57 protein-coding genes and 2 tRNA genes (2 of these 59 running past the window's edge) are annotated in these 55,800 nt (G+C 67.1%); 35 read left to right on the forward strand and 24 right to left on the reverse strand.

The annotated features are described in order from the left end of the window. The 20 genes from RBB34_RS05915 to RBB34_RS06010 all read left to right on the forward strand — a co-directional run. Positions 1-857 carry the 3' portion of a flagellin gene (locus RBB34_RS05915; protein WP_306118274.1) on the forward strand. It extends 73 nt beyond the left edge of the window, so only the last 857 of its 930 coding nucleotides appear in the window; its start codon lies beyond the left edge, outside the window; the stop codon is at positions 855-857. 135 nt (positions 858-992) lie between these two features. Further along, positions 993-2,630 carry a flagellar basal-body MS-ring/collar protein FliF gene (gene fliF / locus RBB34_RS05920; RefSeq protein ID WP_306118275.1) on the forward strand — a complete coding sequence of 546 codons (1,638 nt, stop codon included), beginning with the start codon at positions 993-995 and terminating at the stop codon, positions 2,628-2,630. Beyond that, a complete protein-coding gene (locus RBB34_RS05925; RefSeq protein WP_306118276.1) occupies positions 2,627-3,376 on the forward strand; it encodes a hypothetical protein in 750 nt (249 codons plus the stop codon). The genes fliF and RBB34_RS05925 overlap by 4 nt, the downstream gene beginning before the upstream one ends. Then, entirely contained in the window at positions 3,373-4,716 is a 1,344-nt protein-coding gene (locus RBB34_RS05930) for a MotB family protein (protein WP_306118277.1), read from the forward strand. Before RBB34_RS05925 ends, RBB34_RS05930 begins: the two co-directional genes overlap by 4 nt. Next, positions 4,713-5,960 (forward strand): hypothetical protein, encoded by a 1,248-nt coding sequence (locus tag RBB34_RS05935; RefSeq protein ID WP_306118278.1) that lies wholly within the window; start codon positions 4,713-4,715, stop codon positions 5,958-5,960. The genes RBB34_RS05930 and RBB34_RS05935 overlap by 4 nt, the downstream gene beginning before the upstream one ends. Beyond that, on the forward strand, positions 5,957-7,438 hold the full coding sequence (locus RBB34_RS05940) for a flagellar hook-length control protein FliK (protein ID WP_306118279.1): 1,482 nt from the start codon (positions 5,957-5,959) through the stop codon (positions 7,436-7,438). Before RBB34_RS05935 ends, RBB34_RS05940 begins: the two co-directional genes overlap by 4 nt. A gap of 190 nt (positions 7,439-7,628) precedes the next feature. After that, the gene (locus RBB34_RS05945) at positions 7,629-8,384 is read left to right on the forward strand and encodes a response regulator transcription factor (protein WP_306118280.1); all 756 of its coding nucleotides are present in this window, start codon (positions 7,629-7,631) and stop codon (positions 8,382-8,384) included. A gap of 36 nt (positions 8,385-8,420) precedes the next feature. Then, positions 8,421-9,677 carry a flagellar hook protein FlgE gene (locus RBB34_RS05950; protein WP_306118281.1) on the forward strand — a complete coding sequence of 419 codons (1,257 nt, stop codon included), beginning with the start codon at positions 8,421-8,423 and terminating at the stop codon, positions 9,675-9,677. Between the two features lie 52 nt (positions 9,678-9,729). Then, the gene (gene flgK / locus RBB34_RS05955) at positions 9,730-11,193 is read left to right on the forward strand and encodes a flagellar hook-associated protein FlgK (protein ID WP_306118282.1); all 1,464 of its coding nucleotides are present in this window, start codon (positions 9,730-9,732) and stop codon (positions 11,191-11,193) included. A 4-nt stretch (positions 11,194-11,197) separates the two neighbouring features. Beyond that, a complete protein-coding gene (locus tag RBB34_RS05960; RefSeq protein WP_306118283.1) occupies positions 11,198-12,238 on the forward strand; it encodes a flagellar hook-associated family protein in 1,041 nt (346 codons plus the stop codon). A 31-nt stretch (positions 12,239-12,269) separates the two neighbouring features. Next, complete coding sequence (gene flaF / locus RBB34_RS05965; protein WP_306118284.1) at positions 12,270-12,617, forward strand: flagellar biosynthesis regulator FlaF; 348 nt, start codon at positions 12,270-12,272, stop codon at positions 12,615-12,617. Next, the gene (flbT, locus tag RBB34_RS05970; RefSeq protein ID WP_306118285.1) at positions 12,614-13,063 is read left to right on the forward strand and encodes a flagellar biosynthesis repressor FlbT; all 450 of its coding nucleotides are present in this window, start codon (positions 12,614-12,616) and stop codon (positions 13,061-13,063) included. The genes flaF and flbT overlap by 4 nt, the downstream gene beginning before the upstream one ends. Before the next feature lie 4 nt (positions 13,064-13,067). After that, positions 13,068-13,463: a flagellar hook assembly protein FlgD gene (gene flgD / locus RBB34_RS05975; RefSeq protein ID WP_306118286.1), complete on the forward strand. Its 396-nt coding sequence runs from the start codon at positions 13,068-13,070 to the stop codon at positions 13,461-13,463. 41 nt (positions 13,464-13,504) lie between these two features. After that, positions 13,505-13,771: a flagellar biosynthesis protein FliQ gene (gene fliQ / locus RBB34_RS05980; protein WP_306118287.1), complete on the forward strand. Its 267-nt coding sequence runs from the start codon at positions 13,505-13,507 to the stop codon at positions 13,769-13,771. 162 nt (positions 13,772-13,933) lie between these two features. After that, positions 13,934-16,018, forward strand: coding sequence for a flagellar biosynthesis protein FlhA (gene flhA / locus RBB34_RS05985; RefSeq protein WP_306118288.1), 2,085 nt, complete (start codon positions 13,934-13,936; stop codon positions 16,016-16,018). Further along, positions 16,015-16,770: a flagellar biosynthetic protein FliR gene (locus tag RBB34_RS05990; protein ID WP_306118289.1), complete on the forward strand. Its 756-nt coding sequence runs from the start codon at positions 16,015-16,017 to the stop codon at positions 16,768-16,770. Before flhA ends, RBB34_RS05990 begins: the two co-directional genes overlap by 4 nt. A gap of 1 nt (position 16,771) precedes the next feature. Further along, a complete protein-coding gene (locus RBB34_RS05995; protein ID WP_306118290.1) occupies positions 16,772-17,185 on the forward strand; it encodes a hypothetical protein in 414 nt (137 codons plus the stop codon). Between the two features lie 7 nt (positions 17,186-17,192). Further along, complete coding sequence (locus RBB34_RS06000; protein WP_306118291.1) at positions 17,193-17,576, forward strand: hypothetical protein; 384 nt, start codon at positions 17,193-17,195, stop codon at positions 17,574-17,576. Then, positions 17,573-17,950 (forward strand): hypothetical protein, encoded by a 378-nt coding sequence (locus RBB34_RS06005; protein WP_306118292.1) that lies wholly within the window; start codon positions 17,573-17,575, stop codon positions 17,948-17,950. The genes RBB34_RS06000 and RBB34_RS06005 overlap by 4 nt, the downstream gene beginning before the upstream one ends. Continuing rightward, positions 17,947-18,420, forward strand: coding sequence for a hypothetical protein (locus RBB34_RS06010; protein WP_306118293.1), 474 nt, complete (start codon positions 17,947-17,949; stop codon positions 18,418-18,420). The genes RBB34_RS06005 and RBB34_RS06010 overlap by 4 nt, the downstream gene beginning before the upstream one ends. A gap of 3 nt (positions 18,421-18,423) precedes the next feature. On the opposite strand, the gene RBB34_RS06015 is transcribed toward RBB34_RS06010, so the two are convergent. The 6 genes from RBB34_RS06015 to RBB34_RS06040 are packed head-to-tail and all read right to left on the reverse strand — an operon-like array spanning position 18,424 to position 25,227. Continuing rightward, a complete protein-coding gene (locus RBB34_RS06015; protein WP_306118294.1) occupies positions 18,424-18,849 on the reverse strand; it encodes a hypothetical protein in 426 nt (141 codons plus the stop codon). Between the two features lie 54 nt (positions 18,850-18,903). After that, positions 18,904-19,956 (reverse strand): ABC transporter ATP-binding protein, encoded by a 1,053-nt coding sequence (locus tag RBB34_RS06020; protein WP_306118295.1) that lies wholly within the window; start codon positions 19,954-19,956, stop codon positions 18,904-18,906. Then, on the reverse strand, positions 19,883-21,253 hold the full coding sequence (locus RBB34_RS06025; protein ID WP_306118296.1) for a hypothetical protein: 1,371 nt from the start codon (positions 21,251-21,253) through the stop codon (positions 19,883-19,885). The genes RBB34_RS06020 and RBB34_RS06025 overlap by 74 nt, the downstream gene beginning before the upstream one ends. 3 nt (positions 21,254-21,256) lie before the next feature. Further along, positions 21,257-22,486, reverse strand: coding sequence for a carbohydrate ABC transporter permease (locus tag RBB34_RS06030; protein WP_306118297.1), 1,230 nt, complete (start codon positions 22,484-22,486; stop codon positions 21,257-21,259). Beyond that, the gene (locus tag RBB34_RS06035) at positions 22,486-23,826 is read right to left on the reverse strand and encodes a sugar ABC transporter permease (protein ID WP_306118298.1); all 1,341 of its coding nucleotides are present in this window, start codon (positions 23,824-23,826) and stop codon (positions 22,486-22,488) included. The genes RBB34_RS06030 and RBB34_RS06035 overlap by 1 nt, the downstream gene beginning before the upstream one ends. 57 nt (positions 23,827-23,883) lie before the next feature. Beyond that, positions 23,884-25,227, reverse strand: a complete 1,344-nt coding sequence (locus RBB34_RS06040; protein WP_306118299.1) for an extracellular solute-binding protein — start codon at positions 25,225-25,227, stop codon at positions 23,884-23,886. 753 nt (positions 25,228-25,980) lie between these two features. Between RBB34_RS06040 and ade the strand changes: the two genes are divergently transcribed. Further along, complete coding sequence (ade, locus tag RBB34_RS06045; protein WP_306118391.1) at positions 25,981-27,792, forward strand: adenine deaminase; 1,812 nt, start codon at positions 25,981-25,983, stop codon at positions 27,790-27,792. Between the two features lie 3 nt (positions 27,793-27,795). Here ade and RBB34_RS06050 read toward each other — a convergent pair whose 3' ends face one another. From RBB34_RS06050 to RBB34_RS06060, 3 genes are read right to left on the reverse strand one after another with little or no spacing between them, the layout of a single operon-like run. Continuing rightward, the gene (locus RBB34_RS06050) at positions 27,796-28,098 is read right to left on the reverse strand and encodes a type II toxin-antitoxin system RelE/ParE family toxin (RefSeq protein WP_306118300.1); all 303 of its coding nucleotides are present in this window, start codon (positions 28,096-28,098) and stop codon (positions 27,796-27,798) included. Beyond that, positions 28,095-28,376, reverse strand: a complete 282-nt coding sequence (locus RBB34_RS06055) for a type II toxin-antitoxin system ParD family antitoxin (protein WP_306118301.1) — start codon at positions 28,374-28,376, stop codon at positions 28,095-28,097. The genes RBB34_RS06050 and RBB34_RS06055 overlap by 4 nt, the downstream gene beginning before the upstream one ends. A 52-nt stretch (positions 28,377-28,428) precedes the next feature. Beyond that, positions 28,429-29,883 carry a TrkH family potassium uptake protein gene (locus RBB34_RS06060; RefSeq protein WP_306118302.1) on the reverse strand — a complete coding sequence of 485 codons (1,455 nt, stop codon included), beginning with the start codon at positions 29,881-29,883 and terminating at the stop codon, positions 28,429-28,431. A 163-nt stretch (positions 29,884-30,046) separates the two neighbouring features. Here RBB34_RS06060 and ilvA point away from each other — a divergent pair, with 163 nt between their 5' ends. Further along, the gene (gene ilvA, locus RBB34_RS06065) at positions 30,047-31,333 is read left to right on the forward strand and encodes a threonine ammonia-lyase IlvA (RefSeq protein ID WP_306118303.1); all 1,287 of its coding nucleotides are present in this window, start codon (positions 30,047-30,049) and stop codon (positions 31,331-31,333) included. A gap of 15 nt (positions 31,334-31,348) precedes the next feature. Here the strand turns inward: ilvA and RBB34_RS06070 are convergent, their stop codons facing one another. After that, the gene (locus RBB34_RS06070) at positions 31,349-32,518 is read right to left on the reverse strand and encodes an AI-2E family transporter (protein WP_306118304.1); all 1,170 of its coding nucleotides are present in this window, start codon (positions 32,516-32,518) and stop codon (positions 31,349-31,351) included. Between the two features lie 193 nt (positions 32,519-32,711). Between RBB34_RS06070 and RBB34_RS06075 the strand changes: the two genes are divergently transcribed. Beyond that, positions 32,712-33,950 carry an MFS transporter gene (locus RBB34_RS06075; RefSeq protein WP_306118305.1) on the forward strand — a complete coding sequence of 413 codons (1,239 nt, stop codon included), beginning with the start codon at positions 32,712-32,714 and terminating at the stop codon, positions 33,948-33,950. Here the strand turns inward: RBB34_RS06075 and RBB34_RS06080 are convergent. After that, positions 33,910-34,980 (reverse strand): alpha/beta fold hydrolase, encoded by a 1,071-nt coding sequence (locus RBB34_RS06080; RefSeq protein WP_346432527.1) that lies wholly within the window; start codon positions 34,978-34,980, stop codon positions 33,910-33,912. The two genes, RBB34_RS06075 and RBB34_RS06080, sit on opposite strands and share 41 nt — an antisense overlap. A gap of 125 nt (positions 34,981-35,105) precedes the next feature. On the opposite strand from RBB34_RS06080, the gene RBB34_RS06085 reads away from it, so the two are divergent. Continuing rightward, positions 35,106-35,426 (forward strand): HlyU family transcriptional regulator, encoded by a 321-nt coding sequence (locus tag RBB34_RS06085; RefSeq protein ID WP_306118306.1) that lies wholly within the window; start codon positions 35,106-35,108, stop codon positions 35,424-35,426. 28 nt (positions 35,427-35,454) lie between these two features. Continuing rightward, positions 35,455-36,726, forward strand: a complete 1,272-nt coding sequence (locus RBB34_RS06090) for a 3-phosphoshikimate 1-carboxyvinyltransferase (protein ID WP_306118307.1) — start codon at positions 35,455-35,457, stop codon at positions 36,724-36,726. Between the two features lie 53 nt (positions 36,727-36,779). Here the strand turns inward: RBB34_RS06090 and RBB34_RS06095 are convergent, their stop codons facing one another. Beyond that, positions 36,780-37,253 carry an Lrp/AsnC family transcriptional regulator gene (locus tag RBB34_RS06095; RefSeq protein WP_306118308.1) on the reverse strand — a complete coding sequence of 158 codons (474 nt, stop codon included), beginning with the start codon at positions 37,251-37,253 and terminating at the stop codon, positions 36,780-36,782. Positions 37,254-37,390: 137 nt separating this feature from the next. On the opposite strand from RBB34_RS06095, the gene ald reads away from it, so the two are divergent. Next, positions 37,391-38,509, forward strand: coding sequence for an alanine dehydrogenase (ald, locus tag RBB34_RS06100; RefSeq protein ID WP_306118309.1), 1,119 nt, complete (start codon positions 37,391-37,393; stop codon positions 38,507-38,509). A gap of 315 nt (positions 38,510-38,824) precedes the next feature. Then, positions 38,825-39,577 (forward strand): outer membrane beta-barrel protein, encoded by a 753-nt coding sequence (locus RBB34_RS06105; protein ID WP_306118310.1) that lies wholly within the window; start codon positions 38,825-38,827, stop codon positions 39,575-39,577. Positions 39,578-39,672: 95 nt separating this feature from the next. On the opposite strand, the gene RBB34_RS06110 is transcribed toward RBB34_RS06105, so the two are convergent. From RBB34_RS06110 to RBB34_RS06130, 5 genes are all read right to left on the reverse strand, one after another. Next, positions 39,673-40,233 carry an OmpA family protein gene (locus RBB34_RS06110; protein WP_306118311.1) on the reverse strand — a complete coding sequence of 187 codons (561 nt, stop codon included), beginning with the start codon at positions 40,231-40,233 and terminating at the stop codon, positions 39,673-39,675. 77 nt (positions 40,234-40,310) lie between these two features. Next, entirely contained in the window at positions 40,311-40,847 is a 537-nt protein-coding gene (locus RBB34_RS06115; RefSeq protein ID WP_306118312.1) for a GNAT family N-acetyltransferase, read from the reverse strand. A gap of 82 nt (positions 40,848-40,929) precedes the next feature. Beyond that, positions 40,930-41,787, reverse strand: a complete 858-nt coding sequence (sseA, locus tag RBB34_RS06120; RefSeq protein ID WP_306118313.1) for a 3-mercaptopyruvate sulfurtransferase — start codon at positions 41,785-41,787, stop codon at positions 40,930-40,932. A gap of 22 nt (positions 41,788-41,809) precedes the next feature. Beyond that, positions 41,810-42,547, reverse strand: coding sequence for an alanyl-tRNA editing protein (locus RBB34_RS06125; RefSeq protein ID WP_306118314.1), 738 nt, complete (start codon positions 42,545-42,547; stop codon positions 41,810-41,812). After that, positions 42,531-43,007 carry a hypothetical protein gene (locus RBB34_RS06130; protein ID WP_306118315.1) on the reverse strand — a complete coding sequence of 159 codons (477 nt, stop codon included), beginning with the start codon at positions 43,005-43,007 and terminating at the stop codon, positions 42,531-42,533. Before RBB34_RS06130 ends, RBB34_RS06125 begins: the two co-directional genes overlap by 17 nt. Before the next feature lie 50 nt (positions 43,008-43,057). Between RBB34_RS06130 and RBB34_RS06135 the strand changes: the two genes are divergently transcribed. Next, on the forward strand, positions 43,058-43,234 hold the full coding sequence (locus tag RBB34_RS06135; protein WP_306118316.1) for a hypothetical protein: 177 nt from the start codon (positions 43,058-43,060) through the stop codon (positions 43,232-43,234). Between the two features lie 44 nt (positions 43,235-43,278). Here RBB34_RS06135 and RBB34_RS06140 read toward each other — a convergent pair whose 3' ends face one another. Next, positions 43,279-44,304, reverse strand: coding sequence for a cysteine synthase A (locus RBB34_RS06140; protein ID WP_306118317.1), 1,026 nt, complete (start codon positions 44,302-44,304; stop codon positions 43,279-43,281). 418 nt (positions 44,305-44,722) lie between these two features. Here RBB34_RS06140 and RBB34_RS06145 point away from each other — a divergent pair, with 418 nt between their 5' ends. Together RBB34_RS06145 and RBB34_RS06150 are read left to right on the forward strand one after the other, a co-directional pair. Further along, on the forward strand, positions 44,723-45,364 hold the full coding sequence (locus RBB34_RS06145) for a ChrR family anti-sigma-E factor (RefSeq protein WP_306118318.1): 642 nt from the start codon (positions 44,723-44,725) through the stop codon (positions 45,362-45,364). Positions 45,365-45,451: 87 nt separating this feature from the next. Next, positions 45,452-46,291 carry an SDR family NAD(P)-dependent oxidoreductase gene (locus tag RBB34_RS06150; protein ID WP_306118319.1) on the forward strand — a complete coding sequence of 280 codons (840 nt, stop codon included), beginning with the start codon at positions 45,452-45,454 and terminating at the stop codon, positions 46,289-46,291. Here the strand turns inward: RBB34_RS06150 and RBB34_RS06155 are convergent. The 5 genes from RBB34_RS06155 to RBB34_RS06175 all read right to left on the reverse strand — a co-directional run bounded on the left by RBB34_RS06155 (position 46,282) and on the right by RBB34_RS06175 (position 52,824). Next, positions 46,282-47,643, reverse strand: coding sequence for an MFS transporter (locus RBB34_RS06155; RefSeq protein ID WP_306118320.1), 1,362 nt, complete (start codon positions 47,641-47,643; stop codon positions 46,282-46,284). The genes RBB34_RS06150 and RBB34_RS06155 overlap by 10 nt on opposite strands. A gap of 187 nt (positions 47,644-47,830) precedes the next feature. Beyond that, positions 47,831-49,111: a cyclopropane-fatty-acyl-phospholipid synthase family protein gene (locus tag RBB34_RS06160; RefSeq protein WP_306118321.1), complete on the reverse strand. Its 1,281-nt coding sequence runs from the start codon at positions 49,109-49,111 to the stop codon at positions 47,831-47,833. Positions 49,112-49,148: 37 nt separating this feature from the next. Then, a complete protein-coding gene (locus tag RBB34_RS06165; RefSeq protein ID WP_306118322.1) occupies positions 49,149-50,009 on the reverse strand; it encodes a DUF1365 domain-containing protein in 861 nt (286 codons plus the stop codon). An 11-nt stretch (positions 50,010-50,020) separates the two neighbouring features. Then, positions 50,021-51,370, reverse strand: a complete 1,350-nt coding sequence (locus tag RBB34_RS06170; RefSeq protein ID WP_306118323.1) for an FAD-dependent oxidoreductase — start codon at positions 51,368-51,370, stop codon at positions 50,021-50,023. Then, positions 51,367-52,824 (reverse strand): deoxyribodipyrimidine photo-lyase, encoded by a 1,458-nt coding sequence (locus tag RBB34_RS06175; RefSeq protein WP_306118324.1) that lies wholly within the window; start codon positions 52,822-52,824, stop codon positions 51,367-51,369. Before RBB34_RS06175 ends, RBB34_RS06170 begins: the two co-directional genes overlap by 4 nt. A gap of 196 nt (positions 52,825-53,020) precedes the next feature. On the opposite strand from RBB34_RS06175, the gene RBB34_RS06180 reads away from it, so the two are divergent. After that, positions 53,021-53,962: an L-lactate dehydrogenase gene (locus RBB34_RS06180; RefSeq protein ID WP_306118325.1), complete on the forward strand. Its 942-nt coding sequence runs from the start codon at positions 53,021-53,023 to the stop codon at positions 53,960-53,962. A 53-nt stretch (positions 53,963-54,015) separates the two neighbouring features. Here RBB34_RS06180 and RBB34_RS06185 read toward each other — a convergent pair. After that, a tRNA-Asn gene (locus RBB34_RS06185) sits at positions 54,016-54,090 on the reverse strand. A gap of 163 nt (positions 54,091-54,253) precedes the next feature. Here RBB34_RS06185 and RBB34_RS06190 point away from each other — a divergent pair. From RBB34_RS06190 to RBB34_RS06205, 4 genes are all read left to right on the forward strand, one after another. After that, positions 54,254-54,604, forward strand: coding sequence for a hypothetical protein (locus RBB34_RS06190; protein WP_346432528.1), 351 nt, complete (start codon positions 54,254-54,256; stop codon positions 54,602-54,604). A 121-nt stretch (positions 54,605-54,725) separates the two neighbouring features. Then, positions 54,726-54,799 (forward strand) — tRNA-Cys (locus RBB34_RS06195). Positions 54,800-54,932: 133 nt separating this feature from the next. Beyond that, the gene (locus RBB34_RS06200) at positions 54,933-55,604 is read left to right on the forward strand and encodes a protein-L-isoaspartate O-methyltransferase (protein ID WP_306118326.1); all 672 of its coding nucleotides are present in this window, start codon (positions 54,933-54,935) and stop codon (positions 55,602-55,604) included. Positions 55,605-55,742: 138 nt separating this feature from the next. Beyond that, on the forward strand, positions 55,743-55,800 hold the start of the coding sequence (locus RBB34_RS06205) for a TolC family outer membrane protein (RefSeq protein ID WP_306118327.1). Its footprint extends 1,295 nt past the window's final position; only the first 58 of its 1,353 coding nucleotides appear in the window; it begins with the start codon at positions 55,743-55,745; its stop codon lies off the right edge, out of view.

Here is a 55,800-nt window from a genome sequence, read left to right on the forward strand (position 1 = left end):
AAATCACGCAGAACCGGATCTCGACCGGCATGCGTGTCGCAGAAGCGTCCGACAACGCCGCCTACTGGTCGATCGCGACCACGATGCGCTCGGACAACAAGGCGCTTTCGACCGTGCAGGACGCGCTTGGGCTTGGCGCATCGAAGATCGATGTCGCCTATACCGGCATGAACAGCGCCATCGAGGTGGTCGACGAGATCAAGACCAAGCTGGTCGCCGCGCGCGAGCCCGGCGTCGATCGCTCCAAGATCCAGTCGGAGATCTCGCAGCTTCAGGAGCAGCTCACCGGTATCGCCTCGGCCGCCGGCATTGACGGGTCGAACTGGCTGAGCGTGGATTCGACCGCGGCCACTTACGATGCCAACCAGACCATCGTGTCCTCGTTCAACCGCGCCGCCGACGGCTCGGTCTCGATCAGCACGATCAGCATCGACATCTCCAGCGTTTCGCTGTTCGATGCCAATGGCGACGCACTGCTCGACACCGACTTCACCACCTCGGCTGCCCTCGATGGCGGTTCGGCGATCACCACGACCGTGGCAACGCTCGACATTTCCGGCGCGACGGTCACCGATGTCGATATCGAGGACATGATCTCGGAGGTGGATTCGGCGCTGCAGTCGATGACCACCGCCGCCGCCGATCTGGGCGCCGCGGGCAAGCGCATCGACATCCAGACCGAGTTCGTCACCAATCTGATGGATGCCGTCGACCGCTCGGTCGGCCAGCTCGTCGATGCGGACATGAGCGCCGAATCCACCAAGCTTCAGGCGTTGCAGACGCAGCAGCAGCTCGGCATCCAGGCGCTTTCGATCGCCAACGGCAACGCCCAGTCGATCCTGGCGCTGTTCCGCTAACCACCCGCCAGCACTCCTGGGTAGCGGGCCACCTTCGGGTGGCCCGTTTCGTTTGTGGGCCGGCGCGGCGGCGCGCGCCGATCACCCTCGCGCAAGTTTGGACCGCTAGGCTCGTCGCGTTCTCAGGAGCGTGCCGTGCCCGAACAGCTCAAGACGCTTGTCGCCAATCTCAATGCGCTCGGTCCGCGCCGGCTGATGCTGCTGGGCGGCATCTTCGCGCTGGTGCTGGCGAGCGTCGTCATCGGCTCGGTGGTGCTCAACCGGCCGACCTTCCAGCCGCTCTATGTCGGCCTGGAGCGCGACGACGTCACCCGCATGGGGCTGGCATTGGGCGAGGCGGGCATCGTCTACGACGTCAATGCCGAGGGCACGACGCTGCTCGTGCCGGCCGGGCTGACGGGCCGGGCGCGCATGATCCTGGCCGAAAAGGGCCTGCCGTCGAGCGCCGGCGCCGGCTACGAGCTGTTCGACGACCTGGGCTCGCTGGGCCTGACCTCCTTCATGCAGGAGGTCACCCGGGTGCGCGCGCTCGAAGGCGAGATCGCCCGCTCGATCCAGACCATCAACGGCGTCAAGGGCGCGCGCGTGCACATCGTGATGGCCGAGCGCGGCAATTTCCGCCGCGCCGAACAGGTGCCGACCGCCTCGGTGATCGTGCGCTTCGACCGCGCCGGCGTCGAGAGCCGGGCCAATGCGATCCGCCATCTGGTGGCGGCGGCGGTACCCGGCATGATCGCCGACAATGTGACCGTGCTCGATTCGGCCGGCCGGCTGCTGGCCGCCGGCGAGGACCCGCTGACCAATTCGGCCAACAGCGCGATCGGCATCGAGGCGACGGTCGAAAACCAGGTCGCCGACGGCATCTATCGGGCGCTGGCGCCGACGCTGGGCAACGCCAATTTCCGCGTCAGCGTGCAGGCGCAGATCAACACCGACCAGCGCCAGGTCGAGGAGACCGTGTTCGATCCCGACAGCCGGGTCGAACGGTCGGTGCAGATCGTGCGCAGCCAGGACCAGGCGACCGAGGAAAGCGAGGGCGATCCGGTCACGGTCGAGCAGGGGCTGCCCGAGGATCCGGCCACCCGCGATGGCGGTTCGGCGAGCACCGAAGAGCGCAGCGAGCGGCGCGAGGAAACCACCAATTACGAGCTGAGCTCCAAGCGCACGGCCGTCGTCTCGAACGGCTACAGCATCGACCGGCTGTCGATCGCGGTCGTCGTCAACCGCTCACGGCTCGCCGGGGCGGCCGAGGGCAGCGTCGATCCGGCGCTGATCGAGCAGCGCATCGCCGAGATCCGCACCGTGGCGGCGGCCGCGGCCGGCATCGTCGAGGGGCGCGGCGACGTTCTCAATGTGACCGCGCTCGACTTCGTCGAGGGCGCGATCGTCGATGGGTCGGAGGCGCCCGGCGCGCTTTCGACCATGGGCGAGCATGTGGGCACCATCGTCAATGCGCTGTCCTTCGTGATCGCCATCCTGGCGGTGATCTTTCTTGCGGTGCGACCGCTGATCAACGTCTTGCGCTCGGGCGATTTCGCCGAGCAGGTGGCGCGGGTGGAAGCCAGGCAGCCCGCCGCCATGCTGGGCAGCGGTGCCGATGCCGAGGCCGCGCCCGAGCCGGCGCGGCCCACGGCTCCGGCCGCGCGAGAGGCCGATGCAAGGCTGCAGCTCAAGCCCGAGCCCGAGGATCGCCTGTCGCGCATCGTCGAGATGAACGAGGAGCGGGCGGCGGCGATTCTGCGGCGCTGGCTGAACAATGAGGCGCATGGATGAGCGGCGATGACGCGTTCAGCGCGCTGATCGATTTCGCCCGCGAGCGGACGCACAATGAGGGCGGGTCGGCCCGGCCCTTCGTGCCGTTCTTCGGCGAGGAGGCGCCACCGCACCGCTTCGACGACCTGCCGCGCAGGCCGGCGCACGGGGAACGGCGCGACTATGCGCGCGCCGAGCCGGCCAGCCGGCCGCAGCCGCCCGATCCCGAAACGCCGGCGCGGCCGAACGGGGCGCACAATGCCGGCGCCGAACCGTTTCCGCCCGAGGCCGATGAGCCCGCCGCGCCGCCGCCACCGCCCGAGCCGAGCGCGGAGGAACTGGCGGCCAAGGCGCGCGTCGCCGAACTGGAGGCGGAGATCGACAACCTCAACCAGGCCCATCAGCGCGAAGTCGCCGATCTGGTCGCCGGCGCGATCGCCGGCCTGCCCGGCAAGGTGACCCAGGCGGTCTCGGCGCAGTTGGCCGGCGTGGTCGAGGCGGCGGTCATGGATCACATCGAGACCCGGGCGCTCAACGCCTTCATCGAGCGGCTGGGCGCGCTGATCGAGCGCGAGAACGCGGTGAAGGTCAAGGTGAGCGGCCCGCAGGCGCTGCTCGACAGGCTCCGCGCGAACTGGTCGGCGCCGATGCCGCTGCCCGAACTCGTCGCCGGCGACGAGGTCGAGCTTGTCGCGCGCGTCGACGAGACGGTGCTGTCGACCCGGCTCGAAGAGCTGCGCGCGATCGTGCGCGGGGAGCGGTCATGAACGGGACGGAGAACCATCAGGAAATCATCATCATCAAGCGTCCCCAACATGGCGAGGATGGCCATCATGGTGGGGCGTGGAAGATCGCCTTTGCCGACTTCATGACCGCGATGATGGCCCTGTTCCTGGTGCTGTGGCTGATCAACGCGGCCAATGAGGAGACCAAGAAGGCCGTGGCGAGCTACTTCAATCCGGTCAAGCTCGTCGACCGCAACCGCTCGGTCAGGGGCCTATACGACGCTCAGGGCATGCAGGAGATCGATATCGTCAATCCCGAGGGCGAGCGCACCGGCGCCGGCGATGCGCCCGAACAGGGCGGACGCGAAGGCGAAACGAGCGGCTCCGGTGCTCCCGGCCAAAGCAATGGATCGGGGGCGCAGGGCGATGCGGATTCGGCGTTCTTTGCCAATCCCTACGAAACGCTCGACGCGATCGCCCAGGCCCATGCCGGCGGCGGCGAGGCGCAGGCGGCCAGCGAGGACGCAACCAGCAGCTGGATGGCGGCCGACGATGGCGAGCCGACCGAGACGTTCCTCGACCCCTTCGCCCCCGAGCGCTGGTCGGATTCGGCGCGCAACGAGCAGGTCCAGCCCGACGTTCCGCTGACCGGTATCGGCGATATGGGCGAACTGGCCGGCGCCGAGCCGACGACCGAAATCCGCGACGCGCTCGGCGAGGGCGAGGGGCTTTCGGCCAGCGACGGGCAGGCCGGGGCCGCCGGCGGGCCGATCCAGACCGATGTCCAGTCCGCCGAGGCCGGCGAGGCGACCGCCAGGGCCGATGCCGCCGAGCCGGGCGATGCGGCGGGCGCCGCCGGTGCCGACCGGGACGGCCAGGACATGGCCGAAGCCGCCCCGACGCTGGAGCAGACCGCCCAGACACTGCGGGATGAAATGCGCCAGGCGCTGGTGGAGGCGTTCGGCGAGGACAGTCCGATCCCGGCCCAGCTTACCGTCGAGGCGGGCGATGGGGCGGTGCTGATCTCGGTCACCGACAATCTCCAGATCGACATGTTCGGGGTCGGTTCGGCCGTGCCTTCGGGCGATCTGGTGGTGGCGCTCGAACGCATTGGCGCGGTGATCGCCGGGCGGCCCGGCGGGATCCGCATCGAGGGTCATACCGATGGCCGGCCCTTCGCTTCGGGCGAATACGACAATTGGCGGCTGTCGGCGGCGCGCGCGCAGGCGGCCTATTACATGCTGGTGCGCGGCGGCGTCGAAGAGGCGCGCTTTCGCCAGGTTTCCGGGCTCGCCGACCGCGATCTCGCCGTGCCGTCCGATCCGTTCGACGCGCGCAACCGGCGCATCGATATCCTGCTCGAAGTGGAGCGCGGGCAATGAGAGCGCCGCTTGCGCGCGCCGGCATCGTGCTGGCTGTCTGCCTGCCGGCTGGCGCTGCGATGGCGCGGCCGGACCTGCCGACCGCGCCCAAGGCGGCGGTGCGCTCGCTCCATCACATTCAGGATGCCATTGCCGGCGGCGACGCGGCGGCGTTCACGATGCAGACAAGCACGCTCAGGGTCGTCGATGCGCTGTTCGCCAATTTGCGCCCGCAGGCGCTTGACGATGCCGACACGCGCAAGGCGCTGTTCGTCTATGCCGTCAGCGGCGGCAATCCCAGGACCTTCGCGCGCCTCTACCCGCCGCTCAGCGAACAGCTCGAGGGGCGCGACAAGCGTGTGCTCAACGCCGTGGCGGCGACCGTGCTGCGTCGGCCGGTCGGCGAAGAGGGCGCAGTGTCGCCGCGCGAGGCCGGCGGCATGCTCGGCGGCGGACTGGCGCTGCTCGCCGGCATCAACGCGTCGGACCTGGCCCGCCGGATCGCCCATCTCGACGATGCCCGGCTTCTGGCGCCGGGCACGCTGATCGAGGAGTCCGCGCTCAGGCGGCTTATCGGGATTCATGGCCAGGACGATGATCCGGAACGATTTTTCGTGCTTTCGAGCCGGTATGTGCGGACCTTCGTAACCTCGCCCTATGCGTCGGATTTCGCCGAGACGTTCACCGCCGCTGCCGCGCGGCTCACGCAGCCGCCGCACCATGCGCGCCTTGGCGAGATCGTCGGCTTCATGCCGCCGGCGCATCGGCGCGCCATCGTGGTGCGGCTGATGCGGGCGGCGACGGTGCGCGGCAATTTCGCGCTGGTGCGATCATTTGAAGACCGGTTCGGCGCCGAGGTGGCCGCAAGCGCCCGCGGTGGCACGCAGACCGCCGAGGCCCAGACCGATGCCGCCCGCAAGCGCCTGTTCTCGCTGATGGCGGGAATCGCGTCCGAGGATCACGACACCGTGGCGCGCGCGCTCGAGCGCATCGACGCCGACCAGCTCATGCCGGCGGACCGGCAACTGCTCGAGGCGGCGCGCGCCATCACCCGCGATATCGGCCGGCCGGCCACAGCGGACGGGGTGCAGGCCGGCGCGCCCGGCGCGAGCCGGTTCGGCACGAGCGCTGACCCGCTGCTGCCGCCTGACCTGCCGGTCGCGACCGACGCCGAAACGCTCGACCCGGAACTGGAATCGTTCATCACCAACGCCCGTTCGGTGCTCGAGGGTGTGGACGCCCTGCTCGAGGAGACGGCGCAATGACCATGGCGGGACCCGGTCCGGTCTCGGTGCGGCCGGTGCCGGCGCAGGCGCAGCCGGCCAGAGCCCAGCCAGCCTCGGCCGAGGGCTTCACGGCGGCGCTCGCGGCGAGCGGCGGGCGCGCGCAATGGAGCGACCCGCAGGCGCCGAACCCGGGCGGCAAGACTTTCAAGCAGGTCGAGGCCGAGCCGGGCAGGGGACGTCCGGTCGTGGCGATGGCGCCATCGGCGGTCGGCGAGGACAATGGCGGGGACACGCAGACGCCTGTTTCCGACGAGGACGCGGCGCACATGAACCCCGAGGCGCCGGCGCGCCCGGTGCGCATGGAAACGGCCGGCCCGATGCGGGGCACCGAGCCCGAAGCGGTGATCGTGGCCGTGCGCGAGACCGGGACGCCGGCGGCGGAGTCCGAGCCGGCCGGGCGGCGCAGCGAGGCGGTCGAAGACGTCGCCGTGTCGCAAAGCGAGGCGGACGCCGATCGCCGGTCCGATGCCGTCACAACCGCCATGGTGGCGCTGGCCAGCCTGGCGACGATGCAAAGGACCGCGACGCGCGCGGACGGCAAGGGCGCGCCGCTCCATGACACCCACCCTGTCGTCGCCGGGGCGGCCGGCGATTCCGACATGCCGCAAACGCCCGCTAAGGCGGGTCCCGTCGCCGCCGATGCCCTTGCCAAGGCCGCCGATGCCCTTGCCAAGGCCGCTGCGCCATTGCCGGTCGGCGGGAGCCTCAAAGCCGGCGCGCAGGTGAGCGAACCGCCGGTTCAGGTGCTCGAACCGCCAAGGGCGGACGGGGCCGGCAAGCCTTCCATGGCCGATAGCGGACGCAACGCAGCGGCCGAGAGCCTGCCGAAAGCGCCGCCGCCGGTGTCGCCGGCATCCTCATCGCCGCCGCCGCTGAAGACGCCGGTCGCCGATGCGGCGGGGCCGGTGCCCGGACCGGCGCCGGGCGACGGGCAGAGGCCGCCGTCCGTTCCGGTGCCGATGGAGGTCGAAGCGCGGGCGCAATCGGCGCTGCGCGAGACCATCGCCGCCCATGTCGGCCGGGTCGGCACCGTTCCGGCTGCCGGGCAGACGGTCAGCGTGCTGCGGATTCAACTTCAGCCGGCGCATCTGGGTCAGGTGAACGTGACCATGCGCGTCGTCGACGGCGCGTTGACCGTGCAGCTTGCCACCGAGACCGAGGCCGCCGGCCGCATGCTGGCCTCCGACCGCGACGGGCTTGCCGGCGTGCTGCGGGCGCTGGGCGGCCAATTTGCCTCCGCGCAGGTCGAGATCGGCGGCGAGGTGCTGCAGCGCTTTGGCGCCGATGACGGGCCGGGCCGCCAGAATGCAGGCGGGGCGCGTGGCGACGAGGGCGCAGCCGGCGGCCGGTCGCGTGGCGATGGCGGGCGCGGCGAGACCGATGGACAGCGGTCCGAACCGGGCGCAGACACAATGGCGCGGCGGGATCAAGACGGGGCCGGGCGAATCATCATTTGATGGTAAACGAGCCGTTAACGCCGCCGCCGCGGCGGCGCGATTGCCCGCATGACGGGACGTCGGTTGCGTTCGAGCGCTCCGGTTTCGATTCGTTTGCATTTCGCAATAGGCGAAATTTTGGGGGTACGAGGGGATTCCGCCCGCCGGTACCTCTATTGCATCGGTAGGGGACTGAATTGGCGGAATAACAATGATTGTTATAGTTGACGACCGGTGCGCGGTTCTGGACGCGTATCAGGGAATGTTCTCGCGTATCGGGTACTGCGTTTATGGGATGAATTCTCAGTCGGTATTTGACTGGATCGAGACATGCCCCGCAGAAGAACTGGAGACGATCGAGTCGTTTCTTGTCGGCAAGGTCGACGACGAGGACAGGCTGATCAATCTGCTGCGTGCGCGGACCCGCGTGCCGATCATCGCCATGCTCGAATCCGGCTCTCTGGACGAGACCTTGCAGCGTTTCGATGTCGGTGCGGACGACGTCGTGCGCAAGCCGGTTCATGTGCGCGAGATCCTGGCGCGGATCTCGGCGATCCGGCGCCGCGCAGAGGACTCCAAGACCTATATCGATCTTGGCCGGTTGCGCGTGTTCATGGACGGGCGCGACCCGCTCGTCGACGGCAAGCCGTTTCCGCTGCCGCGCCGCGAGCGCCGCGTGCTGGAATATCTGGCCGGCAATGGCGAGCGACGCGCCTCGCGCACGCAGGTCTACAACGCCGTTTATGGCGTGCTGGAAGATCATGTCGAGGAATGCGTGATCGAGAGCCACATCTCCAAGCTGCGAAAGAAGCTGGCCAAGGCGCTGGGCGCCAATGTCATCGACTCGCGCCGTTACCTGGGATACCGGCTGTGCCTTGAAGGCCTGCGCGCGGCGCCGGAGGGGGCGGACGGGCCGGCCAGGGCGGTTGCGGCGGCACAGCAGCCTCGGGCAAGCTTGGCCGTGTAGCCTTTTTCGCAGCAATGCGAAAAGGGGAGATGCGCAATGAGTCTTTACGGCATGATGCGCACCGGCGTGTCGGGCATGGAGGGTCAGTCCAACAAGCTGGCCACCGTTGCCGACAATGTCGCCAACGCCGATACCACCGGATACAAGAAGATGGGCGTGGAGTTCTCCTCGCTCGTCGTCAGCAGCCAGCCCAACAGTCATACCTCGGGCGGCGTGATCAGTTCGGTGCGCCAGTCGGTGACCCAGCAGGGCGTACTCGAATTCACCAGTTCCGAGCTCGATCTGGCCGTTGACGGCAACGGCTTCTTCGTCGTGCAGGACGCGGACGGCAACGCCTTCATGACGCGGGCGGGCTCGTTCGTGCCCGATGGCGAGGGTCGGCTGGTCAATGCGGCCGGCTATTTCCTGGCCGGCTACAGCTATGCCGATGGCGAACCGGGGATCGTTGCCAACAGCCTGGAGGGCATGGACCTGGTGCGGATCGACAATATCGAACTGGTCGCCGCACCCTCCCAGAACGGAACCTTCGAGGTCAACTTCCCGGTGGGCGCGGAGGCGGCGACCGGTCCGTTGCCGTCGAGCAATGCGGCCGGGGCCGAATACACCCAGAAATCCTCCATCGTCGCCTACGACAATGTCGGCCAGGTGAGGACGCTGGATGTCTACATGACCAAGACCGCCGCCGACACCTGGGAGGTGGCGGTCTTCGACAAGGACGAGGCGGCGCCGGGCGCCGGCTTTCCCTATGGTTCGGGGCCGCTTGCCACCCAGACGCTGACCTTCGATCCGGCCAATGGCAATCTGGCCGCGGGCAGTGCCACCGATCTGACGGTGACCGTGCCCGGCGGCGGCCCGCTCACCCTCGATCTGACCGGCAGCACGCAGCTTGGCGCCGACTTCACGGTCTATGACGTCGATGTCGACGGCAATCCGCCGGTGGCCGTGGAGGAACTGAACATCGCCGCCGACGGCACGGTCTATGCCCAGTACACGAACGAGACGCTGCGCGCGCTGTTCCGGATCCCGCTCGCCGACGTGCCCAGCCCGGACCAGCTCACGCGGCTTTCGGGCAACCTTTATGCGCCAAACGAGGAGACCGGCGATGTCCGGGTCGGCTGGCCGCAGCAGGGCACCCAGGGCTCGATCGTCTCGGGGGCGCTGGAGGCGTCCAATGTCGATATCGCCGAGGAACTCACCGAGATGATCCAGGCGCAGCGCAACTACACGGCCAATTCGAAGGTCTTCCAGACCGGTTCGGACCTGATGGACGTGCTGCTGACGCTGAAGCGATAGTCAAGGGCAAGTCGCCGCGACCGGTGCTGCCGGGCGCTGACCGGGTGCATGCATGACACTGACCGCCGCACTGAAGATCGCGCAAAGCTCGCTGTTCAACGTCTCCCAGCAGACGTCGCTGACCTCGCGCAACATCTCCGAGGCGGACAACGAGAATTACGTCAAGCGGCAGGCGCGCGTTGCCACGACCGAGTATGGGGCGCGGGTCTATTCGGTCGGGCGCGCGGAGGTGCCGGCGCTGTTTCGCGATTCGGTCAATGCGCTGTCCGACAGTGCCGCCCAGGGGGTCATCGCCGATACGGCCGGACGGCTGCGGACCATCGTCAACGGCGTCGACAACCAGGCATCGCCGGCAACCAAGCTCGATGCGCTGCGTCAGGCATTGCAGGTCTATTCGACAGACCCCTCCAATACCGTGCTCGGCGGGGCTGCGGCCGATGCGGCGCGCGAGCTGGCAACCGCCATCAACACGGCCTCGCAGGGCATTCAGGACCACCGGGCGCGGCTCGACCGCGATATCGCCTCGGGCGTTGCGCGGCTCGGCGAATTGCTGGCCCAGTTCGAGCAGGTCAACACCCGTGTCGTGGAAGGCACGCGCATGGGCCGCGACGTCAATGACGACCTGGACCAGCGCGACACGCTGATCAAGCAGATGTCCGAATTCGTCTCGGTCTCGGTGATGGAGCGCGGCGACAACGATGTCGTGCTGTTCGCCGGCCAGGGCATCATGCTGTTCGAGACCGTGGCGCGCGATGTCACCTTCGAACCGAAGACGGCCTACGCGCCCGGCATGACCGGCAACACGCTGCGCATCGACGGCGTGCCGCTGGTCGTCGGCCAGGGCGCCAATACCAGCGCCTCGGGCACGCTGTCGGCGATGATCCAGGCGCGCGATACGATGGCCGGGCAGGCGCAGGCGCAGCTCGACGAGGTGGCGCGCGGGCTGGTGGCGGCGTTCGCCGAGACCGACCAGACCGGCGGCGGCGCGCCCGACCGTGCCGGCCTGTTCACCCATGCCGGCGGTCCGGCGATCCCGGCCGCCGGGACCCTGGCGCCCGGACTGTCGCTGACGCTTTCGGTCAATGCCGCCTACGATCCGCTGCAGGGCGGCGATGCGGCCCGCTTGCGCGACGGGGGCGCCAATGGACCGGCTTATCTGGCCAATGCGAGCGGAGGCGTTGCCTTCGCCGACAATCTGATCGCGCTGATCGGCCGGCTCGATACGCCACTTGCCACCGATGCCGCGGCCGGGATCGCCGGCGACAAGTCGGTGACCGACTATGCGCGCGCCTCGATCGGCTGGATCGAGGGCCAGCGGCAGACGGCCGAGCGCGCCTCCGAAGCCAAGTTGGCGCTGCACCAGAAACTGTCGGGCGACTATCTCGAAAAGACCGGGGTCAGCGTCGACGAGGAAATGACAAAGCTGATCGCGCTCGAGCAGTCCTATGACGCTTCGGCGCGGATCATGGCGGTCGTCGGTCAGATGCTCGACAATCTGATGGCGGCGGTGAGGTGACGCCATGAAGGTCAATCACATCGCCACGCAGGCGCTGTTCAACCAGATGCGCAACGCGACCGCGCACATGCAGTCCGAACTGAGCCGGCTGCAGCAGGAGGCGGTGACCGGCCGGATGGCCGATGCCGGCCTGGCGCTCGGCGAGCGCGCGCAGGACCTGGTTTCGTTCCGTTCCGATATCGCCCATGTCGAAGGCACGATCGACGCCAATCAGATCGCCATGTCACGGCTCGACATGACCCAGACCGGCCTGGGACAGCTTACCGGGCTCGCCGATGGCATGGTCTCAACGCTCGGCATCTGGCTGGGCGAGGACGGCAAGGGTGCCGACGTTGCCAAGGCGGCCGCATCGGCGCTGACGGACATGACCGGCGTTCTCAACCTCAAGGTCAACGGCTCGCACATCTTTGCCGGGTTGAACACGCAGGCCGCACCCGTCGCCGAGCATGTCGGCGGGCCGGGCCAGGCGGCCTTCGAGGCGGCCTTTGCGAGCCATTTCGGCTTTGCCAAGACCGATCCGGCGGCGGCCACCATCACCGCCGCCGACATGACCGATTTCCTCGAAACGGTCATCGAGCCCGATTTCATGGGCGCGGGCTGGACGAGCCGCTACTCGTCGGCGACCGACGCGGTGATCAGGGCGCGGATCGGGCCGGAGGCGGTGACCGACGCCTCGGTGTCGGCCAATGAGGAAGCGATCCGCCAGCTTGCGCTTTCGGCGGTGGTCGCGCTGGAAAGTCACGGGGCGCCGCTTTCGGCGGAGGCACGCCGGGCCGCGGGCGAATTCGCGCTGTCGCGGGCAGCGAGCGCCAGCGGCGCGCTGGCGCAGTTGCAGGGCGATACCGGGCTGATCGAAGCGCGCATCGAGCGCCAGAACCAGGCCCTGGCCGGCCAGCGCGACATTCTTCAGACGATCGCCAACCAGATGGAGGCGGTCGACCGTTTCGAAGCGTCGGCCAGGCTGACGGGGCTGCTGACGCAGATCGAGGCCTCTTATGCCGTGACCGCCCGCATCCAGCAGATGAGCCTGGTGCGGTATCTATGACCAATGAACAAGTGAGCCGGGAAGAGCGCCGATGATCCAAGTGAACTATGCCGAAATCGAGGCCGACGCGCTGGCCAGCTCGCGCGAACGCGAGCAGCAATTGCTCGACCAGTCCATTGCCCTCATGCAGCGGGCCATCGAGCAGGGCCCGCAATCGATGGCGGCCGTCGAGGCGATGCACTTCACCGTGCGCATCTGGACCCATCTGCTGAACGATCTGGCCGGGCCGGAGAACGAATTGTCGGACGAGTTGCGGGCCGGGCTGATCTCGATCGGCATCTGGATCCTGCGCGAGGCCGAGGCGGTGCGGCAGGGCGATTCCGACAACATCGGCGAAATCCTCGACATCACCAGGATCATCAGGGACGGATTGCAATGAAAGGCAGCTTCAAGCTCTTCCTGAAGGCCAATGAAAAGGTCTTCATCAACGGCGCCGTCATCAAGGTCGACCGCAAGGTCGGTTTCGAACTGCTCAACGATGTCGACTTCCTGCTCGAACATCACGTCATGCAGGTCGAGGACGCGACGACGCCGCTGCGCCAGCTCTATTTCGTCATCCAGATCATGCTGATGTCGCCGAGCGAGAAGCCGGCCGCCCTGCAGCTCTACCGCGATTCGGTCAAGGCGCTCATGGCGACCTTCCAGGACAGGGCTATCGTCGACGAACTGGCACGGGTCGACGCGATGATCGGCGAGGACAGGCCGTTCGAGGCGCTCAAGCTGTTGCGGTCGCTGTTCGAGGCGGAGGCCGAGGTTCTTTCGGGCGAGGCGACACCGCTCGCCCGCGATGAGGCGCCGGTCAGGCGCGCTGCGGCAGGAGGTTGAGGCCATGAGCGATGTCAGCGCGATAGCGGGCGTGTCCGCAGCGGGCGCGAGCGCGCCGGCGAGCCGCACCACCGTCGACTACGAGGCGTTCCTGCAGCTGCTGGTCACGCAGATGAAGAACCAGGATCCGACCGAGCCGATGAGCAACACCGAATATGTGGCCCAGCTCGCCTCGTTCTCCAATGTCGAGCAGAACACCAAGGTCAACGACAAGCTCGACTATCTGATCTCGATGATGGGGATCCAGCAGGCCGGCGCCATGATCGGCCGCGCCGTGACCTCGCCCGACGGCGCCGTTTCGGGCGTGGTCAGCGAGGTGCGCATCTTCGACGACGGCATCGTCGCCGTGCTCGAGGACGGACAGCAACTGCCCGTCGGGCCGGGCGTGACGGTGCGCTGAACCGTGGCCCGGCGCGCCGATCCCAGCGACGGAGCCCGGTAATGGCCGAGGCCGATGTCATCGACATCGTTCAGCTCGCCATCTGGACGACGCTGGTGACGTCCGGTCCGTCGGTCGGCGCGGCGATGCTGGTCGGGCTCGTCATCGCGCTGTTCCAGGCACTCACGCAGGTCCAGGAAATCACCCTGACCTTCATACCGAAGATCGTGGCGATCCTCGTCACCATCGCCCTTTCGGCCGCTTTCATGGGCGCGCAGATCGGCCGCATGACCGAAGTGCTCTACGGGCGCATCGAGACGGGGTTCTAGAGCGGTCCGCCCTCACCGTCTTGCGCCGCAGCTTTCTTTCGTCACGCGCGGTCGCGCCCGCCGGTCAGCCCCGGACAAGCCACTCGCACCATGATCGCACGGCAAGTCGACCCGCGCCGCAAGGGGCGGGCGCCGCCCCGACCAGCGGTTCAGGAGAGCGTCTTGGCCAACGCGCAGATCCCCGCGCAGATCCCGTCCTTTTCGGGCAGCGACGTCACGTTCGCAATCGGCATCATCATGGTGCTGTCGCTTCTGTTCCTGCCCATCCCGGTCTTTCTGATCGATCTGGGGCTGGCGGTGTCGCTGGCCTTTTCGGTGCTGATCCTGATGGTGGCACTGTGGATCCCGCGCCCGCTCGATTTCTCCTCGTTTCCGACCATCTTGTTGATCTCGACCATGCTGCGGCTGTCGCTGAACATCGCGACGACGCGGATGATCCTGTCGGAAGGTCATGGCGGGGTCGATGCGGCGGGCAATGTGATCGCCGGCTTTTCGCGGTTCGTCATGAGCGGCGATTTCGTCATCGGGCTCGTCGTCTTTCTGATCCTGGTGGTCGTCAACTTCGTCGTCATCACCAAGGGCTCGACGCGCATCGCCGAGGTCGGCGCGCGGTTCACGCTCGATGCGATCCCCGGCAAGCAGATGTCGATCGATGCGGATCTTTCGGCCGGCACGATCGATGACGCCGAGGCGCGGCGCCGGCGCAAGGAGCTCGAGGAGGAGAGCTCGTTCTACGGCTCGATGGACGGCGCGTCGAAATTCGTGCGCGGCGATGCCATTGCCGGGCTCATCATCACCTTCATCAACATCGTGGGCGGCATCGTCATCGGCTATACGCGCCATGGCATGTCGATGGGCGAGGCCGCCGACGTCTTCACCAAGCTGTCGGTCGGCGATGGGCTGGTCAGCCAGATCCCGGCGCTGATCGTCTCGCTCGCCGCCGGCCTTCTGGTCTCCAAGGGCGGCAATCAGGGCTCGGCCGACAAGATCGTCTTCGACCAGCTTGGCAACTATCCGCGCGCGCTCTATGTCGCGGCCGGTCTGCTGCTGATCCTGGCGTTCATGCCGGGCCTGCCGGCGCTGCCCTTCCTGATGCTGTCTGTGGCGATGGCGACGGTCGCCTATATGCGGCCATTGTTTCGCGCAGCCGCCGAGGAGGAGGAGCGCAAGGCCGAACAGGCGCGACAGCAGGCGCAGGAGCGCGAAAGCCGCGACTCGGTCAAGAGCTCGCTCGCCGTGCCCGAAATCCAGCTTTGCCTGGGCAAGCAGCTCGCCACCCAGCTCGTGCCCAAGCAGCAGGACATGGCGCATCGCATGAAGCAGATGCGCAAGCGCTTTGCCGCCGAATACGGCTTCGTGGTGCCCGAGGTGCAGCTCGTCGACGAATACGACATGCCGCCCAAGGCCTATCGCATCAAGATATACGGCACGAGCGTCGCCGAGCATGAAATGCGGCTTGGCGAACTGCTCGCCTTTGCCGAACCGGCCGAGATCATGGGCATTCCCAACACGGCGGTGCGCGAGCCGGCCTTCGGCGGCGAGGCGCTGTCGGTGATGGAGACCTTCCGCGACGATCTGCGGCGCATGAACGTGCCGGTCGCCGACAGCGTGTCGGTCATCCTGACCCATCTGAGCGAGGTCGTGCGCAACAATCTGCCGCAGCTGTTCTCCTACAAGGCGATGAAGACGCTGATCAACGACATGGAGCCCGAATACCGCAAGCTCGCCGACGAGATCTGCACGACGCATGCGACGTATCCGGGCCTTCAGGCCGTGCTCAAGCTGCTGCTCGCCGAGCGCGTTTCGATCCGCAATCTGCCGCTGATCATCGAGGCGGTGGCCGAGATCGCGCCGACCACGCGCAAGTCCGAGGCCATCGTCGAGCATGTGCGCTCGCGCATGAGCCAGCAATTGTGCGGCGATCTGACCGTCGACGGGGTGCTGCACATCATCCGGCTGGGCAATCGCTGGGAGCTGGCGCTGCGCGAGGGGCTCAAGCGCGACGCGGCCGGCGAGATCGTCCAGTTCGACATCGATCCGCGCCAGCTCGAGGAGCTCGGCGCCGCGCTCGGCAAGGAGATCGGCGAAAAGAAGCAGCGCCACGAAAAGGTCGCCATCGTCACCACGCCCGAGGCCAGGCCCTATGTGCGCATGATCGTCGAGCGCATGCATCCGGATGTCTCGGTGCTGTCGCATCTGGAAATCGGCAAGGGCATCGAGATCAGGATCGTGGGCACCTTGCCGTGAACGCGCTCGCCGAGGCCTATCTGGTGGCGGGATTCCTGCTGTTCTGCCGGATCGGCGCGGTGCTCATGGTCATCCCCGGCTTTTCCTCGGCGCGCGTTGCGGTGCGCATCCGCCTGCTCGCCGCCGTGGCGCTGACGATCGCGCTGTTTCCGCTGATGGCAGAGGAGGTGCTCGGCCGGCTGTCGTCGGCCGATGCGGGCGGGCTGGCGCGGGCGGTCGCCTCCGAAGTGCTGATCGGGGTCGCGATCGGGCTGATCGCGCGCATCTATCTGCTGGCGCTCGAATTCATCATGTCGGCGGTGGCCATGTCGATCGGCTATGGCGGCATGCTCGGCCCGCCGATCGAGGGCAGCGACCCGCAGGCGGCGCTGTCGGCGCTGGTGTCCTTCACCGCGCTGATGATCCTGTTCGCCGCCGACTTCCACCACATCGTGCTGCGCGCGGCGCTGTTTTCCTATGACGCATTTCCGGCCGGATCGATTCCCGACCCGCGCGTGCTGCTCGCCGATCTGGTCGACACGCTGGCGGTGACCTTCTCGATCGCGCTGCGCCTTGGCAGCCCGTTCATCGGCTTTGCCATCATCGCCAACATGCTGGTCGGCGCGCTCAACAAGCTGGCCGTGCAGATCCCGATCTATTTCGTCGCGCTGCCGGCCATGCTGCTGGGCGCGCTCGTCATCCTTTACTTCAACCTGCCCTTCGTGCTGACGGTGTTCGGCGACAATTTCGACCTGCTTTACCGGGGGTTCTGAGATGAAGCGCAGCGAAAAGGATCTGAGGCGTCTGGTCCGGGTGCAAAAGGCGGTCGCCGACAAGTCGCGGGCCGACCATCGCGCCGCCCAGGGCGCCCTGGCCGAAAACGCACGCGATCTCGCCGAACTGGAAGCGGCGGCGGCACGCCCGTCGGCCGACGTGCTGGCGATGATCGACCTTTACGTCGGGCAGGCCCGCAAGCTCGCCAATGAACGCGACAAGCTGGCCGCCGCCGAGCGGCAGGCGCGTTCACGGCTGATCGCCAAGGCCGCGCGCGTCAAGCCGCTCGAGCGCCGGGCGCGCCATGCGGCCGAGGACGAAGCGCGCTCTGACCAGCAAAAGCACATGGACGAACTGTTCGACCGGCGCGCGGCGGCGGCCCGTCAAGCTTCCCGCAAGCCAGGGCGGGCATGATGGCGTCATGGAACCGCTGTCCGCCCTTTCGACGATCGCCGCGCCCGGCGCGATCAAGCCGGCCGACCGGCCGCAAGCGCCCGAGCGGGGCGCGGCCGATTTCGCCGCAATGACGGGCGCGGGCACCCAGGCGAGCGAACGCCCGATCGCCGAGCGCCTGCCCGCGCCGGCCAGATCCGATGGGTTCAAGGGGCTGGAGACGATGATGATCCAGCAGATGCTCGCCGACATGCTGCAATCGCAGGAGGGCGGCTTTTTCGGCGAGGGGCTCGGTTCGGACTACTATGTGTCCTTCATGGCCGAAATGATCGCCAGCGAGGTGACGGACGGCATGGATCTGGGCATCGCCGCGCGGCTTGAAGGGCACTATGGTGGCGGAGAACGCGGATGACCGGTGAGGGCGCCGGCAGCGGGGCACGGGCGAATGCGCTGCGCCTGATCGATCGCCTCAGGGCCGTCATCGAGGAGGAGAACGCGACCATCCGGCGCGACCCGGGCGCCGATGTGAGCGGTTTCGTCGAGGCCAAGAATCGCGGGCTCTACGAACTCGAACTGGCCTTCACGGCGGGCGCGGCGCGCATGGACGACGCGGAAATCCGGGCGCGGGCCGGCACGCTCAAGGCGGCGCTCGATGACAATGAACGGCTGCTCGATGCCCATATCGGTGCCGTGGGCGAGGCGCTGAACCTGGTCGAGCGGGCAAGCGGGGCGGCAACGGGCGATGGTACCTATGCCAATCCCAGGCGGCCCAAGGGCTATCTGTGATCGCCCGGCTGGCCACCGCGCTGGTGACGCTGGTGACCTGCCTTGGCGGGCTTTACGCGGCGGTCGGCTTGGTGCCCGGCGATGCGGCGGCCGGGTCCGGCAGCAATGGCCATGGCGCGACGAGCGAATTGCGCACCGATTTCATCGCCACGCCGATCGTGGCGGCCGGCGGCATCGATGCCTATGTCATCGGCCGCTATGTGATCGATCTGGACAAGGCGGCCGGCAAGGCGCTGGACCAGCATGTGACGGTGCTGATCGAGCATGGCGTGACCAGCTATTTCTACCGGAACGCCGCGCAGACCTTCTGGCAGGGCGGCCCGATCACCGTGGCCGACATCTCCACGGGCCTGAAGGCCGAGATCAATCGCGTCGCCGGCCGGCCGCTGGTGAGCGAACTGACGATCCGCCAGCTCGACTATCTGCAGACCGACGAAGTGCGCCAACCGGTGATCTCGGTCGAGCGCTGAGCGTCAGCGGCCCGGCGTTTGGCTGGGCACGGCGAGAAAGTACTGCGCATCGGTGATCACCGATGGTCCGACCTGCTTGTCGCGATGGGACAGGCAGGCACGGCGCGGATTGTCGCCGGGCGCGATCGACGACAGCGCCTTGATCAGCAGGTCGTTGGTGCGGGCCGCGGCGACCTGGTACTCATTGTCCGAGAAATTGACCGGCAGGCTGGCGCGCGCGCTGATCTGGCAGAAGCCGACCCGCTCGGCGTCCTGGTAGATCGGAATGGAAACCGGCAGCAGCTCGGCGGTGCGGCTGGTCGGCGCGGACGACGCTCCGTCCGTGCCCGTTCGCGGTAGCAGCGGCCCGGGGGCGGCGCCCAGATAGACGCCGGACACGGCCATGACGATGACGACGGTGGTGATGATCGGAATGTCGAGTGCGCGCATGGCGGCTCCCTCGCGTGGCGGGCACCATGATCGCGCGCCAGACTTGCGCGGAGGTTACACGGCCATGTCGTCGGCGTCGAAGAAATGCAGATGGGCGGGATCGAAAGCCAGGCCCGTCGGCCTGCCGCGCATGCCGTCGGCGACGTCGTCGGTGCGCACGATGATCTGGCCGACATCGCCGCAATCGACATAAACGAAGGTATCGGCACCCAGATACTCGACCACCTCGATGCGGCCGTTGACGATCCCCTCGCCGGGCTCGGTCAGGGATATGTGCTCGGGGCGGATGCCGAGCTTGACGGCCGGGCGTTCGCGGTCGGCGCCGAAGGGGCCGCTGCCATGGCCGGCGATGTGGTATTGGCCGTCGCCGGTCGTGCAGGGCACGATGTTCATCTTCGGCGAGCCGATGAACTGGGCGACGAACAGGTTGTCGGGCTTCTCGTAGAGCTGGCGCGGCGTGCCGACCTGCTTGATGACGCCATAGTCGAGCACGACGATCTTGTCGGCGAGCGTCATCGCCTCGACCTGGTCGTGGGTGACGTAGACCATGGTCGTGCCCAGCGTCTCGTGCAGCTTGGCGATCTCGAAACGCATTTCCACGCGCAGTGCCGCATCGAGGTTGGACAGCGGTTCGTCGAACAGAAAACCCGTGGGCTCGCGCGTGATCGCGCGGCCGATGGCGACGCGCTGGCGCTGGCCGCCCGAAAGCTGCTTGGGCTTGCGCTCGAGATAGTCCTCGAGCTTGAGGATGCGCGCCGCCTCGGCGACCTTCCGGCGGATCTCCGATCCGGGCTTGCCGGCGGTCTTCAGCCCGAACCCCATGTTCTCGCCGACGGTCATGTGCGGATACAGCGCATAGGACTGGAACACCATGGACAGCTTGCGCTCGGAGGGCAGGGCGGCGGTGACGTCGCGATCGTCGATCAGGATCTGCCCGCGGGAGGCCTCCTCGAGCCCGGATATCAGCCGCAGAAGCGTCGACTTTCCGCAGCCGGACGGGCCGACGAATATGACGAACTCGCCATCGCCGATCTCAAGGTCGACGCCCTTGATCACCTGTAGCTCGCCGAACCATTTTTCCACCCTGCGCAGCGTGATCGATCCCATCGGTGCTCCTTTCTCGGTCCGTTGCCGTCGGCCCGCGTTCGCGCGACAGGTCGAGATGGACGGCCGCGGTCCAGGTGAAGTCCGGCCCGCCAAGGCCCTCGCCGGTCAGCGGGTCGAAATATTCGAAGAAACCGGACTGGCCGACCATGGCCAGCGTATCGCGACGGACGCGGCGGGCCAGATCGTCATGGCCGTGTGCGGCAAGGCCCCGGGCGATCATCCAGTTCATCACCGACCAGACGGGCCCGCGCCAGTAGCGGCGCTGTTCGAAGGCCTCGTGGCGCGGATCCCAGCTGGGGAAGGCGTAGCGGACGGCCTCGACGATCTCGGCGGCCTGGCGCAGCGTTTCGGCACGCTGCTCGGCGGTTCCGGCGCCGCCATAAAAGGCCAGCATGGAGGCGCTGCTCAGCGCCGGCGACAGCGTCCCGGTGCGCAGATCGCGGGCGACGAAGCCGCCGGCCGTATCGCTCCAGAGTGCCTGCGCCCCCTCGCCATCGCGGGCGATCCAGTCGGCGATGCGGCGGCGGGCCGGATCGTCGCCGAAGCGCTCGGCGAGCGCCATCAGGTCGCGATCGGCGCGCATGAGCACGAACTGCACGCATGGGTCGGCCATCAGGAACGGGCCATCGCGCGTCACCTTTTCATGGTCCCAGCCGCATTGGCGTCCGAAGGCGACGATCGCCAGATAGCGGTCATATGTGATGGCGTCGGGCCGGGTCTCGGCGTCGGCGACATCGGTGTCGCGGCGGCGATAGGCGCCGGGAGTGTCGGGCACCGCGATGCGTGCCATCGCCGCATCCCAGTCGGGGCAATTGTCGCGACCCGATTCCCATGGGTGGATGATGCCGACCAGGCCGGTTTCGTCCGGATCGCGATAGCGATGCCACCAGGCATGCCAGGCCAGCATCCTGGGAAACAGCCGGTTGGCGCGCGCGATATCGTCGCTGCCGCCGGTTTCGACCAGCCGGCGCACAACGGTCGCCGCCACCGGCGGCTGGGAGTGGCCCGAAGTGGGCGGGTCGGCATCGGTGCCCCAGACATCGGGGCCGGGGAAATAGTCCGGGTCGAGCTGGTGGAAGACGATGTGCGGGACCATGCCGTCGTCCCACTGGCCCGCAAACAGGGTTTCGAGCTCGCGCCAGGCGCGGTCGCGGTCGAAAGTGGCGAAGCCGAGCGCGGCGAATGCCGAATCCCAGTTCCACTGGAACGGATAAAGCCGCCCCGTCGGCACGGTGTAGCCGCCCCGGTCATTGGCGCGCAGGATGGCGCGGGCCCTCTCGTCGAGCGCGGCGGCCACCGGTCAGCCCTTCACGCTGCCGGCGGTCAGGCCGGAAACGAGGAAACGCTCGAACCACAGGAACAGGACCAGGACCGGGATGGTGGCGATCACCGCGCCGGCCATCAGGTGCTGGCGCGGCACTTCGGAGGAGTTGAGCGAGACGACCCCGCGCGACAGCGTGAACATGTCGATATCGTCCAGAAACATGAAGGCGAACAGGAACTCGTTCCAGGCGATCATGAAGACGTAGAGCGCGACCGAGGCGAGCGCGGGCAGCGACAGCGGCAGGGTGATCTTGCCGATCACGCCGGCGCGGGTCAGCCCGTCCATCAGGCCGGCTTCCTCGAGTTCGGAGGGAATGCCGCGGAAATAGCCCTGAAGCATGTACAGCGCGACCGGAATGGTGGTCGCCGGGTAGACGATCAGCAGCCCGGTCAGCGTGTTGCGCAGGCCAAGCTGCGAGAACACCGCATAAAGCGGGATCACCAGCACGATGGCCGGCACCATGTAGATCAGGAGGATGGACCGCGACAGGAAGGCCTGGCCGGGAAAGCGCAGCCGCGCCACCGCATAGGCGCCGGGCACGGCAAAGCTGAGCGTGATGATCACCGTGCCGATGGCGACGATCGCGGTGTTCATCAGGAAGGTGCCGAAGCTGTAGACGGTGAACAGTTCGATATAGGAGCGGAACAGCCCGGCCGGGCCCTGGGCGATATCGAGCGAAAAGTCGAGCGGATTGGCGAGCAGTTCGGACTGGTTCTTCAGCGACGTCATCACCATGACGTAAAAGGGCAGGGCGACCATGACCGTAAAGAAGACCAGCCCGAGCCCCTTGGCGAGCCGCAGCACGACGATCTCGAATTGGTAGCGCGTCAACCGACCGGAGGGCTGGGCGGCCATGGTGCGGTCGACGGCGAACCAGGTCAGGCCGACAAAGGCGGCAATGGCCGCCATCTGGGCGAGCGGGGCGGTGGCCAGTGGCAGGCCGAGCGGTGCGCCGAAGGTGGCGGCGGCCTGCACCAGAAAGACCGCAGCGATGGCCGCGATCGTCACGCCGAAAGTGCGGGCGGCCGGACGGAAGGCGGTGATCGTCGCGCCGCAGACCGCGCCGGCCAGCATGGCCGCGCCGACGGGCGGGGTCGTCGCCGCGCCCGAGACCAGCATGAACATCACGGCGGTGACGATCATCCACACAAGGCCCCACAGGGCGCCCGCGACGAAGCCGGTGAGGGTGCCAAGGCCCGGCTGCATCAGCCCTCATCCTGCGGCGAGTACTTGAAGATGACGATCGAAAAGCACAGCAGCACGAGGAAGACGACCACGGCGACCGCGGCGCCGGCGCCCAGATTGGAGATGGCGAAGGCCTGCTCGTAGACGTTGACGACAAGCGTGCGCGTGCCGGCCGCGCCGCCCGTCAGAAGGAAGATGTCGTCGAAATTGTTGAAGCTCCAGATGAAGCGCAAAAGGAACAGGATGGCGATGATGCCGACGAGCTGGGGCAGGGAAATGTACCAGAACTGCTGCAGCGGCGTGGCGCCGTCGACCTCGGCCGCCTCGTACATGTCGGCGGGGATGGACTGCATGCGCGCGAGTATGAACAGGAACGACAGCGGAAAGGAGCGCCAGGCCTCGATCAGGATGATCGTCGTCAGCGCGACGGGGAAGTTCACGGTCAGGCCGAAAAAGTCGACGGCAAAGGCGCGCTGACCCAGAAAGTTGACAGGCTGGTCGAGCACGCCGACCTGGCGCAGGATCGCATTGAGCGCGCCCGAGAACGGATCGAGCAGCAGCACCCAGGTAAAGGCGACGGCGATGACCGGCGCGACATAGGGAAACAGGAAGAGCCCGCGCAGCACGGTGCGGCCGGCAAAGGCGGTGTTGAGGATCTGCGCGGCGAACAGGCCCAGGATGATGGCGCCGAGCGTCGCAAAGACGGTGTAGTAGACCGTCACGCGCAGCACGTGCCAGAACTCGGCCGCCGAGAAGACCCGGTCGAAGTTTTCCAGCGTGAACTCGAAATTGGTCAGCACATTGTCGGCGGTGGCCTGGCTGGTCGCCGGGCTGTCGCGCACCGGCACCGGATCGGCGATATAGGCCGCGGTCGCGGTCACCTCGACGGCGATGGTCTCGCGATGGCGCGGTTCGACCCGGCCGAGTTCGCAGGTCAGTTGCCGGCCATCGAGCGCGCAACGCGGATCGAGGTCGCCGGTGACGGTCAGCCCGGCCGGCAGCGTGTCGGTGAAGGCGGTGTCGCGCAGCGGTTCGTCCTGCGACGAGTTGCGCAGCCGGTACTGCAGCGTCGCCACGTCGCCCGGTTCCACGAGATCGCCGCGCAGGCGCTCGTTGACGAACAGGCTCGCTGGCCTGAGGTCGCCCAGGCCGACGGGCTTGAACGAGATCCAGAAATTGGCGAGCAGCGGAGCCAGCACCACGGCCATGACGATGCCGAAGGTCGGCAGCAGCATGGAGTAGGCGAGGTTGCGTTCGCGCCGGGCGAGCGGTCCCAGCGCGGTCGGCGGTACCGGCGGGCGCAGTTCGGCCGCCCGCCGGGCAGTGTCGTCGAGCCGTTCGAGGTCGGACGTGCTGGCCATTGTGCGGCGCGTTCGATGCGCGGTCGGGGCGGACCGCCGGCCCGCCCCGAACCGGCTCTACTCGATCGCGCCGAGCTGCTCGTTCATCATCGACACCGCCGCCGAGGCGTCGATCTCGCCATCGATAAACTGGCGCACGATGCGGTTGATGACCTGGCTGTTGATCATCTTCGAGGCGAGGGCGAGCTGGTTCTCCTGAACGCCCCAGCGCGCCGCCGTCTCGAGGCCGACGGTGATGCTGCTCACGGTCTCCTCGGGGTAGAGCTCGGCCAGCGGCGCCTTGCGGTCGACGCCGACGGGAAGCCCGGACCAGCCCTCGACGAACCGGTCCGGATCATCCGGCGTGCCGCGCCGCACCGGGAACAGTCCCTCGGGCGCCATGGACAGGAATTCGAGATAGCCCTCGTCCATCAGGAAGCTGACGAACTGGGCCGCGACGTCGGTGTTCGCATCGGCGGTCACGCCGATATAGTTGATGCTGGCCCAGGCCGCGCCGTCGGGATTGGACGGGCCGGACAGCGTGGTGACCACCGCGGTCTTGGAGGCCAGTTCCGTCGAGGTCGGATCGTCATTGATGGTCGGCGGCGCGGAATCGCGCAGACCCGCCAGTTCATCGAGGATGAAGGGCGACCAGATGATCATCGCCGCATCGCCGGCGAAGTAGAGTTCACGCGATTGCTGCCAGAACAGGTCGCCGGGGGGCGAGGCTTCTGCCAGTGTCTTGTAGAACTCCAGCACTTGGGTGGTCGCGGCCTCGTCGAGCGGGGCGAAGCCGTCTTCGTCGACCGGCGAAACGCCGTTGGCCAGGAAGACGTGCTCGAGCACCTGGCTCATGAAGGCCTCGTCCACCTTGGTCGCCGCGACGAAACCGTATATCTCCGGCGGGTTGTGCAGTTCTTCGATGGCAGCGGTGATGTCGGCGTAGGAATCGGGCGCTTCGAGACCGGCCTGCTCGAACAGGTCCTGGCGGTAAAGAAGCATCTGCGTCCAGCCATTGACCGGAACGGCGGCGGTGAGCCCGTCGAAATCGGCCATGTCGATCGCGCCCTGCTGGAACGTGTCGGGGCCCAGGTCCTCGATGATCTCGTCATTGGTCTCGACGTCGAGGATGCCTGCTTCCGCCCAGGGCAGAACGTTGGGCAAAGTGTGGTAGATGACGTCGGGCAGGTCGCCGGCGGCGAAGGCGGCCGTCGCGCGCGTGGCCAGTTCGCTCTCGGTGACCGGGATGACCTCGACCTCATGACCGGTGGCCTCGTTGAAGGCGGCGGCGATCTGTTCCTGAACCTCGAGGCGCTCGGGCTGCTCCTCGGTCGTCCAGAAGCGGATCGTGTCGGCATGCGCCATAGTGACCGCCGATGCGGAAACCAAAAGTCCGGCTGCCAGTCTGGTGACGATACTCATTTCGCTAACCTCCCAGTGCGAAACCGCCGCCGGCTCAAGCGCGCAACGCAGCGCGCCGCCGGGCGACGTGATGTGAACGCGGATCGAACGGAAAAACGAGGGCTTGCGGCGGCGAACCGCCCGTCGGTCGCATGTGCCTGATCGAACGGTGCACGCCAGCCTCCCTACGTCTTTTTTATACCCAAACAGCTTTGACGATCAAGCGCTTCGGTGGGCCAGGGTCTGTTGCGTATCAGCGCGCGAGACCACGTTGGTGTCCGAGATCGTCGGCCAACAGGCAAAAAGCGCAAGCAAGTGTGGCCCGCTTGGGTATTTTAGACGCCGTGGTCGGCGACTTCGGCCCAAGCCCAAGGGCCGCGCCCTAACCCTGCCTGCGGCACGGCCCTCTCGGTGATGTTCGACAGGCCCTGGCGCAGATCGCCGGATCTGCCGAACGGGAGCCCGGCAAAGGCAGGCAGCCGCTCCCGCCGTCGCGCGGCGGGTTCGGCGCGGTCGCGCGATGGCGAGGGATACGCGGAACCGATTTCCTTCGCCTTGCTTGTCCGGTCGCCGAGATGGGGCGCTTCCGCCCGATCGGGCTGGAGCGACTGCTTGCATCGTCATCTATTCGCTCAAAGATGACGCCGTGCTTAACCCCCGACCCGCAAGTTTTCGGGGGTCAATCGGCACGGCCCCGCTTGGCAAGGCGCGTGCATGGCTGTTGTGTATGATGGCGCCGTGCCGAACGGGGCGCCCCACACCGGAGAGACGATCATGGACGAACCGACCAATGCGCGAGACCTCAAGCCCTGGGCCGAAAGCGCCCGCGACCTGGTCAACGTCGCCATGGGCCGCAGGCCGGCCGAACTGGTGGTTCGGAGCGGGCGCTGGGTGAACGTGCATTCGGGCGAGGTGATCGAGAACACGGATCTGGCGATCATCGATGGCCGTTTCGCCTATTGCGGTCCGGATGCCAGCCATTGCATCGGCGAGGGGACCGAGGTGATCGACGCCGATGGCCGCTACCTGGTGCCGGGGCTGTGCGACGGGCACATGCATGTGGAAAGCGGCATGGTGACGGTGACCGAGTTCGTGCGCGCCGTCGTCCCGCATGGCACCACTTCGATGTTCGTCGACCCGCACGAGATCGCCAACGTGCTGGGGCTCGACGGCGTGCGCATGATGCATGACGAGGCGCTGGAGATGCCGGTCAACGTGTTCGTGCAGATGCCCTCCTGCGTGCCCTCGGCGCCGGGGCTCGAACATGCCGGCGCCTCGCTCGGCCCGCAGGAGATCGCCCAGGCGATGGCCTGGCCGAACATCATCGGGCTCGGCGAGGTGATGAACTTTCCCGGCGTCGCCGCCAACGACCAGACCATGGTCGGCGCGATCGCCGCCACGGTCGGTGCGGGCAAGACCGTGGGCGGGCATTATGCCTCGCCCGATCTCGGCATCGCCTTTCACGGCTATGTCGCCGGCGGGCCCGAGGACGACCACGAAGGCACGCGCGCCGAGGACGCCATCGCCCGCGTGCGCCAGGGCATGAAGGCGATGCTGCGCCTCGGTTCGGCCTGGTACGATGTCGCCGAGCAGATCAAGGCGGTGACCGAAAACGGACTCGACCCGCGCAATTTCATCCTGTGCACCGATGACAGCCATTCGGGCACGCTGGTGCGCGAGGGGCACATGAACCGCGTCGTGCGCCATGCGATCGGGCAGGGGCTGAACCCCGTCACGGCGATCCAGATGGCAACGCTCAACACGGCCGAGCACTTCCGGCTCGAACGCGAACTGGGCTCGATCACGCCGGGTCGCCGCGCCGACTTCCTGATCGTGTCGAACCTTGCCGAACTGGCGATCGACGAGGTCTGGGCGCGCGGGCGCAAGATGGCCGAAAGCGGCAAGCTGGTCGGCGAGATCGCGCCCTATTCGTATCCGACCGCGGCAAGGAGCACGGTGCGGCTGGGCAAGGAACTGACCGCCGACGATTTCCGCGTCGACGCGCCGGTGAACGAGGGGCAGGTCGACGTGCGGGTGATCGGCGTGATCGAGAACCAGGCGCCGACCCGGGCCCTGCAGGCGAGGCTCGATGTGACGGGCGGGGTCGTTCAGATGGACCGGGCGAACGACGTCTGCCAGATCGCCCTCGTCGAGCGGCACAGGGGCACCGGCGCGGTGACCAACGCATTCGTTTCCGGCTTCGGCTATACGGGCGATTGCGCCATGGCCTCCACGATCGCCCATGACAGCCATCACATGATCGTCGTGGGGACAAACCATGACGACATGGCGGCCGCCGCCAACCGGCTCGGGGCGGTCGGCGGCGGCGTGGTCATGGTTTCGGGCGGCGAGGAACGGGCATTGATCGAGATGCCGATCGCGGGGCTGATGAGCGACGAACGCGCCGAGATCGTCGCGCAAAAGGCCGACCGGCTGGGCGACGCCATGCGGCAGATGGGCTGCACGCTCAACAACGCCTACATGCAACATTCGCTGCTGGCGCTGGTCGTGATCCCCGAACTGCGCATTTCCGATGTCGGGCTGGTGGATGTCAGGACCTTCGAGAAGGTTGACGTGTTCGTGTGATCCTCACTCGAACGCGTCTTCCCAATCCTGCCCGCCATAGAAAAAGCGCAGGAACGTCACGGTATCGTCGTCAATAGTGAAGGCGATGGTGATGCGGCGTTCGAACCCGACGATCCGCAGGCCCGGCAGCAGGTCGTGGCGCGGCGCGCCGCGCGCGGCGGCGAGGTCGAATCCGAAGCAGAAGCGGCGAATGCGCCGGACATAGGCGATCGCGACGGCACGGCCGGTTGCCGATGAAACCCAATCATAGATCGCGTTGAGATCGGTCTCCGCATCAGCGGTGATGCGGACACGCCGACGTTTCATCGATCTGTCCTGGACAGACGTCGATGCCGGTCCTCGATCGCATCGAATACGTCTTCGGCATCGAGAAGTTGCGACGGGTCCGCCTTGACGGCCTCATAGGTCGGAACGACCTCCTCGCGCAGCCATTTCTCGATCGCCGCATCGCGCTCGCGCAGGGCGCGCAGCCCCTCCCGGACAACTTCGCTGGCCGAGCCATATTCGCCGCTTTCGACCTTGCGGTCGATGTATTCGGCCGCTGCCTGCGGCAGGCTGACGGTTCGCTTCAATGTCCTGGTCATGGTGTCGCTCCTTGCGGGTATGAATAATTCATACCGGAGCGTCGCTTCAAGCTCAATCCCGCCAGAATGCAGGGCTGAGCAGCACCAGCACGGTGAACAGTTCGAGCCGGCCGAGCAGCATGCCGAAGGCAAGGATCCATTTCGCCGACTCCTCGAGCGGGCCGAAATTGCCGACCGGGCCGATGACCGGGCCGAGCCCGGGGCCGACATTGGACAGCGCGGTCAGCGAGCCCGATACCGCGGTGACGAGATCGGCGCCGGTCATTGCCACCAGCACCGTAATGATGCCGGCGAGCAGGAAGAACGTGCCGAAATACATCATCGTCACGTATTGGGTCTGATCGGGAATGGACAGCGAGCCCGAGCGGACCGTGCGGATCGCGTGGGGGTAGATGAAGGTCTCCAGCGACCGCTTGATGACGCCGTAAAGGATGATCCAGCGCGTGGTCTTGATTCCCCCCGTCGTCGAGCCGGCGCAGCCTCCCAGCACCGTCGCCACCAGGATCAGCGCCACGGTGAACGCATTCCACTGCATGTAATTGTCGACCGCGTAGCCGGTGGTCGTGACGATGGCCACCACGGTGAACACCGCGCTGGTGAAGCCCTCGCGAAACGCGATCGTGTCGGACAGGTCGAGCTGCATCGAAAGCAGAACCGCCAGAAACAGCGTATAGCACAGAAAGACCAGCACCTGATTGTCGCGAAAGGCGTCAAAGCGCGCGCGCAGCGCCAGCAGGATGAGCGCGGTGAACGGCAGAGCGGCGATCAGCATGAAGACGATGGCGATCCAGTGCGTCCAGGGGTTGGTGAAATAGGCAAATGAGCGATCATGGGTCGAAAAGCCGCCCGAGGCCAGCGTCGTCATGGCATGGTTGATCGCGTCGAACCCGCTCATCCCCGACCAGGCATACAGGATGGCGCACAGGACGGTCAGCGACGCGTAGATGCCGACCACCGAATAGGCATAGGTCGAAAAGCGGGCGAAGGGCCGGTCGTAGCGGTCCGACGATTCGATCTTGAAAAAGGTCGAACCGCCGATCTTCAGGAACGGCAGAATGAACAGGCCCAGGACGATCACGCCCAGGCCGCCGATCCATTGCAGCATGGAGCGCCACAGCAGGATGCCCGGAGGCATGGTGTCGAGACCGGTCAGAACGGTCGAACCGGTGGCTGTTGCGCCCGAGACGGCCTCGAAGAAGGCATCGGCCAGCGAAAGCTGCAGCGTGGAAAAGGCGAACGGCACCGCGGCGGCGGCCGAAAATGTCAGCCACAGCATGTTGACGACCAGAAAGGTGAAGCGCGTCGAGACCACCGGCGGACCCGAGCGGGTTGCCACGGCGACGAGTGCGGAAAGCCCGCCGATCATGGCGGCCGAACTGGCAAAGACCTTCCAGTCCTCATTGTCGTAGTACAGGTCGACAAGGCCGGGTATCAGCATCATGGTGGCCAGGTAGAACGCAAAGACCGCGCTGACATGCACGGCACTGCGCAGCATGTTGGCATTCATGTCGGGGCCGACTCCCGGTTCGCTCCGCCCGCCGCGTTCGGTGCCGTTGGCAAAGCGGGTCCGGCGCGTATACACGTTGGCCGGCGGCAATGCCAAGAATTTAGGTCGGGCCGAGGATGGCGATCGGGCCGGATTGCCTGGTCGGGCAGGAAAGGACAAGGCGATGAGCGCGCAGACCGAGCATGCAGCGGCCGAACGGTGCGACGCGGATTTCGCCGACCGCGTACGCGCGGCCGCCGAGGCGATGCGGGGGCTGTTCCCGCCCACGCCGCTGCAGCAGAACGCCTATCTGAGCGCGCGATATGGCGCCCGCATCTTCCTCAAACGCGAGGATCTTTCGCCGGTGCGCTCATACAAGATCCGCGGCGCGTTCAATTTCTTCCGCAAGCGGGCCGGAGACGGCGGTCTGTTCGTGTGCGCCTCGGCCGGCAATCACGCCCAGGGCTTTGCCTATGCGTGCCGGCATTTCGGCAAGAAGGGTGTCGTCTTCATGCCGGTGACGACGCCGCAGCAGAAGATCGACAAGACGCGCGCCTTTGGCGGCGACAGCGTATCGATCGAGTTGATCGGCGATGTGTTCGACGAGTGCAATGCGGCCGCAATGGCATTCGCTGACAAGAAAGGCGCCCCGCTCGTGCCGCCCTTCGACGATCCGGACATCATCGAGGGGCAGGCGACGGTCGCCCTGGAGCTCGTCGACCAGATGCCCGAGGCAGCCGGCATCGAGCGCATCCATGTGCCCGTCGGCGGCGGCGGGCTGTCGGCCGGCATGACGCGCTATCTCGAGGCGATCGGCCTGGCGCCGGAGATGATGCTGATCGAGCCGGCGGGCGCGCCGAGCCTGAAGCGGGCGCTGGAGGCGGGCGAGCGGGTGCGGCTGGCGTCGATCGACAATTTCGTCGACGGCGCAGCGGTCGGCCAGGTCGGCCTGCACAACTTTGCGATCCTGGACCGCTACCGGCCCCGGGACGTCACGCTGGTCAGCGAGGACCGGCTGTGTACGAGCATCCTCGAACTGCTCAATGTCGAAGGGATCGTGCTCGAGCCGGCCGGCGTGCTGGCGGTCGACGCGCTCAAGGACGTGCCGGCCCGCCGATTGCGGGGCCGGACCGTGGTCTGCATCGCTTCGGGCGGCAATTTCGACTTCGAGCGGCTTGCCGAGGTCAAGGAACGCTCGCTTCGCTTTGAGGGCCTGAAGAAGTACTTCCTGCTGCGGCTTCCCCAGCGACCCGGCGCGCTCAAGGACTTCCTTGGCCTGCTCGGTCCGCACGACGATATCGTCCGGTTCGAGTATCTGAAGAAGTCGGCGCGCAATTTCGGCTCGATCCTGATCGGCATCGAGACGCGCGAGCCGGCCAATTTCGCCGGTCTGATGGCGCGGATGAGCGATGCGGGCATCGTCTGGCAGGACATCACCGAAAACGAGCTGCTGGCCGGCCTGATCATCTGAACCGGGCCGAGGCGCCTATTCGGCCGCGTCGCGGTCGGGCAGGATGAGGTTGTCGGCGGGCGTGCCGGGCTTGCCCTCGACCCTGTCCTCGATGTCCCGATTGTGCCGCTTGGGCGGGATCCGGCCGTTGCGCGACAGCAGCACGGCGATCGGTCGGGTGCCGTCGAACTCGGACAGGATGATCACCATGATCGCCATAAGCGGCACCGAAAGCAGCGCACCGGCGATGCCCCACAGCGCACCCCAGCCGGTCAGGGATACCAGGATGATGAACGGGCTGAGATTGAGCGAGCGGCCCATGAGCGAGGGCTCGAGCAGGCTGCCCACGAAGACCTGGCAGGCGGTCAGCGCCAGGAATGTGCCGAGCACCCAGGGCACGTCGCCGAACTGGACGATGGCGATGGCGGTCGGAAACAGCACGCCAAGGAACGAGCCGACATAGGGCACGTAGTTCATCAGCGCGATGAGCACGCCCCAGAAGGCGGCGAAGTCCAGGTCGATGGCGGCCATGACGATGTAGCACATCAGCCCCAGCACCAGATTGATCAGCGTCTTGGTTGCCAGATAGTCGCCGATGCGGGTGTTGATGACCGACACGATTTCGAGGATGCGGCGCGAATCGTCGGGCGACTCGGTCAGCCGCTTGGACTTGCGCTCGAAGACCTGGCGTTCGGCCAGCGCGAAACCGGTATAGACGAAGATCACGAACATGGTGCCGACCAGCACGGAGACCGAGGTGACCGTGGAGCCGATCAGCGACTGCAACGAAACCTCGCCGAAGATGTCGCGCCGGATGGTCTCCCAGGTCGGCTCGGTGGCGATGCCGAATTCCTCGCCGAAGCTGCGCCAGATCCCCTGGATGATGGAAAGCAGGCGCTCCTGATAGGTCGGCGCCAGCGCGATGAGCTGGTTGATGTTGGAGATGATCAGCCAGACGATGGCGGCGACGATCAGGATGATCATCGCGATGGAGATGGAAAAGCGGACCGAGGAGGGCGTCAGCGGCCCGATGACCGGGATGCGCTGCATGTACTGGGCGATGGCGGTGACGATATAGGCCAGGATCACGCTGGCAATTACCGGGATGATGACCGCCTGTCCGATATAGAGGATCCAGCCGATCATCAGCGCCAGAGCGAGGCCGTAGACGAAATTGCGGAATCGGTCGTGACGTTGTGTGATCATGGACGCTCCGAAAGGGCCGGCTCCTGGGAACCGGCCTCGGCCGACATCTTTCCCCATTGGCATGGCGCTGTGCAAGCGCACAATCGCCGGCAAACTGCGCTTTTGTGTGGCCGGTGAACCGCTTGAGCCGGCCGTGACCTTGCCGCGCCGCGCCGGCGCGCCTAAGGGCGCAGGGTTGTCGAAAGGAGACCCCATGGCCGGCATCGTCGCGCTTTGCGCGGCCTATGTGCTCTCGCAGCTCTATCGCAGCTTCCTGGCCGTGCTGACACCGGCCATGGTCGACCAGCTTGGCATGAGCTATGGCCAGCTCTCGGTCGCCTCGGGCATGTGGTTCGGTGTGTTCGCGCTGATGCAGTTCTCGGTCGGCGTCTGGCTCGACCGGCACGGTCCGCGGCGCACCTCGGCATGGCTGCTGGCGGTTTGCGGGGGCGGCGGGGCGGCGCTGTTCGCATCGGCGCAGGCACCCTGGATGGTGGTCGTCGCCATGGCGCTGATCGGGGCGGGCTGCGCGCCGGTGCTCATGGCCTCCTACGTGCTGTTCGCCCGCAACTTCGATCCGGCGCGCTTTGCGCTGCTGGCCTCGGTGTTCATCGGCTTCGGCAATCTGGGCAACATCCTGTCGGCGGCACCGCTGGCCGCCGCGTCCGAGGCCATCGGCTGGCGGGCGGTTGTCGCCGGGCTGGCGGCGCTGACGCTGGCCATTGCCGGGGCGATCGCGATGCTGGTGCGCGATCCGGAGCGGCTGGAGGGGGCGGCGCAGTCCGACGGCTATGGCGGGTTCGTGACGGTGATGCGCATCAGGGCGCTGTGGTTCATCATGCCGCTGGTTCTGGTCTATTATGCCTCGGCGGGCGGCATTCGCGGTCTGTGGGCCGGTCCCTATCTGGCCGACGTGCACGGCGCCGACGCGCTCCTGATCGGCAATGTCACGCTGGCCATGGCGCTGGCGATGGCGCTGGGAAGCTTCGCATACGGCCCGCTCGATACGCTGTTCAACACGCGCAAATGGGTGATCGTGGGCGGGGCGGCGGTGATGATCGTGGCCCTGTCGGTGCTTGCGATCGCACCGCGCGCCGACATCTGGCCGGTCACCGCGGCGCTGATCGTCATCGGCGCGACCGGTGTCGGCTATGGGGTGATCACGGCCCACGCCAAGGCGTCCATGCCGCCGCATCTGATCGGCCGAGGCGTGACGCTGATGAATTTCTTTTCGATCGGCGGCGTGTCGTTGATGCAGTTGCTGTCGGGTTGGGTGCTGACGGCCAATCTCGATCCGGCCGCGCCGGCGGGCGGCTATCGGACGCTGTTTGCCTTTTACGCGATGGCGGTCGCGGTGCCGCTGGTCATCTACCTTTTCTCGCGTGACGCACGGCCGAAGGCCGAGCCGGCGCTCAGCGCGGCAGGTCCAGCGACCGCACCCAATCGGCAATGAGCGCTGCGACCGGTTCGTTGTTGGCCGGCGAGAGCACATCGCCGGCGATGATGTGATCGAACGGGTCGCCGGTTTCGGCCACGGCGACGATTTCGGCGTCGGCTCCCCAGCGTTCGGCGATGCGGCGCGTGACGGCATGATCGACAACCTGGTCGCTGTCCGAGAAGACGAACAGGGCCGGAATGTCGGCATCCTCGACGATCAGCCCGCGCGCGTGGCGCACCAGGGCCGCCATGGGCACAAGCGCAACGGACGGATAGCTTGTCGTCCAATAGCGCGCATGGGCCGGATTGATCGGCTCGAAGCCGCGGGTCTCGCCGACGATCAGCGGCACAAGGGTGCGGGCGAAGGGCGCGGCCAGGAGCTGGCTGCCGGAGGCCTTGACGCCAAAATTGGGCGCCACGAACACGATGCCGGCGATCCGGTTACGCAGATCGGGGTGAAGGGCGGCCACGGCGGCCAGCGTGCCGCCGGTCGATGTTCCGATGATGACGACATGTTCGCCCAGGCGTTCTGCGATCGCGATCGCCTCGGCGGTGTCGTCGATCCAGTCCTGAACGGTGGCCTCGGCCATGGCCGATCCGTTTCGGCCGTGTCCGGTCAGCCGCGCGAAGTACAGATTGGCATCGAGCCGCTCGGCGGCCATGTCGGGCACCGGCCGCAACTCGCCCTTGGTGGCCGAAAAGCCGTGCAGATAGACCAGCGAGACCGGGGTGCGGGCCCTCGATGCGGGGAAGGCCCAGACGATCTGCTTGGCGGCGATGTCGCGCAGATCGTCGACCTCCGCCTCGGTGCGGGCGAGATAGGCATCAAGGTCCTCGCCGATCACCTCGGGCGAAAAGCGGATCGTGGTGTCGACCGGCTCACGCGGGCCGAAGACCCAAAGGGCGGCGGCGAGGGCGAGGACGATGGCAATGAGCGTGAGCACGGTGCGGATCCTCAAACGCCGGCTGGGTTTCGGCGCGCTGCCGTGGGAGGACGATCGTTCGGCCGATGCATCCCCGTCCGGATCGGCGTCGGTATGGGTCATCGCGGGTGGTCCTTCTCAGCCCTTGGGTAGCTCTCCGCGCCGGCCTTGGCAATCGCCGAGAACGCGCTTGCGCGTTGACAGGGGCCGGGCCTGCGTCCATGTGACAGGGAAAACGGGAGATGGCGATGGCCGGTTTCTTGAAACGTCTGTTCGGTGGCGGCGAGGGCGAGGCCCCGGCGCGGGACGAAACGACCGACAGGGCGCCCGACGAGGAATACAAGGGCGTTGCGATCCATGCCGCTCCGGCCCAGGAGGGCAGCCAGTGGCGCCTTGCCGGCACGCTGACGCGCACCGTCGACGGCGAGGCGATCACGCGGCGTTTCATGCGCGCCGATCTGGTCCCCTCGCGCGATCAGGCGGTGGCGGCTTCACTCGACAAGGCGCGGCTGATCATCGACCAGAACGGCGATTCGCTGTGGCAGGGCGATCTCGACCGGCCCGTCTGACAGGACGCATCGAACGACCGATCCGACCATGACCGATTACCTCGCCGCCGACCGGCTGACCGTCAGACCGGTCACCACGCCGCTGGTCGGGCGCGCCGTGCCGCCGGGCTCGAAATCGATCACCAATCGCGCGCTGCTGCTGGCCGGGCTGGCAAGGGGAACGAGCCGGATCACCGGCGCGCTCAAGAGCGACGATACACAGCTGATGGCGCAGGCGCTGCGGCAAATGGGCGTTGCCGTCGACGAGCCCGATGCGACGCGCTTCACCGTGACCGGCACCGGCCGGCTCGTCGCTCCCCAGCAGCCATTGTTTCTGGGCAATGCGGGCACGGCGACGCGCTTTCTGACCGCCGTGGCCGCGAGCGTCGAGGGCACGGTCATCGTCGATGGCGACGCGCACATGCGCAAGCGGCCGATCGGCCCACTGGTCGACGCGCTCGCCACGCTGGGGGTCGATGTCGCCGCGCCGACCGGATGTCCGCCGGTGACGGTGCGCGGCGATGGCGCGATGCCGCCGGGGCGGATCGAAATCGATGCGGGGCTGTCCAGCCAGTACGTCTCGGCGCTGCTGATGGCCGCGCCGCTCGCGCAAGGGCCGGTCGATGTGGTGCTCAAGGGCGCCCAGATCGGCGCGCGCGGCTATGTCGACCTGACGCTGGCGGCCATGGAAGCCTTCGGCGCACGGGTCGAACAGCCTGGCGAGGGCCATTGGCGGACGCGGCCGGGCGGCTACAGGGCGGCCGACTTCGTCGTCGAGCCCGACGCGTCGGCGGCGACCTATCTGTGGGCGGCCGCCGCGCTCACCGGCGGCGCCATCGATCTGGGCGTGCGGCCCGATGCCTTCACCCAGCCCGACGCACGCGCGCACGATCCGATTGCGGCCTTTCCCTCCATGCCCGCGCGGATCGACGGTTCGCAGATGCAGGACGCGGTGCCCACGCTCGCCGTGCTCGCCGCCTACAACCGGACGCCGGTGCGGTTCGTGGGCATCGAGAACCTGCGCGTGAAGGAATGCGACCGCATCCGGGCGCTGTCGCAGGGGCTCAACCGCATCCGGCCGGGCCTGGCTGCCGAGGAGGGCGACGAACTGGTCGTGCATGCCGAGCCGGGCCTGCGCGGCGCGCGGGTCGAGGCGACGATCGACAGTTTCGCCGACCACCGGATCGCGATGAGCTTCGCGCTGGCCGGGCTGGTGACGGATGGGATCACGATCGACGATCCGGGCTGCGTCGCCAAGACGTTTCCGGCCTATTGGGACGTGCTCGAAGGGTTGGGGGTGCGATTGTCAGGCCATTCGTGACGCCGTCGTCTACGGGCTCGTTCCCGCAATGACGGCGCTTGGTGCGGGATGCCTCAAACCAGAGCCGGGTCGATGCCGACATCGGGCCGGTCGATCACTTCGCGCAGCGCAAAGGACGAATTGATCCGGACCACATGGGGCAGGGCGCTCAGCCAGTCGCGGTGGATGCGCTCGTAGTCGGCCAGATCCTTGGCGGCCACGCGCAGGATATAGTCGTATTCCCCGCTCATCAGATAGCAGACCAGCACGTTCGGGCAGCGTTTGACGGCGTCCTCGAATTCGCGCAGCGTGGTCTGGAACTGGCCGGTCAGCGAGATGTGCACGATCACCGTCATTTGGTGACCCAGCGCGCGGTTGGACAGCCGGGCGTGATAGCCGCGAATCGTGCCCGACTTCTCCAGCGCATCGAGCCGGCGCGAGCAGGCCGATGGCGACAGGCCAACGCGCTCGGCAAGCGTCGCATTGGCCATGCGCCCGTCCTTCTGCAACTCGGTCAGAATGGCAAGATCGATGGCATCGTGCTGCATGGGCGCAAAGATTCCTCGTAGTCAGGTCGGATCTACGCACGATATTGCAAGTCTGCGTGCCGGTCTACCCCGCTTTGCACGGACATTGCGCAGCGTGTCTGGCATGTTCGCGCCAATTCGTTTCAGGGAGAGACGGCATGCGCGTTGGCTGCCCGAAGGAAATCAAGAACCACGAATACCGCGTCGGACTGACGCCCGGCTCGGCGCGCGAATATGTCGCCCACGGCCATGAGGTGATCGTCGAAAGCGGCGCGGGCCTGGGGATCGGCGCCGACGACAATGCCTACCGCACCGCCGGCGCATCGGTCGTGGAGACCGCCGCGGAGGTGTTCGAGAAGGCCGACATGATCGTCAAGGTCAAGGAGCCGCAGGCGTCGGAATGGGCGCGGTTGCGCGAGGGCCAGATCCTTTACACCTATCTGCATCTGGCGCCCGACCCCGACCAGACCCGCGGGCTGGTCGACAGCGGCTGCACGGCGGTCGCCTATGAGACGGTCACCGACGATCAGGGCGGGCTTCCGCTGCTGGCGCCGATGTCGGAGGTCGCCGGCCGGCTGTCGATCCAGGCCGCGGCGACGGCGCTGCACAAGGCCAATGGCGGGCGCGGCGTGCTGCTGGGCGGCGTGCCGGGCGTCAAGCCGGGCCAGGTGACGGTGATCGGCGGCGGCGTGGTCGGCATCAACGCGGCGCGTATGGCCGTCGGGCTTGGCGCCCATGTGACGATCATCGATCGGTCGCTGCCGCGTCTGCGCGAACTCGACAACATCTTCAAGGGGCGCGTCGAAACCCGCTACTCGACGGTCGAAGCGCTCGAGGAGACGGTCTTCGAGGCCGATGTCGTCGTCGGCGCGGTGCTCATTCCCGGGGCGGCGGCGCCCAAGCTGGTGACGCGCGAAATGCTCGGCGGCATGCGCAAGGGCGCCGTGCTTTGCGATGTCGCCATCGATCAGGGCGGCTGCTTCGAGACCTCGAGGCCGACCACCCATGCCGAACCGACCTATGAAGTCGATGGCATCGTCCATTACTGCGTGGCCAACATGCCCGGTGCGGTGCCGGTCACATCGGCGCAGGCGCTCAACAACGCCACGTTGCGTCAGGGGCTGGCGCTGGCCGATCGTGGCCTGGCGGCGCTGGCCGAGGACCGGCATTTGCGCAACGGGCTGAACGTGCATCGCGGCCGGGTGACGAACGCCGCGGTGGCCGAGGCGCTGGGCTACGATGTCGCCGATGTCCGCGACTTCGTGAAGGTCGCCTGACGGCCCGACCCCGAAAACGCCGCGGCCCAGTCGTTCCTCGGCCCGGACCGCGCGCCGGCGGACAGCCACGAATCCCGAACGTCTTCGCCTCCTAGCGCCGGGGTGCCTTCACCCCGACGTAACCTCGGTGTCGCCTGTTGCAGATGCGCAACAGGTGCGACCGGACGCGGACCCTATTTCGCGTAATACGCGATTAACTCCATTGATACATCCTATGAGGGTGTTATTGTCCGGGTGGGAATCGTGGCGGTCCGGTCTGCCGGGCGCGCGGTGTCCGGGCCACGCGCAATGAAAGCGGAAATCTGAGGGATGACGATGGACCTGAAAAAACTGAAACTGGGGACGGTGATCGCCTGTTTGTTGATGGCGACGCCAATGCTTGCGAGCGCGGCGGAGGACTCCGCCATGTCGATGGGGGGCGTGCAGTCGGGCAGTTGGTCGGGCTTTTACCTTGGCGGCCATGTCGGTTACGCCACGGGGGAGGTGCGCTGGTACAACCCGCGGATCGATGCGGTCAATTCCGACAGCAACGAATCCGCCGTCTTCGGCGTGCAGATTGGCCACGACTTCTCAATCGGTGGCCTCGTGGCGGGGATCAACGCCGGTTTCGCGAACACGCTGGGCGGTTCCGGCGAGATCCTGTGCGGCGCGGCGCGCGGCGTTGCCTCGCCCAATCCGAACGGCCGCATGTGCGACCGCGAAATCGCCGATGTCTTCACCATTGGCGGCCGGTTGGGCGTGCCGTTTTCCGACAGGTTGCTCGGCTATGCTTCGGCCGGCTACGCGAACGGGCGGCTGGAGACCCATGCATGGCCACAGGCGGACGGGCGGGACGGACCCAAGGGGCGCCGATCCTCGGCCCGCCATGACGGGTTCTATGTCGGCCTTGGCGGGGAAGTGGCCCTGACCGAGCGCGTGGCGACCAGCCTTGAATGGCGGTACTACGAATTCGCGCCCGCCGATCAGGTCAAGATACAGAACGACGGAGGCATGCCGCCAAACCCGATCCGGGAGGACGTGCGCGGCCGGGCCAACACGATCAATCTCGGACTGGTCTTCCGGTTCTGAGCCGCCCGCTCATCCGGGTTCGGCTTCACCAATGCGATCGGGCGGCGGCGACCGGCGGCCGCCCGAGGACCTGTGCAGGCCGTCGCGCGCACCGGTCAGCCGATGAAATCGGTGATGCGACGCAGCGTGACGCGGCGGTTGCGCCATTCGGGCGCCTGGGTTGGCACCAGCAGATAGCGCTCGCCATAGCCGATGGTCTCCATTGCACGCCGTGGCACGCCGAAGGCGACCAGTTCGCGGGCGACCGAACGGGCGCGCGCATCGGACAGGCGCAGGTTCGAGGCGGCCGATCCGACCGCGTCGGTGTGGCCTTCGACCAGGAAGATCTCGCGCGGGCGGCGCCGGGCCATGCGCCGAAGGGCGATGGCGATCTGCTCGACCTTGTGAAGCTCACTGCGCGGAATGCGGGCCGAGCCGAAGGCGAAATTGATCGACCGGATATCGATCGAGGGCGCGATGCGGCGCAGATCGTGACGCTGCTTGAGTTCGTCGACCGACACGCGCGCCTCGGGCTCGATGGCAAAGCGCGGATCGGCGCCAAGCTGGCGCATGATGGTCGCGGCGGAGGGTGTGGACTGGGCGAGGGCGGGCGTTGCGGCGGCAAGGCTCCCCGCGAAGACGCCGAGCGCGGCGCGGCGGTTGATGGTGCTGGTCATGGCGGCTTTCCTTCATCGGAGTCGTCTTTGGGCGGTACACTGCCGCCTTCAGGCTGAATCGGCGATGAACGGGGCGTTCATGCGGCGCCGGGTGAGGCGACGCCATGGTCGGCGGCGAGCGCGGCGCGCTCGGCTTCGCTCAGCGGGCGAACATGGCCGGTGGAGCGTCGGTAGGGCCGAAAGCCCATCTTCTGGTAGAGCGGCAGGGCGGCCGGATGGTCGAGCGTGCAGGTGTTGACGGTGACGCTGTTGGGACGCTTTGCCCAGGCGGCCTTGACCGCCTGGCCCAGGAACCACTTGCCGAGGCCAAGGCCGTGCACATGCGGGATCATGCCGAAATAGGCCAGGTCCACCAGCCGCCTGCTCTTGCGGTTGAGCTCGAAGAAGCCGGCCGGCGCACCGTCGACATGCAGCACCGTGATCTCGCAGGCATCGGCGTGGATGGCCGCGCGCAGGGCGTCATCGCGCATGCGCAGCCGCGCTTCCCAGTGCCAGTGGATGCCGACCTGGAAATACAGATAGCGGTAGAAGTGCAGCGGCGGCTTGCGGGCAATCAGGAGCGCCGTCTGCACGCCCGAGGGCAGCGGCGGATAGTGCCCGGGAGGCGTGGTCATCTCAAGATAAGTGATCGTTGTTTCAAGGGTTTGCGCGCCCTTGTTCGGATTTTGAATCCGGTTGGCCGACAGCCAGCTCATCTCAGCCGTCCGCCGGACCGGTCTCGACCGGCGTATCGCGCCGCCCGCCCCATTGGCTCCAGGAGCCGTCATAGAGCCGGGAATCGTCGACGCCCAGCGAGGCCAGCGCCAGATTGATCACCGCGGCCGTCACGCCGGAGCCGCAGGTGGTGACGACCGGCTCGTCGAGGTCGATGCCGGCGCGTTCGAACACCGCGCGCAGGCCGTCGAGGTCCTTCAGATAGCCGTTGTCGGACAATTCGCCAAAGGGCACGTTGCGCGCGCCGGGCATATGGCCCGCCCGCATGCCGGCGCGGGGTTCGGGCTCGGTGCCGGCAAAGCGGCCCGGCCCGCGCGCATCGGCGATCTGGGCGCTCCGGTCGTCGACGATCTGGCGCATGGCGTTGAAGGTCACGATGGCGCGGGCGTTGCAATGGGGCACGAAGGCGGTGCCGGCGGTGCGCGTGGGCGCGTCCGTGACCGGGCGTCCCTGCGCCTGCCAGTTGTCGAAGCCGCCATCGAGCACGAAGACACTGTCCGCCCCCATGATGCGGAACATCCACCACACGCGCGGTGCGGTGAACATGCCGGGCCCGTCATAAACGACGATCGTGTCGGTTCGCGCGATGCCCATGGCGCTGGCATGCTGCTCGAAGACGCTCGGCGCGGGCAGGGTGTGCGGCAGGTCGCTGGACGGGTCGACCACGGCGTCGTGATCGAAGAAGACCGCGCCGGGGATGTGGGCGGCGTCGTATTCGGCGCGCGCGTCGCGGCCCTGGTCCGGCAGGTACCAGGATCCGTCGACGATCACCAGGCCCGGATCGTGCAGATGGGCTTCCAGCCAGTCGGGCGAGACGACGAAGCGGCTCCTTTCGCCCATTTCACGCTGCTCCCTTGGACGGCTATTGCGGCGGCGGCCCGAACCGTATCCTAAAGCGCCGGTTCTCGCGACCCTTCTTCTCGATCTTGCCGATATGGATCGGGCCGATCTCGCCGGTCGCGGCGACATGGGTGCCGCCGCAGGGCTGGCTGTCGATGGCCGCGTCCTCGCCGATGCAAACGAGACGGATCCGGCCCGCGCCGGCCGGCGGGCGGACGTTCTTGGACTTGACGAGGCCGGGATTGGCGGCAAGTTCGGCCTCGTTGATCCATTGCGCATAGACCGGGTGATCGGCGCCGACCATCTCCATCAGCGCGGCCGTCACCTCGGCCTTGTCGACCGTCTCGGCCATGTCGAAATCGACCCGGCTCTCGCTCTCGCCGACCGCGGCGCCGGTGATCGGAAAGGGGCAGACGACCGACAGCAGATGACAGGCCGTGTGCATGCGCATCAGCGCGTGCCGCCTGTCCCAGTCGATTGCCAGCGTCAGCGTCTCGCCGACCTCGGGCAGCACCGACCCTTCGGCCGGCACGTGGACGATCTCGTCCTTTGTCGCGCCGGTCACGGTCGTCGCGATCGTGACGGTGCTCGCGTCGGCGCGGGTCAGCATGCCGCTATCGCCCGGCTGGCCGCCCGAGGTCGCATAGAAGATCGTCCGGTCGAGCACGATCCCGCCGTCATCGGTGATGGCCGTGACCGTGCCTTCGCACGCCGAAAGATAAGCGTCGCTGCGAAAGAGCGCCTTAGTTCGTGACGGCATCGATTGCCGCGCTCAAGTCATCGACAAAGCAGACAACACCGTTGTTTCCGGCGATCGTTCTGTCCGGTCTCGGCGTATAGATCGGCGTGCCGTCAATCTTGACCAACCGCCTCATGCAGCCAAGCGAAATGAGCGGCTCCGGCGATGAAAGGCCGTTTGTCAGATAGGCTCTAATGGCTGTGTCCAACTCGTCGGGCAAGTCAAAGGACCAGTCGGCTCGAATGGCCTCCGATCCCGCCAAACCGAAGTAGAAGGAGTCGGCCGGCTGATCACCGACGTCGACGTCGAAGGTCGATGCCCAAGCCTGAAATGTCGCGTCTTCGGCGATCAGTTCGGACAATGCGGGCCTGGCGCGGCGCAGTGCAACCCGATGCTCGTTCCCTTGAGCATCACGAAATGACGGCTCGACAAGAGATGCCGTCTCGATCGCATCGCGCGTCGCGCTGAACTCGCTACGCATATCCAACGCAAATTCTCGATTTCGAGGCGCAGTTGCTCCAGGATGGACGATTGCATGTTGTCGATCTTGGCCTTGAGCGACGTCTGAACGTTCCCGATGTTCTGATTCGTCGTCGCGATAGCCACTTCAACGCCCCGCAAGGACATGTCGACGACATACCAAACGCCGCCGACCGCGAGCGCGGCGCTGATGAGCGCGCCACCAAGAAAGCGACCAAAAGTCAGTGACAAGTCCAAATTTCCCGCTCCTTCGACGCCGTCGATATTACCATCTATTGGAAGGGAATGGCAATTTCCGGGCGGGCCTCCACCCATTCGGGCACGGGCAGGCCCTTCTCGCGCAGAAAGGCGGGATTGTAGACCTTGGACTGGTAGCGGTGGCCGTAATCGCAAAGGACCGTGACGATGGTGTGGCCGGGCCCCATCTCGCGCGCCATGCGGATGGCGCCGGCGATGTTGATGCCGGTCGACCCGCCCATCACCATGCCTTCCTCCATGGCCAGCGCGAAGATGATGTCGAGCGCCTCGTCGTCAGGCACCTGCCAGGCGAAATCGGGCGCGAAACCCTCCAGATTGGCCGTGATCCGGCCCTGGCCGATGCCCTCGGTGATCGAGCCGCCCTGCGATTTCAGTTCGCCGGTGGTGTAGTAGCTGAAGAGCGCGGCGCCCATCGGGTCGGCGATGCCGATCTTCATTTCGCTGTTGCGGGCGCGCAGGCCCTCGGCGACGCCGGCGAGTGTGCCGCCCGAGCCGACCGCGCAGACAAAGCCGTCGACCGTGCCGTCCGTCTGCTGCCAGATTTCCGGCGCGGTGGTGTCGATGTGAGCCTGCCGGTTGACGACATTGTCGAACTGGTTGGCCCAGATGGCGCCGTTCGGTTCGGTTTTCGCCATCTGCTCGGCAAGCCGTCCCGACAGGCGCACATAGTTGTTCGGATTGCGATAGGGCACCGCCGGCACCTCGATCAGTTCGGCCCCGCCAAGGCGCAGCGCGTCTTTCTTTTCCTGCGTCTGCGTTTCGGGAATCACGATCACCGTGCGATAGCCGAGCGCGCGCGCCACCATGGCCAGCCCGATGCCGGTATTGCCGGCCGTGCCCTCGACGATCACGCCGCCGGGACGCAGGACGCCGCGCGCCTCGGCATCGCGGACGATGGCGAGCGCCGCCCGATCCTTGACCGACTGGCCGGGGTTGAGGAATTCGGCCTTGCCCAGGATCGTGCAGCCGGTCTCCTCGGAGGCGCGCCGGAGCTTGATCAGCGGGGTGTTGCCGATCAACTCGATGATCGAAGTGTGCATGAAATGCTCCATGATTTGTCTGAACGCTCGGGGTCCGATCCCGGCAAGCCGCATCGCGCTTTTAGCACAGGCAGACGCAAATGTCGGAATCGCGGGACCGCTGGCAACTCCTTGATTTGAAGGCAGCTTTGAATTCGACATGTGATCGCGCAGCCGATGTCGACCGAAGATCGGATATCGGAATTCGCTTTGCCAGTGTTGACGTTGACCGGCCTGTCCCGCAAGGCATTCATGCCGGGAGATCAGGGGGTTTGGGGATTTGTTTGCCACAACCGGCCGGTCTTTGCGAACTGGCGATCGAGGGAACCGCCAGCCGGTGATCCGGTTTGTGTGTGCACGCGTAGACGTTCGAAAAGGGTGACACCGAGGTTGTCGATCGCCCGACGACGGCGAGCCTCAAGGATAAGGGTCTTCTTGCATGTATCAGGGACAGTTCGGCTCTCTGGATGCGCTGGTCAGCGGTTATGTGGCGGGCAGCCTGCCGCGGCCGGTCAATGTGCTCATGGATGCGCATCTGGAACTGTCGGAGGCGAACCGGGCGATGGTCGCCGGGCTCGAGGGCGCGGCCGGACAGGCGTTGGAATCGCTCACGCCGGCGCGCCTTGCGCAGCGCGACAGCCGCCTGGCGGCGATTTTCGGCTCGAGCGCGCCCGCTGGCACCGAGGTGGCGCCGCGCCGCGCCGGCATGCCGCGCGCGCTTTACGAGTTCACCGGCTATTCGCTGGACGAGGTACCGTGGAAGACCAAGATGCCCGGATTTCGCGAGTATGACATGGATGATGTGGATGGCTGCCATGTCTCGATGTTCTGGATCAAGCCGGGTCGCACCGTGCCCTCGCACACCCATGAGGGCATGGAGCTGTCGCTGGTCATCGAAGGGGCCTTTCGTGACGAGCGCGGCCGCTTCGGGCCGGGCGACATCTCGATCGCCGATCCGTCGGTCGACCACCGGCCCGTGGCCGAGGAAATCGGTCCGTGCATCGGATTTGCCGTCACCGATGCGCCGCTGCGCCTGACCGGTTCGCTGCGTCAGCGCCTGAGCGACATCCTGTCGATCTGACGACGCCCTGGCGCCCGGAAACCGAACGAGCCCCTGATGCGTACACCCATCGGGGGCTTTTCTCATGTCCGGTCACGAGGAGAATCAATGAGCGCACTTTATCGCATCCGGCCGTCGGACGGGGTGGTCTGGATCACCGGGGCCAGCGCCGGCATCGGCCGCGCGCTCGCGCTCGGCCTGGCCGCAAAGGGCTATGACGTCGTGGCCACCGCGCGCGGCGCCGACAAGCTCGACGCGCTTGCGGCAGGCAGCGCCGATCTTCTGGGCCGGATCCATGCCCTGCCATGCGACGTGACCGACCGGGCGGCGATGGCCGAGGCCGTTGCAACGATCGAAGACCGGCATGGACGGATTGCCGGCGCCGTGTTCAATGCCGGCAATTTCTGGCCGGTGCCGGGCGAGGCGCTGGATGTCGACGCGTTCGAGAAGACCTATCGGCTCAATCTGTTCGGCCTGATTTACGGCCTCGTGCCGGTGGTCGAGCGGATGAAGGCGCATGGCCGCGGGCATGTGGTTCTGGTCGGGTCGTCGTCGGGCTATGCCGGCCTGCCGTCGGCGTCGGCCTATGGCGCGTCCAAGGCGGCGATCAACAACATGGCCGAGGCGCTGAAATTCGATTTCGACAAGCTCAACATCCGCATCCAGATCGTCAATCCGGGCTTCATCGACACGCCGCAGACGCGCAAGAACGAGTTCGAGATGCCCGCGCTCATGCCGGTCGAGAAGGCGGCGGGGGCCTTCATTGCCGGCATGGAGAACGGCGGCTTCGAGATCACCTTCCCGCGCCGTTTCACCTATCTTCTCAAACTGATGCGCATGATGCCGCATCCGGTCTACTTCTGGATCATGCGCCGGGCGACTGGCTGGAACCGGCGCGCGATGGAATTCGGCGATACCACGCCGGCAAGCGTGATCCGTCAGGGCTGAGCCGAGCCGGCCGATTCGATCGTGCGGCGCAGCGCGGACTGTTCGGCCGCATCGAGCGGGAAATTCCATACCAGGGCGATCGCACCGAGCTTCAGGGCGATGGGCACCCAGCCATAGGTGATCGCAAGACCCGCAAGCGCCACCGGATCCTGATCCGGGCCGGCGCCGGCCCGAAAGCCGAATGCATCGAGCACCGGAAAGGCAAGACCGACCGCGAGCGCCAGCGACAGCTTGGTCGAAAGGCTCCAGGCCGCGAAATAAAGCCCGGAGCGTTGTTCGCCCGAGCCGGCGGTGTCGACATCGATGACGTCGGCCTGGATGGCCGGCGGAATGGCCAGATCGAAGCCGACCAGCAGGCCGGTCACCGCGCAGATCACGGCGAAGGCGGCGATGTCGCCCTGCGACAACAGCGGCACCGGCGCGAACACGATCGCCGCGCAGATCATGCCCAGCGCCCAGGCCCGGTGCTTGCCGATCCTGCGCGCTGCCCAGGCGGCCAGCGGCACGCCGGCAACGCCGCATGCGAAGTAAAGGAACAGCAATGGCCCGCGCATCGCCTCTGCCCCCAGCACGTCGGCGACGAAGAGCAGGAACAGCGTGGCGGGAATGCCGTTGGCAAGCCCGTTGAGGAAGAAGGCCGCGATCAGCCGGATGAAGGGCCGGTTGCGAGCCAGATGGCCGAGACCCTCGCGCCATCGCACGCGTTCGCGCGTGAACTCGCGCGGTTCGGGAACGGTGAAGACGGCGAACAGCCCCAGTACGGGCAGGCTGGCGGCGATGACGACGGCCAGCAGCGCAAGGCCGTGGAAGGATCGCGCGTCGTCGAGGCCGAGCGCGAAGGGCAGGGCGATGGCGATCAGCGTGCCGGTCAGGGTCAAGCCCTCGCGCCATCCGGCGATTGTGGTGCGGCCGCCATAGGCGCCGGTCATCTCCGCGCCCCAGGCAAAAAAGGGGATGACGGAGGCGGTGTAGCCGACCGACAGGATCGCGCCCCAGGCAAACAGATAGAGCACGCCCGCCTCGGCGGGTGGCCAGAACAGCATGAAGGCCGCGAGCGCGGTCAGCGGCAGCGAGGCGGCGAACAGGGTGCGGCGCCGGCCGAAGGGTGTGCGCAGCCGGTCGGCGATCACGCCGATGAGGGGATCGTTGACGGCATCGAGAATGCGCACGAAGAGCAGCGCGGTGCCGATCGCCGCCAGCGGCAGGCCGACGGCCTCGGCATAGAAGGTCGGCACCAGAATGTAGAGCGGCAGGGTGAGCGCGGCCAGCGGGATCGCCGGCAGGGCATAGGCGATGATGCGCGCCAGGGTCGGCGGCGCGGTGTCCGATGGCGGACGGTGGGGCTCGCGCATGATCGCCTTTCGGAAACTTGAGTCGATTCAGGCGCTTGTACGGTCGCGCTCACGGCACGGTTCAAACGCGCGCCGGTGCGTTTGCGGGCCTTGGCTGGCAGGCTTCACTTGTCAGACATCACTTGGCAGGCTTCACTTGTCAGGCATCGCTTGGCAGGCACGATCTGGCTGCCGTCAGGTGACGGCATCAATTGGCGGGCTTGGCGAAGGTCATCTGGCGCACATCGATGAACTCGGCGCGGAAGCCGGCCTCGCAATAGAACAGATAGAACTCCCACAGACGCTTGAAGCGGTCGTCGAACCCCATGCGCGCGATCTGGTCCCAGGCGGACCAGAAGCGGTGGCGCCAGTCGGCCAGGGTGCGTGCGTAGTCCTGCGGAAAGATGTGTTCGTTGACCAGCCGCATGGCGTGGCGCGTGCCCAGATCGTAAAGCGCGCTGGGCGGCGGCAGCATGCCGCCGGGAAACACGTAGCGCTGAATGAAGTCGGGCTGGCGCCGATAGACGGGAAACGCCTTGTCGTTGATCGTGATGATCTGAAGGCCGGCCTTGCCGCCCGGCTTGAGCACGTCGCGCAGCTTGGCGAAATAGGTCTCCCAATACTGCTCGCCCACCGCCTCGAACATCTCGATGGAGACGACCTTGTCATAGGTATCGCGTTCGTCGCGGTAATCCTGGAACTTGATGGTGACCTTGTGGTCGAGCCCGGCTGCGCGCATGCGCTGCCGGGCAAAGTCCATCTGCTCGCGGCTGATCGTCAGACCGGTCACGGTGCAGCCGATCTCGCGGGCGGCGAACTCGGCAAAGCCGCCCCAGCCGCAGCCGATCTCGAGCACGTGATCGTCCTTGCCGATGCCGGCCGCCCTGGCCAGGGCGCGATACTTGGCGGTCTGGGCGCTCTCCAGGTCGTTGGCGCCGCCGGCGAACAGCGCCGACGAATAGGTCATGGTCGGGTCGAGCCAGAGCGAATAGAAGGCGTTGCCGAGATCGTAATGGGCGGCGATGTTCTTTTGCGCCTTGGTGCGCGTGTTGCGGTTGAGCCAGTGCCGGATGCGCGAGAAGAACTTCACCGTGGCGCCGGCGGTCGCCAGGCGTTCGCCCAGTTCCTCGTTGACGACGAACAGTTCCAGGAAGGAGGTCACGTCCGGGCTTTCCCAGTCGCCGTCGACGTAGCTCTCGGCCACCCCGATCGTGCCGCCGGCAAGGGCGCGCCGGGCCAGATCCCAATTGTGCAGGATGACGACCGCATCGGGACCCTCGGCCTTGCCGGCGATGCGCACGGAGCGCCCGTCGGGCATGCGGATGGTCAGCGAGCCCCTTGGCAGATTGAGGGCGGCGCGCAGGGCGAGGCGGGCCTTGACGGGCAATCCCGCCAGGTAGCGCGAGATGTTCTGGGGAGTCAGTGTCTCGGCCGCCGCGATGATCTGTTCGGCTTGCTCCCGGCCGTTGAGCGTTTGCGTCGCTGCCATCAATGCCCGCCCCTTGTTCTTGCCTGTTCGCAGGGAATCATTCGGCGGGATCGGGCGCAGCGTCCTCGTACGAGACAGGTCGCGGTGGCCGGCCCCGCGCGTGAAACTTCGCGCCCTTGAGCCACAATTTCAAGGCTTGCCAATGAATTCCGGCGATTACCTTGAGCGTCATGAAAGGCAGGCGGGCGATCTGGCCGAGCAGATGGGCGGTGTCGAGCGGCTGTGCCGAGCCCGAAAAGGTCGCCGAAAGCAGCGGTTGTGCGTCCTCGGTCTCGAGGATCCTCACGCGCACTTGCTGGCCCGGCGGCAAGACGCGGAAATGGTAGCGCGCGCCAAGATCGATGAAGGGCGAGACATAGAAGATCTTGGTGCGCTCCTGGCGCAGACCCGCCGGGGTGAGCTGGCCGGGCTCGACGGCGCAGACATAGGTGTGGCGTTCGCCGAAGGTGTTGCGCACCTCGTAGATGGCCGCGCTCAGCCGGTCGGCGGCGTCATAACAGAAATACACCGAAAGCGGGTTGAAGACGTAGCCGAGCAGGCGCGGATAGGCGAGCAGCAGGATGCGCGCCGGGCGCCGGCCGCCGCCCTGTTCGACGAGCGCGCTCGCATAGTCGCGCAGCGTGGCGTGGCCGCCGTCCGCGGGCAGATGGTCGGCCTGGTGGAAGGCGGCGAGGTTGAACCGGTCGACCGAGAACAGCGGCGAGGCGGCGTCGATCTCGGCCAGCCGGTCAAGATCGAGCAGGGCTGAGAACACCCGATAGGTGAAGCGGTGGCCGAAGGGTTTCAGGCGCGCATGCATGACCTTGCCCGGATAGAGCAGGGCGGGCGCATCGGGCGGGGCGAAGACCGGCGCTTCGCCGGGTGCGCCGTGGGTCGGTATGCTGGCGTGGACGGTCATGGCCGTGCAGACTATTCGGCGGCCACGGGCATGGAAAGGTCCGGCAGATCGCCGCGCCAGGGAATGTGACCGCCCAGCGCCTCGGCGGCGGCCAGACCCGAACGCAGGCCGTCCTCGTGAAAGCCGTAGCCGGTCCAGGCGCCGGCGAACCAGACGGCGCGCCGCCCCTGGATCAGGGAAAGCCGTGCCTGGGCGGCGAAGGCGCGCGCGTCGTATTGGGGATGATCGAAGCTCCACTCGCCGAACACGGTCCCCGGCGCGGGCTCGTGGCTGGGGTTGAGACTGACAAACAGCGGATAGCGCGGGTCGATGTTCTGCAGCCGGTTCATCCAGTAGGTCACGCAGATGTCGCTTTCCTCGCCGCGTGCGCTCTCGCGCAGATAGTTCCAGGCGGCCCAGGCGCGCTTGCGGCGCGGCATGAAGCCGGGATCGCGGTGCAGGACGGCGCGGTTCGGCCGATAGGGGATCGCCGACAGGATATCGCGCTCATTGGCATCGGCATCGGCCAGCATGGCCAGGGCCTGATCGGAATGGGCGGCGATGACGACGGCGTCGAACCGGGTGCGTTCGCCGTCGGCCGTCGTGACGATCGCACCGCCGTCTGCCGGCCGTTCGATGCGCGCGACCGGTGTCGCCACGCGCACGCGCCCGTCAAGCCGGGCAAGCATCTTGTCGAGATAGTTGCGCGCGCCGCCCGAAACCGTGCGCCACAGCGGCGGCCGGGTCTCGAGCAGCCGGTGGTTTTCGAAGAACTGCACGAAGGTAAGGGCCGGAAAGTCCAGCATGCGGACCTTCGGGGTCGACCAGATGGCGGCGGCCATGGGGATGAGGTAATCGTCGCGAAAGCGGGCCGAAAAGCCGCGGCGCTCCAGATAGGCCCCGATCGACAGGCCGGCCAGCCGGCCGGCGTCGCGGTCGGCCCGCGCCTGTCTGTTGAAGCGCAGGATCTCGCGGATCATCCACAAGAACCCCGGCGACAGCGCATTGCGCTTCTGGGCGAAGACCGAAAGGTAATCCTGGCCGCACCATTCGCGGCGGCCCCGGTCGAGCGACAGCGAAAAGCTCATATTGGTGTCTTCGCAGGCGATGCCGAGATGGTCGAACAGCGCGCACAGTTCGGGATAGTTGCGCTCGTTGAAAACGATGAAGCCGACATCGACGGGTATGTGCGTGCCGTCATGGTCGACATCGATCGTGCAGGTGTGCCCGCCCGGTCGGGCATCGGCCTCAAACAGCGTCACATCCCGGGTGAAGGACAGCGACCATGCGGCCGACACGCCCGCAATTCCGCTGCCGATGACGGCGATACGTCGTTCGATGCCGGCCAGTTCGAACTGCCCCGGTGCCGGTTTGATGTTCACGCGGCGTGTCTCCTTGTCTGCTCATAGGCGGCAAGCGCCCGCTTGCGCGCCTGCCCGTGGTCGACCATCGGTTCGGGATAGGTCTCGCCCAGCCGGATGCCGGCGCGGTCGAGGACGTCTTGCGGGGCCTGCCAGGGCTTGTGGATGTATTTGGTATCGAGCGCGGCGAGCTCGGGCACGTAGCGGCGGACATAGGCGCCGTCCGCGTCGAACTTCTCGCCCTGAAGAACCGGGTTGAAGACGCGGAAATAGGGCGCGGCATCGGCCCCCGAGCCGGCCACCCACTGCCAGCTCGCCGTGTTGTTGGCCGGGTCGGCGTCGACGAGCGTGTCCCAGAACCAGGCCTCGCCGCGGCGCCAGTCGATCATCAGATCCTTGATCAGGAAAGAGCCGACGATCATGCGCACGCGGTTGTGCATCCAGCCGGTCTGCCAGAGCTGACGCATGCCGGCGTCGACGATCGGATAGCCGGTGCGGCCGGCCCGCCAGGCCCGCAGCGCCCTGTCGTCGTCCCGCCAGGGAAAGGCGTCGAAGTCGCTGTTGAAATTGGCCGTCCCGAGGTCGGGGAAATGAAACAGCAGGTGGTAGGAGAATTCGCGCCAGGCCAGTTCCTTGCGGAAGGTTTCGAGGTCGCCGGCGGCCACGCCCCTTGCCTTGCCGGCGGCGTGCCAGACATCGAACGGCGTGATCTCGCCGAAACGCAGATGCGGCGACAGGCGCGACGTGCCCTCAGCGGCAGGCTTGTTGCGTTCGGCCTTGTAGCCGGCAAGCCCGTCTTCGACGAATTCGGCAAGGCGGGTCTGCGCACCGTGTTCGCCGGGATCCCAGACCTCGGCAATGCCGCCCGACCAGTCGGGCTCTTTCGGCAGCAGGGACCAATCCTCGAGCCGATCGCTCGCAATCGTCGTGTGATGGGCCCGGATGCTTTCGGGCGCCGGCAGGGGTTCGCGCGGCTCGCCCGATTGCGCAAAGGCCCGCCAGAAGGGCGAATAGACGCGGTAGGGCCCGCCATCCTTGGTGCGAATGCGGGTCGGCTCGTGCATCAGCGCGCCGTCATGGCTCGCAACCGTCAGCCCGCGCTCGCCGAGATCGCGCTTGATCTTCTGGTCGAGCTGCACCTCATGGGGCGCGTAGCGGCGGTTCCAGTAGACGGTATCCGCGCCGGTCTCGGCGATCAGTGCATCGAGCACGGCGGCCGGGTCGCCGCGCCGCAGAACAAGCGGCAGGCCGATGCCTTTCAGGCTGTCGGCAAGGGCGGCCAGCGAATGGTGCAGCCACCAGCGTTGGGCGCCGCCCAGCGCCGGGCCCGCTTGCGGCGGATCGTCGAATATGAACACGGCGATGACCGGCCGGCCGCTTTGCGCCGCCGCGGTCAGTGCGCCGTTGTCGCGCAGGCGCAGATCGCTGCGGAACCATACGACGACCGGCGCGTCGGAATCGTCAGCAGGTCGCATGCGGCAACCGGGCCTTGGTGAGCTTGCAGATGGGAATACGCGCCGAGGCGGGCGAATGCGGGGTCATGAACGCGCTTACGCCGGAATTTGCCGCTTGGATCAACCCTCTTGCCGGTTGCGCTTGCGCGCGGCGCGCCGAGGATACTAAGGGAGCGGCAACCGCCGCAGCCAGGCACACAACGAAAGGGCCGTCGTCATGAGAATCGGCATCGTCGGAACGGGCATGGTCGGCAGTTCGACGGCCTATGCAATGGCATTGCGCGGCGTGGGAACCGAGCTTGTGCTCGTCGACCAGTCACCGGAACTGGCCACCGCCCACGCGCAGGACATCTCGCACGCGGTGCCCTTTGCGGCACCGGTTGTGGTTCGCTCGGGCGGCTATGACGATCTTCGGGGCGCGGGCATCGTCGTCATCGCGGCCGGCGTCAGCCAGAAGCCCGGTGAAACGCGCCTTGCGCTGCTGGGTCGAAACGCGCGGGTCTTCCGCGACGTGGTCGGCTCGGTGATGGCCGTCGCCCCCGACGCGATATTGCTGGTGGCGTCCAATCCGGTCGACCTGATGACCTATGCCGCGCAGCGCTTTTCGGGGCTCGATCCGCAGCGCGTGATCGGCTCGGGCACGATCCTGGACACGGCACGGTTTCGCGTCCTGCTCGGCACCCATCTGGGGATCGCCTCGCAGTCGGTGCATGCCTATGTGCTCGGCGAGCATGGCGACAGCGAGGTGGCGGTGTGGTCGAGCGCGATGGCGGGCAATGTGCCCGTCGCCTCGTTCGCCGAGCAGACCGGGCGGCCGCTGAGCGAGGACAGGCGCCGGCAGATCACCGATGCGGTGCGCAATGCGGCCTATACGATCATCAAGGGCAAGGGGTCGACCTATTACGGAATCGGCGCTGGCCTTGCGCGGATTGCCGATGCCATCATCGGCGACGAGCGCGCCGTCCTGAGCGTGTCGACCATGACCGACGATGTGGAAGGCGTTGCCGACGTGCCGCTGTCGCTGCCCCGAATCGTCGGACGGCAGGGGGTGACGGCCGAATTGCGGCCCGATCTGGACGAGGGCGAACGTGCCGCTCTGCGGGCCAGCGCCGAGACGATCGCCCAATACAAGCCCGGCATAGACCAGGCGCTGCCCTGACGGTCTCGGAACGGCGGGATGGCGGAAACGGTCCGGGACGGACCTGCCGCGTATGGCTCCCCAGGCAGGATTCGAACCTGCGACCGATCGATTAACAGTCGAGCGCTCTACCGCTGAGCTACTGGGGAATACGTGATCGCCGGCGCGCTATAACAGAGCCCCGCCCGCCTTGCAAAGGGGCAAAATGCAGCTGGCCGCGGCCGATGCCGGCCCGGCCGGCGCGCGCGGGCATTTGAAGCGCCGTTTCGCGATGCCTAAATGAGGGCTAAAGGGTCAGTTTCGAGGGTCGGCATGGACCAGATCGACGCACCGGCGCGTGCCGGCCAAGCCGAACCGGTCCGGGTCGGGCAGGCCGGCGAAGATCGACCGGAGGAAGCGAAGCAAGAGCCCGAAAAGGGCCGTGTGCTCACGGTGTTCGGTCGCCGGTTCACGCTGCCCGGCTCACGCCGTTCGCGGATCGTGCTGGGCACCGGCCTTTCGATCGCGGGCCTGTTCGGGTTCCTGCCCGTGCTCGGTTTCTGGATGGTGCCGCTCGGCCTGCTGATCCTGTCGCATGAATTGCACGTCCTGCGGCGCACGCGCCGGCGATGGGCCGTGTGGCAGGAGCGCCGTCGCCGCACGGGCGCGCAGCGGGGACGGTGAAGCTTCGCCGCCGGAGGCGAGCGCGGCCTTGCGAGCGCGGCCCCGTCGCGTCTTTCCTGTGCAATGCATGTTGACCGGCGTCGGCCAAGACCATATGGGATCAAGGCCTTATCGGCGCGAGGGCCTCGTGGCGGAGTGGTTACGCAGAGGACTGCAAATCCTTGCACCCCGGTTCGATTCCGGGCGAGGCCTCCAAATTTCCGGCATGTGACTGAATTCGCATGCTTTGTGGTGCGGGTGCGCGGGTGCGCTGTGGGGCACCGGCGCGCGGCGGTCGGCGGCGCACCGGAAGCCGGCCGGCAGCGGGCGAGCGAGCGGGGAAGGGATCATGGGCCAGGACTTCAGCCAGTTGCGCCATGCAATGGTCGAGGGTCAGGTGCGCGTCGCCGACGTCTCCGACCGGGCGCTGCTTGCGGCGATGCGCGAGGTGCCGCGCGAGATGTTCGTGCCCTCGCGGCTGCGGCCGCTGGCCTATATCGACGAAGACATCCTGCTCAACGAGGGCGATGACGTTGCCCGCTACATGATGGAGCCGGCGGCGTTCGCAAGGCTCGTGCAGCTCGCCGAGGTGCGGCCGGGCGACCTGGTGCTCGATATCGGTTGCGGCACCGGCTATTCCTCGGCCATCCTGTCGCGGCTGGCCGGCGCGGTCATCGCACTTGAATGCGACGAGGGCCTGGCGGCCAGGGCGACCGACATCTTGAGCGCACAGGGCTTTGACAGCGTGGCCGTGGTGACCGGTCCGTTGGCCGACGGCCTTGCCGAGGAAGGCCCGTTCGACGTCGTCTTCGTGGGCGGAGCGGTGGATTTCGTGCCCGATGCGCTGCTCGCGCAGATCAAGCCGGAAGGACGGCTGGTCGCCGTCAAGGGCCACGGGCTGACCGGTGCGGCGATGCTGCACCTGCGTGACGATGAGGGCATATTGTCCAGCCGCCGCGCCTTCAACTGCGCGGTCAAGCCGTTGCCGGGCTTCGAGAGCAAGCCCGAATTCGTGTTCTGACGGACGCCGGACGGTGGCGGCGCCTTGCCGAATGCGGCGCCGTTTGTTCCATGTTAAGAAATGTAACTTGCACTGTGTGCGGGGGCGCCGGTATCAAGGCAGCGGTGGCGGCGACAAGCGTGGGTTGAGGGTGTAGGCATGCGACGCGTTCTGGTTTCGGGCCTGGCGGCCATTGCGATTGTCGCCATGCCGGCCG

Source organism: Roseitalea sp. MMSF_3546, from assembly GCF_030732865.1.
Taxonomy (GTDB): Bacteria; Pseudomonadota; Alphaproteobacteria; order Rhizobiales; family Rhizobiaceae; genus Roseitalea.

Coding starts and splice junctions, on each gene's coding strand:
- RBB34_RS05925 (WP_306118276.1), top strand. CDS start 2,627: ATGAGCGGCGATGACGCGTTCAGCGCGCTGATCGATTTCGCCCGCGAG.
- RBB34_RS05930 (WP_306118277.1), top strand. CDS start 3,373: ATGAACGGGACGGAGAACCATCAGGAAATCATCATCATCAAGCGTCCC.
- RBB34_RS05935 (WP_306118278.1), top strand. CDS start 4,713: ATGAGAGCGCCGCTTGCGCGCGCCGGCATCGTGCTGGCTGTCTGCCTG.
- RBB34_RS05940 (WP_306118279.1), top strand. CDS start 5,957: ATGACCATGGCGGGACCCGGTCCGGTCTCGGTGCGGCCGGTGCCGGCG.
- RBB34_RS05945 (WP_306118280.1), top strand. CDS start 7,629: ATGATTGTTATAGTTGACGACCGGTGCGCGGTTCTGGACGCGTATCAG.
- RBB34_RS05950 (WP_306118281.1), top strand. CDS start 8,421: ATGAGTCTTTACGGCATGATGCGCACCGGCGTGTCGGGCATGGAGGGT.
- flgK (WP_306118282.1), top strand. CDS start 9,730: ATGACACTGACCGCCGCACTGAAGATCGCGCAAAGCTCGCTGTTCAAC.
- RBB34_RS05960 (WP_306118283.1), top strand. CDS start 11,198: ATGAAGGTCAATCACATCGCCACGCAGGCGCTGTTCAACCAGATGCGC.
- flaF (WP_306118284.1), top strand. CDS start 12,270: ATGATCCAAGTGAACTATGCCGAAATCGAGGCCGACGCGCTGGCCAGC.
- flbT (WP_306118285.1), top strand. CDS start 12,614: ATGAAAGGCAGCTTCAAGCTCTTCCTGAAGGCCAATGAAAAGGTCTTC.
- flgD (WP_306118286.1), top strand. CDS start 13,068: ATGAGCGATGTCAGCGCGATAGCGGGCGTGTCCGCAGCGGGCGCGAGC.
- fliQ (WP_306118287.1), top strand. CDS start 13,505: ATGGCCGAGGCCGATGTCATCGACATCGTTCAGCTCGCCATCTGGACG.
- RBB34_RS05995 (WP_306118290.1), top strand. CDS start 16,772: ATGAAGCGCAGCGAAAAGGATCTGAGGCGTCTGGTCCGGGTGCAAAAG.
- RBB34_RS06000 (WP_306118291.1), top strand. CDS start 17,193: ATGGAACCGCTGTCCGCCCTTTCGACGATCGCCGCGCCCGGCGCGATC.
- RBB34_RS06005 (WP_306118292.1), top strand. CDS start 17,573: ATGACCGGTGAGGGCGCCGGCAGCGGGGCACGGGCGAATGCGCTGCGC.
- RBB34_RS06015 (WP_306118294.1), bottom strand. CDS start 18,849: ATGCGCGCACTCGACATTCCGATCATCACCACCGTCGTCATCGTCATG.
- RBB34_RS06020 (WP_306118295.1), bottom strand. CDS start 19,956: ATGGGATCGATCACGCTGCGCAGGGTGGAAAAATGGTTCGGCGAGCTA.
- RBB34_RS06030 (WP_306118297.1), bottom strand. CDS start 22,486: ATGCAGCCGGGCCTTGGCACCCTCACCGGCTTCGTCGCGGGCGCCCTG.
- RBB34_RS06035 (WP_306118298.1), bottom strand. CDS start 23,826: ATGGCCAGCACGTCCGACCTCGAACGGCTCGACGACACTGCCCGGCGG.
- RBB34_RS06040 (WP_306118299.1), bottom strand. CDS start 25,227: ATGAGTATCGTCACCAGACTGGCAGCCGGACTTTTGGTTTCCGCATCG.
- ade (WP_306118391.1), top strand. CDS start 25,981: ATGGACGAACCGACCAATGCGCGAGACCTCAAGCCCTGGGCCGAAAGC.
- RBB34_RS06050 (WP_306118300.1), bottom strand. CDS start 28,098: ATGAAACGTCGGCGTGTCCGCATCACCGCTGATGCGGAGACCGATCTC.
- RBB34_RS06055 (WP_306118301.1), bottom strand. CDS start 28,376: ATGACCAGGACATTGAAGCGAACCGTCAGCCTGCCGCAGGCAGCGGCC.
- RBB34_RS06060 (WP_306118302.1), bottom strand. CDS start 29,883: ATGAATGCCAACATGCTGCGCAGTGCCGTGCATGTCAGCGCGGTCTTT.
- ilvA (WP_306118303.1), top strand. CDS start 30,047: ATGAGCGCGCAGACCGAGCATGCAGCGGCCGAACGGTGCGACGCGGAT.
- RBB34_RS06070 (WP_306118304.1), bottom strand. CDS start 32,518: ATGATCACACAACGTCACGACCGATTCCGCAATTTCGTCTACGGCCTC.
- RBB34_RS06075 (WP_306118305.1), top strand. CDS start 32,712: ATGGCCGGCATCGTCGCGCTTTGCGCGGCCTATGTGCTCTCGCAGCTC.
- RBB34_RS06080 (WP_346432527.1), bottom strand. CDS start 34,980: ATGACCCATACCGACGCCGATCCGGACGGGGATGCATCGGCCGAACGA.
- RBB34_RS06085 (WP_306118306.1), top strand. CDS start 35,106: ATGGCCGGTTTCTTGAAACGTCTGTTCGGTGGCGGCGAGGGCGAGGCC.
- RBB34_RS06090 (WP_306118307.1), top strand. CDS start 35,455: ATGACCGATTACCTCGCCGCCGACCGGCTGACCGTCAGACCGGTCACC.
- RBB34_RS06095 (WP_306118308.1), bottom strand. CDS start 37,253: ATGCAGCACGATGCCATCGATCTTGCCATTCTGACCGAGTTGCAGAAG.
- ald (WP_306118309.1), top strand. CDS start 37,391: ATGCGCGTTGGCTGCCCGAAGGAAATCAAGAACCACGAATACCGCGTC.
- RBB34_RS06105 (WP_306118310.1), top strand. CDS start 38,825: ATGGACCTGAAAAAACTGAAACTGGGGACGGTGATCGCCTGTTTGTTG.
- RBB34_RS06110 (WP_306118311.1), bottom strand. CDS start 40,233: ATGACCAGCACCATCAACCGCCGCGCCGCGCTCGGCGTCTTCGCGGGG.
- RBB34_RS06115 (WP_306118312.1), bottom strand. CDS start 40,847: ATGACCACGCCTCCCGGGCACTATCCGCCGCTGCCCTCGGGCGTGCAG.
- sseA (WP_306118313.1), bottom strand. CDS start 41,787: ATGGGCGAAAGGAGCCGCTTCGTCGTCTCGCCCGACTGGCTGGAAGCC.
- RBB34_RS06125 (WP_306118314.1), bottom strand. CDS start 42,547: ATGCCGTCACGAACTAAGGCGCTCTTTCGCAGCGACGCTTATCTTTCG.
- RBB34_RS06130 (WP_306118315.1), bottom strand. CDS start 43,007: ATGCGTAGCGAGTTCAGCGCGACGCGCGATGCGATCGAGACGGCATCT.
- RBB34_RS06140 (WP_306118317.1), bottom strand. CDS start 44,304: ATGCACACTTCGATCATCGAGTTGATCGGCAACACCCCGCTGATCAAG.
- RBB34_RS06145 (WP_306118318.1), top strand. CDS start 44,723: ATGTATCAGGGACAGTTCGGCTCTCTGGATGCGCTGGTCAGCGGTTAT.
- RBB34_RS06150 (WP_306118319.1), top strand. CDS start 45,452: ATGAGCGCACTTTATCGCATCCGGCCGTCGGACGGGGTGGTCTGGATC.
- RBB34_RS06155 (WP_306118320.1), bottom strand. CDS start 47,643: ATGCGCGAGCCCCACCGTCCGCCATCGGACACCGCGCCGCCGACCCTG.
- RBB34_RS06160 (WP_306118321.1), bottom strand. CDS start 49,111: ATGGCAGCGACGCAAACGCTCAACGGCCGGGAGCAAGCCGAACAGATC.
- RBB34_RS06165 (WP_306118322.1), bottom strand. CDS start 50,009: ATGACCGTCCACGCCAGCATACCGACCCACGGCGCACCCGGCGAAGCG.
- RBB34_RS06175 (WP_306118324.1), bottom strand. CDS start 52,824: ATGCGACCTGCTGACGATTCCGACGCGCCGGTCGTCGTATGGTTCCGC.
- RBB34_RS06180 (WP_306118325.1), top strand. CDS start 53,021: ATGAGAATCGGCATCGTCGGAACGGGCATGGTCGGCAGTTCGACGGCC.
- RBB34_RS06190 (WP_346432528.1), top strand. CDS start 54,254: ATGGACCAGATCGACGCACCGGCGCGTGCCGGCCAAGCCGAACCGGTC.
- RBB34_RS06200 (WP_306118326.1), top strand. CDS start 54,933: ATGGGCCAGGACTTCAGCCAGTTGCGCCATGCAATGGTCGAGGGTCAG.